The organism is Nocardioides sp. PD653-B2 (assembly GCF_002117935.1).
Classification (GTDB): Bacteria; Actinomycetota; Actinomycetes; order Propionibacteriales; family Nocardioidaceae; genus Nocardioides.
This window is the reverse complement of sequence record NZ_BDJE01000009.1, coordinates 1-56134: the sequence shown is the minus strand read 5'-3', so window position 1 is coordinate 56134 and position 56134 is coordinate 1. Positions and strand designations below refer to the sequence as shown.

56 protein-coding genes (2 of these 56 running past the window's edge) are annotated in these 56134 nt (G+C 70.7%); 25 read left to right on the top strand and 31 right to left on the bottom strand.

Translation table 11 applies throughout. The features are described 5' to 3' along the window. Positions 1-11, top strand: the 3' portion of a protein-coding gene (locus PD653B2_RS04000; RefSeq protein ID WP_085871041.1) for an IspD/TarI family cytidylyltransferase. It extends 661 nt beyond the left edge of the window; only the last 11 of its 672 coding nucleotides appear in the window; its start codon lies beyond the left edge, outside the window; its stop codon occupies positions 9-11. On the opposite strand, the gene PD653B2_RS03995 is transcribed toward PD653B2_RS04000, so the two are convergent. Together PD653B2_RS03995 and PD653B2_RS03990 are read right to left on the bottom strand one after the other, a co-directional pair. Then, on the bottom strand, positions 1-561 hold the 5' portion of the coding sequence (locus PD653B2_RS03995) for a 2-C-methyl-D-erythritol 4-phosphate cytidylyltransferase (RefSeq protein WP_242665128.1). 33 nt of this gene lie to the left of the window's left edge; the window shows 561 of its 594 coding nt (coding positions 1-561); its start codon is at positions 559-561; the stop codon falls past the left edge of the window. The two genes, PD653B2_RS04000 and PD653B2_RS03995, sit on opposite strands and share 44 nt — an antisense overlap. A 78-nt stretch (positions 562-639) precedes the next feature. Further along, the gene (locus tag PD653B2_RS03990; protein ID WP_085871040.1) at positions 640-1125 is read right to left on the bottom strand and encodes a CarD family transcriptional regulator; all 486 of its coding nucleotides are present in this window, start codon (positions 1123-1125) and stop codon (positions 640-642) included. 201 nt (positions 1126-1326) lie between these two features. On the opposite strand from PD653B2_RS03990, the gene PD653B2_RS03985 reads away from it, so the two are divergent. From PD653B2_RS03985 to PD653B2_RS03975, 3 genes are all read left to right on the top strand, one after another. After that, complete coding sequence (locus PD653B2_RS03985) at positions 1327-2178, top strand: UbiA family prenyltransferase (protein WP_085871039.1); 852 nt, start codon at positions 1327-1329, stop codon at positions 2176-2178. An 86-nt stretch (positions 2179-2264) separates the two neighbouring features. Next, positions 2265-2837 carry a hypothetical protein gene (locus PD653B2_RS03980; protein WP_085871038.1) on the top strand — a complete coding sequence of 191 codons (573 nt, stop codon included), beginning with the start codon at positions 2265-2267 and terminating at the stop codon, positions 2835-2837. Positions 2838-2839: 2 nt separating this feature from the next. Next, on the top strand, positions 2840-3583 hold the full coding sequence (locus PD653B2_RS03975) for a phosphoglyceromutase (protein WP_085871037.1): 744 nt from the start codon (positions 2840-2842) through the stop codon (positions 3581-3583). A 168-nt stretch (positions 3584-3751) separates the two neighbouring features. On the opposite strand, the gene phoU is transcribed toward PD653B2_RS03975, so the two are convergent. Then, positions 3752-4408, bottom strand: coding sequence for a phosphate signaling complex protein PhoU (gene phoU, locus PD653B2_RS03970; protein ID WP_089503880.1), 657 nt, complete (start codon positions 4406-4408; stop codon positions 3752-3754). Positions 4409-4528: 120 nt separating this feature from the next. Here phoU and PD653B2_RS03965 point away from each other — a divergent pair, with 120 nt between their 5' ends. The 4 genes from PD653B2_RS03965 (at position 4529) to PD653B2_RS03950 (ending at position 7915) form a co-directional block, all read left to right on the top strand. Then, positions 4529-5674, top strand: a complete 1146-nt coding sequence (locus PD653B2_RS03965) for a sensor histidine kinase (protein WP_085871035.1) — start codon at positions 4529-4531, stop codon at positions 5672-5674. After that, a complete protein-coding gene (locus PD653B2_RS03960; RefSeq protein WP_085871034.1) occupies positions 5671-6348 on the top strand; it encodes a response regulator transcription factor in 678 nt (225 codons plus the stop codon). The genes PD653B2_RS03965 and PD653B2_RS03960 overlap by 4 nt, the downstream gene beginning before the upstream one ends. 237 nt (positions 6349-6585) lie before the next feature. Next, positions 6586-7542 carry a DMT family transporter gene (locus tag PD653B2_RS03955; protein WP_085871033.1) on the top strand — a complete coding sequence of 319 codons (957 nt, stop codon included), beginning with the start codon at positions 6586-6588 and terminating at the stop codon, positions 7540-7542. Between the two features lie 19 nt (positions 7543-7561). Further along, on the top strand, positions 7562-7915 hold the full coding sequence (locus tag PD653B2_RS03950) for a DUF1304 domain-containing protein (protein WP_085871094.1): 354 nt from the start codon (positions 7562-7564) through the stop codon (positions 7913-7915). Here the strand turns inward: PD653B2_RS03950 and PD653B2_RS03945 are convergent. The 3 genes from PD653B2_RS03945 to PD653B2_RS03935 all read right to left on the bottom strand — a co-directional run bounded on the left by PD653B2_RS03945 (position 7880) and on the right by PD653B2_RS03935 (position 10115). Next, complete coding sequence (locus tag PD653B2_RS03945; protein ID WP_085871032.1) at positions 7880-8401, bottom strand: YbjN domain-containing protein; 522 nt, start codon at positions 8399-8401, stop codon at positions 7880-7882. The genes PD653B2_RS03950 and PD653B2_RS03945 overlap by 36 nt on opposite strands. Continuing rightward, positions 8398-9630: a D-inositol-3-phosphate glycosyltransferase gene (gene mshA / locus PD653B2_RS03940; protein WP_085871093.1), complete on the bottom strand. Its 1233-nt coding sequence runs from the start codon at positions 9628-9630 to the stop codon at positions 8398-8400. The genes PD653B2_RS03945 and mshA overlap by 4 nt, the downstream gene beginning before the upstream one ends. 101 nt (positions 9631-9731) lie before the next feature. Continuing rightward, on the bottom strand, positions 9732-10115 hold the full coding sequence (locus PD653B2_RS03935; RefSeq protein WP_133058871.1) for a hypothetical protein: 384 nt from the start codon (positions 10113-10115) through the stop codon (positions 9732-9734). A 104-nt stretch (positions 10116-10219) separates the two neighbouring features. On the opposite strand from PD653B2_RS03935, the gene PD653B2_RS03930 reads away from it, so the two are divergent. Beyond that, on the top strand, positions 10220-10966 hold the full coding sequence (locus tag PD653B2_RS03930; protein ID WP_085871030.1) for an SDR family NAD(P)-dependent oxidoreductase: 747 nt from the start codon (positions 10220-10222) through the stop codon (positions 10964-10966). 90 nt (positions 10967-11056) lie between these two features. After that, entirely contained in the window at positions 11057-11746 is a 690-nt protein-coding gene (locus PD653B2_RS03925; protein ID WP_085871029.1) for an aspartate/glutamate racemase family protein, read from the top strand. A gap of 66 nt (positions 11747-11812) precedes the next feature. On the opposite strand, the gene PD653B2_RS03920 is transcribed toward PD653B2_RS03925, so the two are convergent. The 4 genes from PD653B2_RS03920 to PD653B2_RS03905 all read right to left on the bottom strand — a co-directional run bounded on the left by PD653B2_RS03920 (position 11813) and on the right by PD653B2_RS03905 (position 19279). Beyond that, a complete protein-coding gene (locus tag PD653B2_RS03920) occupies positions 11813-13045 on the bottom strand; it encodes a protealysin inhibitor emfourin (RefSeq protein WP_085871028.1) in 1233 nt (410 codons plus the stop codon). Positions 13046-13069: 24 nt separating this feature from the next. Beyond that, positions 13070-16066, bottom strand: coding sequence for a hypothetical protein (locus PD653B2_RS03915; protein WP_085871027.1), 2997 nt, complete (start codon positions 16064-16066; stop codon positions 13070-13072). A gap of 89 nt (positions 16067-16155) precedes the next feature. Next, entirely contained in the window at positions 16156-16629 is a 474-nt protein-coding gene (locus PD653B2_RS03910) for a PPOX class F420-dependent oxidoreductase (RefSeq protein WP_085871026.1), read from the bottom strand. Positions 16630-16900: 271 nt separating this feature from the next. Then, a complete protein-coding gene (locus tag PD653B2_RS03905; RefSeq protein ID WP_133058870.1) occupies positions 16901-19279 on the bottom strand; it encodes a hypothetical protein in 2379 nt (792 codons plus the stop codon). Between the two features lie 136 nt (positions 19280-19415). Here PD653B2_RS03905 and typA point away from each other — a divergent pair, with 136 nt between their 5' ends. The 5 genes from typA (at position 19416) to PD653B2_RS03885 (ending at position 24817) form a co-directional block, all read left to right on the top strand. Next, positions 19416-21311 (top strand): translational GTPase TypA, encoded by a 1896-nt coding sequence (typA, locus tag PD653B2_RS03900; RefSeq protein ID WP_085871024.1) that lies wholly within the window; start codon positions 19416-19418, stop codon positions 21309-21311. Between the two features lie 14 nt (positions 21312-21325). After that, a complete protein-coding gene (locus PD653B2_RS03895; RefSeq protein ID WP_133058869.1) occupies positions 21326-22690 on the top strand; it encodes an MFS transporter in 1365 nt (454 codons plus the stop codon). A gap of 382 nt (positions 22691-23072) precedes the next feature. Beyond that, positions 23073-23333, top strand: coding sequence for a hypothetical protein (locus PD653B2_RS24580; protein WP_133058868.1), 261 nt, complete (start codon positions 23073-23075; stop codon positions 23331-23333). An 18-nt stretch (positions 23334-23351) separates the two neighbouring features. Continuing rightward, a complete protein-coding gene (locus PD653B2_RS24755) occupies positions 23352-23495 on the top strand; it encodes a hypothetical protein (RefSeq protein ID WP_165763318.1) in 144 nt (47 codons plus the stop codon). A gap of 317 nt (positions 23496-23812) precedes the next feature. Next, entirely contained in the window at positions 23813-24817 is a 1005-nt protein-coding gene (locus tag PD653B2_RS03885) for a TIGR03617 family F420-dependent LLM class oxidoreductase (protein WP_085871021.1), read from the top strand. Here PD653B2_RS03885 and PD653B2_RS03880 read toward each other — a convergent pair. Together PD653B2_RS03880 and PD653B2_RS03875 are read right to left on the bottom strand one after the other, a co-directional pair. Continuing rightward, positions 24810-25439 (bottom strand): hypothetical protein, encoded by a 630-nt coding sequence (locus PD653B2_RS03880; protein ID WP_133058867.1) that lies wholly within the window; start codon positions 25437-25439, stop codon positions 24810-24812. The two genes, PD653B2_RS03885 and PD653B2_RS03880, sit on opposite strands and share 8 nt — an antisense overlap. A gap of 73 nt (positions 25440-25512) precedes the next feature. Next, the gene (locus tag PD653B2_RS03875; protein WP_085871019.1) at positions 25513-26394 is read right to left on the bottom strand and encodes an LLM class flavin-dependent oxidoreductase; all 882 of its coding nucleotides are present in this window, start codon (positions 26392-26394) and stop codon (positions 25513-25515) included. Positions 26395-26424: 30 nt separating this feature from the next. Here PD653B2_RS03875 and PD653B2_RS03870 point away from each other — a divergent pair, with 30 nt between their 5' ends. Next, positions 26425-28029: an acyl-CoA synthetase gene (locus PD653B2_RS03870; RefSeq protein ID WP_085871018.1), complete on the top strand. Its 1605-nt coding sequence runs from the start codon at positions 26425-26427 to the stop codon at positions 28027-28029. A gap of 38 nt (positions 28030-28067) precedes the next feature. On the opposite strand, the gene PD653B2_RS03865 is transcribed toward PD653B2_RS03870, so the two are convergent. The 5 genes from PD653B2_RS03865 to PD653B2_RS03845 all read right to left on the bottom strand — a co-directional run bounded on the left by PD653B2_RS03865 (position 28068) and on the right by PD653B2_RS03845 (position 34120). Continuing rightward, positions 28068-30680 carry a M12 family metallo-peptidase gene (locus tag PD653B2_RS03865; protein WP_085871092.1) on the bottom strand — a complete coding sequence of 871 codons (2613 nt, stop codon included), beginning with the start codon at positions 30678-30680 and terminating at the stop codon, positions 28068-28070. A gap of 71 nt (positions 30681-30751) precedes the next feature. Next, the gene (locus PD653B2_RS03860) at positions 30752-31423 is read right to left on the bottom strand and encodes a dihydrofolate reductase family protein (protein WP_242665127.1); all 672 of its coding nucleotides are present in this window, start codon (positions 31421-31423) and stop codon (positions 30752-30754) included. Then, positions 31420-32313, bottom strand: a complete 894-nt coding sequence (locus PD653B2_RS25300) for a hypothetical protein (protein WP_207568276.1) — start codon at positions 32311-32313, stop codon at positions 31420-31422. The genes PD653B2_RS03860 and PD653B2_RS25300 overlap by 4 nt, the downstream gene beginning before the upstream one ends. Positions 32314-32387: 74 nt before the next feature. Next, positions 32388-33251, bottom strand: a complete 864-nt coding sequence (folP, locus tag PD653B2_RS03850; RefSeq protein ID WP_085871016.1) for a dihydropteroate synthase — start codon at positions 33249-33251, stop codon at positions 32388-32390. Further along, on the bottom strand, positions 33248-34120 hold the full coding sequence (locus PD653B2_RS03845; protein WP_242665126.1) for a glucosyl-3-phosphoglycerate synthase: 873 nt from the start codon (positions 34118-34120) through the stop codon (positions 33248-33250). The genes folP and PD653B2_RS03845 overlap by 4 nt, the downstream gene beginning before the upstream one ends. 79 nt (positions 34121-34199) lie before the next feature. Here PD653B2_RS03845 and PD653B2_RS03840 point away from each other — a divergent pair, with 79 nt between their 5' ends. The 3 genes from PD653B2_RS03840 (at position 34200) to PD653B2_RS03830 (ending at position 36922) form a co-directional block, all read left to right on the top strand. Then, positions 34200-34832: a TetR/AcrR family transcriptional regulator gene (locus tag PD653B2_RS03840; RefSeq protein ID WP_085871014.1), complete on the top strand. Its 633-nt coding sequence runs from the start codon at positions 34200-34202 to the stop codon at positions 34830-34832. Between the two features lie 296 nt (positions 34833-35128). Continuing rightward, a complete protein-coding gene (locus PD653B2_RS03835) occupies positions 35129-35902 on the top strand; it encodes an FkbM family methyltransferase (protein WP_133058866.1) in 774 nt (257 codons plus the stop codon). Positions 35903-35932: 30 nt separating this feature from the next. Next, positions 35933-36922 carry a hypothetical protein gene (locus tag PD653B2_RS03830; RefSeq protein ID WP_085894181.1) on the top strand — a complete coding sequence of 330 codons (990 nt, stop codon included), beginning with the start codon at positions 35933-35935 and terminating at the stop codon, positions 36920-36922. 106 nt (positions 36923-37028) lie between these two features. On the opposite strand, the gene PD653B2_RS03825 is transcribed toward PD653B2_RS03830, so the two are convergent. The 5 genes from PD653B2_RS03825 to PD653B2_RS03805 are packed head-to-tail and all read right to left on the bottom strand — an operon-like array spanning position 37029 to position 40206. Further along, positions 37029-37796 (bottom strand): N-acetylmuramoyl-L-alanine amidase family protein, encoded by a 768-nt coding sequence (locus tag PD653B2_RS03825; protein WP_085871011.1) that lies wholly within the window; start codon positions 37794-37796, stop codon positions 37029-37031. Further along, entirely contained in the window at positions 37796-38800 is a 1005-nt protein-coding gene (galE, locus tag PD653B2_RS03820) for a UDP-glucose 4-epimerase GalE (RefSeq protein ID WP_085871010.1), read from the bottom strand. The genes PD653B2_RS03825 and galE overlap by 1 nt, the downstream gene beginning before the upstream one ends. Positions 38801-38810: 10 nt before the next feature. Further along, positions 38811-39362 (bottom strand): TIGR03086 family metal-binding protein, encoded by a 552-nt coding sequence (locus PD653B2_RS24750; protein ID WP_085871009.1) that lies wholly within the window; start codon positions 39360-39362, stop codon positions 38811-38813. Beyond that, positions 39359-39853 (bottom strand): SRPBCC family protein, encoded by a 495-nt coding sequence (locus PD653B2_RS24745; RefSeq protein WP_085871008.1) that lies wholly within the window; start codon positions 39851-39853, stop codon positions 39359-39361. The genes PD653B2_RS24750 and PD653B2_RS24745 overlap by 4 nt, the downstream gene beginning before the upstream one ends. After that, positions 39850-40206, bottom strand: a complete 357-nt coding sequence (locus PD653B2_RS03805) for an ArsR/SmtB family transcription factor (RefSeq protein ID WP_085871007.1) — start codon at positions 40204-40206, stop codon at positions 39850-39852. Before PD653B2_RS03805 ends, PD653B2_RS24745 begins: the two co-directional genes overlap by 4 nt. Positions 40207-40707: 501 nt before the next feature. On the opposite strand from PD653B2_RS03805, the gene PD653B2_RS03800 reads away from it, so the two are divergent. Further along, positions 40708-42147, top strand: a complete 1440-nt coding sequence (locus PD653B2_RS03800) for a sugar transferase (protein WP_165763317.1) — start codon at positions 40708-40710, stop codon at positions 42145-42147. 14 nt (positions 42148-42161) lie between these two features. Here PD653B2_RS03800 and PD653B2_RS03795 read toward each other — a convergent pair whose 3' ends face one another. The 5 genes from PD653B2_RS03795 to PD653B2_RS03775 all read right to left on the bottom strand — a co-directional run bounded on the left by PD653B2_RS03795 (position 42162) and on the right by PD653B2_RS03775 (position 45309). Further along, entirely contained in the window at positions 42162-42518 is a 357-nt protein-coding gene (locus tag PD653B2_RS03795) for a phosphomannose isomerase type II C-terminal cupin domain (RefSeq protein ID WP_085871005.1), read from the bottom strand. A gap of 81 nt (positions 42519-42599) precedes the next feature. Beyond that, entirely contained in the window at positions 42600-42887 is a 288-nt protein-coding gene (locus PD653B2_RS03790; RefSeq protein WP_085871004.1) for a DUF2516 family protein, read from the bottom strand. A 105-nt stretch (positions 42888-42992) separates the two neighbouring features. Continuing rightward, a complete protein-coding gene (locus PD653B2_RS24740) occupies positions 42993-43652 on the bottom strand; it encodes a hypothetical protein (protein ID WP_085871003.1) in 660 nt (219 codons plus the stop codon). A 50-nt stretch (positions 43653-43702) separates the two neighbouring features. Continuing rightward, entirely contained in the window at positions 43703-44089 is a 387-nt protein-coding gene (locus tag PD653B2_RS03780; RefSeq protein ID WP_085871002.1) for a helix-turn-helix domain-containing protein, read from the bottom strand. A 242-nt stretch (positions 44090-44331) separates the two neighbouring features. Then, positions 44332-45309 (bottom strand): asparaginase, encoded by a 978-nt coding sequence (locus PD653B2_RS03775; RefSeq protein WP_085871001.1) that lies wholly within the window; start codon positions 45307-45309, stop codon positions 44332-44334. A gap of 46 nt (positions 45310-45355) precedes the next feature. Between PD653B2_RS03775 and cysC the strand changes: the two genes are divergently transcribed. Together cysC and PD653B2_RS03765 are read left to right on the top strand one after the other, a co-directional pair. Then, a complete protein-coding gene (gene cysC, locus PD653B2_RS25835) occupies positions 45356-47662 on the top strand; it encodes an adenylyl-sulfate kinase (protein ID WP_278247403.1) in 2307 nt (768 codons plus the stop codon). Further along, positions 47659-48651 (top strand): sulfite exporter TauE/SafE family protein, encoded by a 993-nt coding sequence (locus tag PD653B2_RS03765; RefSeq protein ID WP_085870999.1) that lies wholly within the window; start codon positions 47659-47661, stop codon positions 48649-48651. The genes cysC and PD653B2_RS03765 overlap by 4 nt, the downstream gene beginning before the upstream one ends. Here the strand turns inward: PD653B2_RS03765 and PD653B2_RS03760 are convergent. Further along, positions 48627-49940, bottom strand: a complete 1314-nt coding sequence (locus tag PD653B2_RS03760) for a UDP-glucose dehydrogenase family protein (protein ID WP_085870998.1) — start codon at positions 49938-49940, stop codon at positions 48627-48629. The two genes, PD653B2_RS03765 and PD653B2_RS03760, sit on opposite strands and share 25 nt — an antisense overlap. Before the next feature lie 181 nt (positions 49941-50121). Here PD653B2_RS03760 and cysD point away from each other — a divergent pair, with 181 nt between their 5' ends. The 3 genes from cysD to manA all read left to right on the top strand — a co-directional run bounded on the left by cysD (position 50122) and on the right by manA (position 53723). Continuing rightward, entirely contained in the window at positions 50122-51036 is a 915-nt protein-coding gene (gene cysD, locus PD653B2_RS03755; protein WP_085870997.1) for a sulfate adenylyltransferase subunit CysD, read from the top strand. Beyond that, complete coding sequence (cysN, locus tag PD653B2_RS03750; RefSeq protein ID WP_085870996.1) at positions 51036-52358, top strand: sulfate adenylyltransferase subunit CysN; 1323 nt, start codon at positions 51036-51038, stop codon at positions 52356-52358. The genes cysD and cysN overlap by 1 nt, the downstream gene beginning before the upstream one ends. Positions 52359-52493: 135 nt before the next feature. After that, the gene (manA, locus tag PD653B2_RS03745) at positions 52494-53723 is read left to right on the top strand and encodes a mannose-6-phosphate isomerase, class I (RefSeq protein WP_085870995.1); all 1230 of its coding nucleotides are present in this window, start codon (positions 52494-52496) and stop codon (positions 53721-53723) included. An 83-nt stretch (positions 53724-53806) separates the two neighbouring features. Here the strand turns inward: manA and PD653B2_RS03740 are convergent, their stop codons facing one another. The 3 genes from PD653B2_RS03740 to PD653B2_RS03730 form a co-directional block, all read right to left on the bottom strand. Then, the gene (locus PD653B2_RS03740; protein WP_089503879.1) at positions 53807-54775 is read right to left on the bottom strand and encodes a GDP-L-fucose synthase family protein; all 969 of its coding nucleotides are present in this window, start codon (positions 54773-54775) and stop codon (positions 53807-53809) included. Then, positions 54772-55812 carry a GDP-mannose 4,6-dehydratase gene (gene gmd, locus PD653B2_RS03735; RefSeq protein WP_085870993.1) on the bottom strand — a complete coding sequence of 347 codons (1041 nt, stop codon included), beginning with the start codon at positions 55810-55812 and terminating at the stop codon, positions 54772-54774. The genes PD653B2_RS03740 and gmd overlap by 4 nt, the downstream gene beginning before the upstream one ends. Before the next feature lie 93 nt (positions 55813-55905). Further along, positions 55906-56134, bottom strand: a 229-nt coding sequence (locus PD653B2_RS03730; protein ID WP_165763316.1) for an integrase core domain-containing protein, incomplete at its 5' end; no start/stop codon positions are given.

Genomic DNA, 56134 nt, shown 5'->3' with positions numbered 1-56134 from the left:
GCCTGCGGTGAGCGCCTCGAGCACCCGTACGTCGTCCACCGAGCCGACCCGGCGGCCCTCGGGTGGCGCCTCGACGAGCTCGACCGGGAAGCGGCCGCGCAGCGCCGCCACGAGCTCGACGAAGTCGGAGGACGGCAGCCCGTCGAGGGCGGCGACGACCGCCGGTGGCAGCACCACCGGGGAGGCGACCGCGACCAGGGACGCACGGTCCACGGTCGCGCCGACCAGCCCGTCGGCCACGGCCTTCACCGTGTCGGTCACCGGCCGGACCCCGACCACGACGCACGCGTGGTCGAGGGCCCGCGCGAGGCAGGCCGCGATGAAGTCCGGGGGCGTCATCGGGCAGAGCGCGTCGTGCAGCACGAACGGCTCCGCCGCTTCGACCAGCGCCTCCCAGGGGGTGCCGGTGTCGACCGGAGTGACCCCCGCCGCCCCGAGCGCCCAGGCGGCGCAGGCGACCAGTCCCTCTCCGTGGATCAGCTCGAACGGCAAGGTCCCGCGGTCCTGCTCGACCACCGAGCCGAGCGCGGGGGGTGCCTCGTCCTCGTCGCCGTAGTCCACGGTCCGACCCTACGCGGAAATGCGCGAGGCCCCCGGATCGCTCCGGGGGCCTCGCGGGTGTCGGTGGAAGTCAGTCGCTCAGGAAGCGAGGACCTCGTCGAGGATGGCCTCAGCCTTGTCCTCGTTGGTGTGCTCGGCCAGCGCCAGCTCGGAGACGAGGATATGCCGGGCCTTGGCCAGCATCCGCTTCTCACCGGCGGACAGACCCCGGTCGCGCTCACGGCGCCACAGGTCGCGGACGACCTCGGCCACCTTCATGACGTCGCCGCTGTGCAGCTTCTCGAGGTTGGCCTTGTAACGGCGCGACCAGTTGGTCGGCTCCTCCACGTGCGCGGCACGCAGGACGTCGAACACGCGGTCGAGGCCCTCCTTGTCGACGACGTCGCGAACCCCGACCAGATCGAGGTTGCAGGCGGGGACCCGGACTACCAGGTCCTGCTGGGCGACGATGCGCAGGACGAGGTACTGCCGGTCCTCCCCCTTGATGGTCCGCATCTCGATGTCTTCGATGACAGCGGCTCCGTGATTCGGGTAAACAACCGTTTCGCCGACGGTGAAAGTCATATGTCAGGTACCCCTTCCTAGGAGGCCATTCTAACACGCGTTCGAAGCGGCCTCTCCGACGTTTGCGCAGGTCAGGGGCACAATGCGGGCTTGACAGAATCGCCTGTCGTGTGGTGGCGGCCCCCCGTGGGGCTGCCGGCGCGACCCACCGGTCGCGCCGAATGCCCTCCCCGGCGAGATATCTCGCTGATACTGCGGGGTATGTCGCCGACCCTGCGCCGCCGCAAGAAACCGGACGTCGGCGGCACCCCTCCGACGCCGTCCGACGAGGTGGCAGCCGAGCCGTCCCCCGAGCCGGTTGCGGCGGCCCCGGCCGCGGCCCGCCGGCGGCCCGAGCGGCGCCGTGTCCTCGCCCACACGACCCCGGTCCTCCTGCTGCGTGCGGCACATCCACGGCAGGCGCTGATCACGGCCGTCGGCCTCGCCGTCGCGGCCGCGATCAGCGGTCGCGCGGGCCGCGAGGTGGCGCTGGTGTTCGCCACCGTGCTGGTGGGCCAGGCGATCCTGGGCTGGCACAACGACCTGATGGACCGACGCCGCGACGAGCGTCGGCTGCCGAGCGGCAAGCCGATCGCCGACGGCTACCTCGATCCGGGTACCGCGTGGTTCGCGCTCATCTGCGCGGTGCTGCTCGTCGTCCCGCTGGCGGTCTCGAACGGCGTCACCGCGGGCTGTCTCTACCTCGCGTCGCTGGGCATCGGGCTGGTCGGCAACGTGGTGCTGCGACGCGGCCTGCTGTCGTGGGTGACCTGGGCGGCGGCGTTCGCGCTCTACCCCGCCTTCCTGTCGTACGGCGGGTGGGGCGGCGAGGCGACCGGCAACCCGCCGCAGGTCGCCATGGTGGTGCTGGCCGCGCTGCTCGGCATCGGCGTGCACGTCCTGAGCGCGCTGCCGGGCCTGGTGGCCGACCACGAAGACGGCTACCGGCACCTGTCGCTGCGCCTCGCGCTGAAGATCGGCGCGACCCGCCTGCTGGTGCTCGCGCTCGCCTGGACCGTGCTCGACGTGGTCGGCCTGCTGGTGGTCGGGAACGCGGTCGGGCTCAGCAGGTGACGGGCAGATGATCCGCCCCTCCGGGCGTGCGTCGACCCCCCGGTGACGGACGCTAGGCTGTGGGCGCCACCTGCCGAAGACGACTCGTGAAGGCCATCAAGATGCAGCTCCGCCCGCCCGCTCGCTTGCTCGCCGCCGTGGGAGCCGCCGTGCTCGCGACCACGCTCTCCTCGTGCGGTTTCGGCTACGCGACCGACCGCGTCTACACGCCCGGCAACGGCGTCAACGACCGCGACGCCTCCGTCGACGTGCTCAACGCGGTGATCGTCTCCGCCCAGGAGGGCTCGGGCACCTTCGTCGCGTCCTTCGCCAACAACTCGACCGACGAGCCGGCGACCGTCGAGTCGCTCGCCGGTGCCGGCGACGACAGCGCGCTCGAGGTCGGCGACTTCGACCCGATCGAGATCGCCCCCGGCGCGCTGGTCAACCTCGCGACCGAGGGCGGGATCCCGGTGACCGGCGAGCTCGGGGCCGGCGACTTCGTCAACGTCACGATCACCTTCGGCGACGGGGAGTCCGTGGACATGCAGGTCCCGACCGTCACCGACTGCGGCCCCTACGAGGGCCTCGACACCTCCGCGTCCGACGGGGCGTCCGACGCGCCGACGCCCGCCGGCGACGACCAGTGCGACGAGACCGGCGCACCCGAGCAGGAGTGACCATGTCCCACACGCTCATCCTGCTCCGCCACGGCGAGAGCGAGTGGAATGCCAAGAACCTCTTCACCGGCTGGGTCGACGTCGCCCTGACCGAGAAGGGCGAGGCCGAGGCGACCCGCGGCGGCCAGCTGCTGCGCGAGGCCGGCGTGCTCCCCGACGTCGTGCACACCTCGGTCCAGCGCCGCGCGATCAACACGGCGTACCTCGCCCTCGACGAGGCCGACCGCCACTGGATCCCGGTCCGCCGGTCGTGGCGGCTCAACGAGCGCCACTACGGGGCGCTGCAGGGCAAGGACAAGAAGCAGACGCTCGAGGAGTACGGCGAGGAGCAGTTCATGCTCTGGCGCCGCTCGTTCGACGTGCCACCGCCGCCCCTCGACGACGACTCGGAGTTCTCCCAGGTCGGAGACCCGCGCTACGCCGACCTCGGCGACGAGATGCCCCGCACCGAGTGCCTCAAGGACGTCATCGCGCGGATGCTGCCCTACTGGGAGTCCGGCATCGTGCCCGACCTGCGCTCCGGCAAGACGGTGCTGATCGCCGCCCACGGCAACAGCCTGCGCGCGATCGTGAAGCACCTCGACGAGATCAGCGACGAGGACATCGCCGGGCTGAACATCCCGACCGGCATGCCGCTGGTCTACGAGCTCGACGACACGATGACCCCCACCGTCGCGGGCGGGCGCTACCTCGACCCCGAGGCGGCCGCCGAGGCGGCTGCGGCCGTCGCGAACCAAGGTCGCTGAACAAGCCCCTCCGTTGGTCGAGCAGGTTGCGCAGCAACCGTGTCGAGACCCCCGCAGCCCACCGTCGTACCTTGGCTTTCCGGGGTCTCGACACGTCGGTCGCGTCCTCGCAGGCTCGGTCGCGCGCCTCGCTCGACCACCATCAGCGGATCCGCTGACGCGTCTCCGCTAGGCGTCGACGGAGGCCGGGTTCTCGCCGGTGACGACGAAGACGACCCGGTTGGCGACCGAGACGGCGTGGTCGGCGATCCGCTCGTAGTAGCGGCCCAGCAGGGCCACGTCGACCGCCGCCTCGACACCGTGGTCCCAGTCGGCGGACAGCAGCTCGGCGAAGCTGGTGCGACGCAGCTGGTCCATCTCCTCGTCGGCGCTCACGAGGGCGAGCGCCTCGTCGATGTCGCGCTCCTTGATGATCCTCGAGACCCGGACCACCATCTCCTCGGCCACCTCGGCCATCCGCTCGATGGTCGGGCGGATCGCATCCGGGACGGCGAGGTTGGGCACCCGCAGCCGGGCGATCTTGGCGACGTGCACGGAGAGGTCGCCCATCCGCTCCAGCTCGCTGACCATGCGGAGCGCGGCGACCACGGTGCGCAGGTCGCTGGCGACCGGCTGCTGCAGCGAGAGCAGCAGGAACGCCGAGTCCTCGACCCGCTCCCGGGCGCGGTCGATGTCGGCGTCCGCGCTGATCACCTTCTCGGCGATCCCGGCGTCGCCGGTCAGCAGCGCCTCCGTCGCGAGCCGGACGGCGGTCTCGACGCTGCCGCAGATGTCGGCAAGGTCGTCGAACATGGAGTCGAGCTGTTCATGGAAGGCCTCACGCATGCCCAGGAGCCTAGGTGGGCGAGGTGACCAGCCGGGGCGAGGACGTGAACGCCGAGTGAACATCCGGAAGCCGCCGCCCGCTGGGCGAACTCGCGATGAATTGGCTCGTACGATTCAGGTGTGGATGCGACGACGCAGGCGTTTCTCGCCGCGCTCATCGGAGCCGTCGTCGCGGGCGGTGCGGTGCTGGCGTGGCACGTCAGCGACCGCGAGCAGCACAGCGTCGTCCCCGTCGAGGAGCCGGTGCTGCCGGCCGGCGTCGCGTCCGTCCTCTCGATCCTGCGCAGCAGCGCGGTGGTCGTCGGTGACGACGACGTCGTGCTGAAGGCCTCCGCGCCGGCGTACGCCATGGGCCTGGTGCGGGGCACGTCCCTGCTGTCCACCGAGCTCGCCGACCTGGTGCACCAGGTGCGCCGCGACGGCCAGATCCGTGAGACCGAGCTGCTGATGGGCCGTCCGGGGGTCCCGTCGCGCCACGTCACCGCCCGGGTGGCGCCGCTGGGCTCGCGCCTGGTGCTGGCGCTGGTCGAGGACCGCACCCGCGAGCGGCGGGTCGAGGCGGTGCGCCGCGACTTCGTCGCCAACGTCAGCCACGAACTGAAGACCCCCGTCGGCGCCATCCGGCTGCTGAGCGAGGCGGTGTCCGACGCCGCGGACGACCCCGAGGCCGTGAAGCGCTTCTCCCACCGGATGCTCCTCGAGAGCGACCGGCTCTCCCGGCTGGTGCAGCAGGTGATCGAGCTGTCGCGGCTGCAGGGCGATGACCCGCTCGAGGCCCCGATGCCGGTGTCGCTCGACGCCGTCATCTCGGTCGCCGTCGACACCAGCGCCATCGACGCCGACTCGAAGCGGATCTCGATCGTGACCGGCGGCACCCCCGATCTCGAGGTGTTCGGCAACGAGGAGCAGGTCACCGCCGCGGTCGCCAACCTGATCGCGAACGCGGTGTCGTACTCCGAGTGCGACGCCACGGTCCTCGTCTCCACGAAGGCCGACGACGACACCGTCGAGATCTCCGTGGTCGACCAGGGCATCGGCATCCCGCCGCAGGAGATCGACCGCATCTTCGAGCGCTTCTACCGGGTCGACCCGGCCCGGCACCGTTCCACCGGTGGCACCGGCCTCGGTCTGTCCATCGTCAAGCACGTCGCGGCCACCCACGGCGGAGAAGTCCGGGTGTGGTCCGTGGAGGGTCAGGGGTCTACGTTCACCTTGACGCTCCCCCGATACTTCTCGGCCCGGAGCAACCAGGAGGCAGGCCGATGACCCGCGTACTCGTCGTCGAGGACGAAGAGAGCTACAGCGACGCTCTGGCGTACATGCTGCGCAAGGAAGGATTCGAGGTCGCGATCGCCGCGGACGGCAACGCCGCCCTCACGGAGTTCGACCGCAACGGCGCCGACATCGTGCTGCTCGACCTGATGCTGCCCGGGCTGCCGGGCACCGAGGTGTGCCGCCAGATCCGGCAGACGTCGAGCGTGCCGGTGATCATGGTGAGCGCCAAGGACGACGAGGTCGACAAGGTGGTCGGGCTCGAGCTGGGCGCCGACGACTACGTCACGAAGCCGTACTCGCCGCGTGAGCTCGTCGCCCGGATCCGCGCCGTCCTGCGGCGCGGCCAGGAGCCCGACCTCGCACCCCCGACCCTCGAGGCCGGCCCGGTGCGCATGGACGTCGAGCGGCACGTGGTGACGGTCGACGGCCAGGCCCAGCGGCTGCCGCTCAAGGAGTTCGAGCTCCTCGAGATGTTCCTGCGCAACCCCGGCCGGGTGCTCACCCGCGGGCAGCTGATCGACCGGGTCTGGGGCTCCGACTACGTCGGCGACACCAAGACCCTCGACGTCCACGTGAAGCGGCTGCGGGCCAAGATCGAGCCCGACCCGGGCGAGCCGAAGTACCTCGTCACCGTGCGCGGGCTGGGCTACAAGCTCGACCTCTGATCCCGAAGGGTTCAGAGATCCAGCGCGCCGACGATCCAGCGACGCGCGAGGAACGAGCGCGGCGCGTGGGGTCGTCGGATCGAGCAGGCCCGCCGCTGAGGCACGAAGCGGCGACGGCCGTGTCGAGATCGATCTCCGAGGTCGTCCGGGGTGGGGCCGGCGGGACTGGCGGGAAGTCGCGCATGAAGGTCCGAAAACCGCGTGTCGGGTGTCGGCGGCGATCCCTAGGCTGACGCGGTGACGAGTACGACGACCCCCGCGGCGGCGAGCAGCCCCGAGACCAGCCCGACCACCGCGCCGCCGACCTGGCTGCCGGTGGCCGCGGTCGCGGTGACGCTGGTGTTCTGGGCGTCGGCGTTCGTCGCGATCCGCCACCTCGGCGAGGACTTCTCGCCGGGCGCGCTGTCGCTGGGCCGGCTGCTCGTCGGCACGCTCTGCCTCGGCGTGGTCGCGCTCAGCCGCGGCGTCCCCCACCCGACCCGACGCCAGTGGCTGTCGATCGTCGCCATCGGCGTGCTGTGGTTCGGGGTCTACAACGTCGCGCTCAACGAGGGCGAGCGCCGGGTCGACGCCGGCACCGCCGCGATGCTGATCCAGATCTCGCCGGTGCTGATCGCGTTCCTGGCGGCGGCGTTCCTCCACGAGCGGTTCACGCTCTACCTCGGCATCGGGCTGGCCCTCGCGTTCGCCGGCGTCGGGCTGATCAGCCTCTCGATCTCCAACGGCGACGGCGGCAGCGACGTGCTCGGCGTGGTGCTGTGCCTGGTCTCGGCCGTCGTCTACTCGATCAGCCTGATCCTCCAGAAGCCCCTGGTCGCCAGGCTTCCCGCGATCCACGTGGTCTGGCTGGCCTGCACGGTCGGCACGCTCGTCTGCCTGCCGTTCCTCGGCCAGCTCGTCGACCAGGCCCACGACGCACCCGCGTCGTCGATCCTCTGGGTGGTCTACCTCGGCGTCTTCCCGACGGCGATCGCGTTCACGACGTACGCCTTCGCCCTCAACCACATGAGCGCCACCAGCCTGGGCGTCACGACCTACCTCGTCCCGCCGATCACCATCGTCATGGGCGTGGTCCTCCTCGACGAGGCGCCGCCCGCGATGGCGTACGTCGGCGGCGCGCTGGCCCTGGTCGGCGTCGCGGTCGCGCGGCGCAAGCCGAGGACCCTGGCCGTTGGGGTCTCGCCGCCCGCCTGACAGTGCCATGCTGCGCAGCATGGACGCCGTCGCGTACGTGCTGGTCGGCCTGGTGGCCGTGCTGCACCTCTACTTCCTGGTGCTCGAGATGTTCCTCTGGACCAAGCCGCTCGGCCTGACGACCTTCGGCAACACCGCCGAGTTCGCCGAGGCGAGCAAGGTGCTGGCCGCCAACCAGGGGCTCTACAACGGCTTCCTCGTCGCGGGCCTCGTCTGGGGCCTGGTCGGCCAGCGGTACGACGTGTGCGCGTTCTTCCTCGGCTGCGTGATCGTCGCCGGGGTGTACGGCGCGGTCACCGTCAGCCGGCGGATCCTCGTCGTGCAGGCCGTGCCGGCGCTACTCGCGCTGGTCGCCGTCCTGCTCGCCTGGTGAGTCGCCGGACTCCAGCCAGCCGCGGAACGCCTCGAGGTTCTTCGTCGGCTCGCCGCGCAGCTTGCGCCACTCCCACTCCTTGCGGATCGACGAGGCGAAGCCGAGCTCGAGGATCGCGTTGAACGAGTCGTCCGCGTAGCTCAGCACCGAACCGAGCAGTCGGTCCAGCTCGTCAGGCGTGACCGACGACAGCGGCAGCCGGCCGTCGAGGTAGATGTCGCCGAGGCGGTCGACGGCGAAGGCGACGCCGTACATCTTGAGGTTGCGCTCGAGCAGCCAGCGGTAGACGCGTTCGTGGTTCTCGTCCGGGTTGCGGCAGACGAACGCGTGCACGCCGAGCGCGTGCGGGCCGACGTCGAGGCGGACGGCGGTCTGCAGCTTCTTCTCGCCGGGCAGGGAGAACGAGAAGACGCCCTCGGACAGCTCCTCGAACTCGATCTCGCTGTCGGCGAGGTGGTCGCGGATGACCTGGGCGGCGTCGCTCACACCGAGGTCCGCAGGTCGGCGCGGGCACGCTCGTAGACCTCGAGCATCCGGTCGGCGGTGCGCTCCCACGAGAACTGTCGGGCGTGCTCGAGCGCCCCCGTCTCGAGCCGCCGCCGGAGCGCGTCGTCCTCGACCACGCGGCGCAGCGCGTCGGCCCAGGCGCGCGGCTCGTGGCCGTCGACCAGCAGGCCGCTGTGGCCGTCGCGGACGACCGTGGTCAGGCCGCCGACGGCCGCGGCGACGACGGGGGTGCCGGTGGCCTGGGCCTCGGCGGCGACCAGCCCGAACGACTCGTTGTAGGACGGTACGGCGACCAGGGTCGCGGCCGCGCACCAGCGGGCGAGCTCCTCCTGGGCGACCGGCGGGACGAACCGCACCACGTCGTCGAGCCCCAGCTCGGAGGACAGCTGGGCCAGCGACTCGGGGTGCTCGAGACCGGTGCCGGACGGGCCGCCGACGACCGGGACGACCAGCCGGGAGCGGAGCTCGGGGGTCTGGGCGAGCAGCTCGGCGACCGCGCGCAGCAGCACATCCGGGGCCTTGAGCGGCTGGATCCGGCCGGCGAAGAGCAGCACCGCGGCGTCGGCCGGCAGCCCCAGCTCGGCCCGGACGGCGGCCTTGTCGTACGGGCGGAAGACCGCGAGGTCGACACCCGGGTGCACGACCTCGACCCGGGACGGGTCGGCGTCGTACAGGTTGATCAGCTGCTTGGCCTCGAGGTCGGTGTTGGCGACGAGCATGTCGGCGGCCTCGACCACCTGCTCCTCGCCGATGATGCGGGCGGCCGGCTCGGGAGTGTCGCCCGCCGCGAGCGCGTCGTTCTTGACCTTCGCCATCGTGTGCATCGAGTGCACCAGCGGGACGCCCCAACGGTCGCGCGCGAGCGCGCCGACCTGGCCGGAGAGCCAGTAGTGGGAGTGCACGGCGTCGTAGTGGCCGACCGGGTGCGCGGCCTCGGCGCGCAGCACCTCGCGGGCGAACACGCACAGCTGGCCGGGGAGCTCGACCTTGTTCAGCCCCTCGAACGGCCCGGCGTGGATGTGGTGGACCAGGACCCCGTCGCAGGCCTCGACGACCGGCGCCAGCGACGAGCTGGTGGCGCGGGTGAAGATGTCGACAGCGATGCCCCGCTGCGCGAGCCGCTTGGAGAGCTCGAGCACGTAGACGTTCATGCCGCCCGCGTCACCGGTGCCCGGCTGGTCGAGCGGGGACGTGTGCAGGCTGACCATCGCCAGTCGCCGGATCGGGTCCACCACGCCTTCAGCGTCCTCTCGCTCGTCAGGTGCAACCAAGCAGAACACCGTCGCTCGCGCGATGATTCCCGGCGGGTTCAACGGGCGTGGGAGCCTCCGGCCCGGCGCCCGGTCGGCTCAGGAGCCGCCGGCCGGCTGCGCACCATCATCACGACCGACACCACTGCGGCCAGCACACCGAAGGCGGCGTACACCGTGAGCCCGTCGACGGAGTCGCGCAGCAGCTCGAGCACCGACCACACGAGGGCGGCGAGGCAGACCGCCACGAGCACCCGCAGCCAGGTCGCGCTCCGGCTCACCAGCCCGGCCCCGGCGCCCAGCACCGCGACCGCGAGGAGGACCAGGCCGGCCCAGGTCAGGGCGTCGACGAGGCCGCCGCTCCCGCCGGTCGCGTCGAGGACGTAGGCGCCCGACCAGCAGAGGCCGCCGAGCAGCCCTGCCACCGCAGCAGGCGTGCGCATGGATCACTCTCCTTCGGGCCGAGTCCCGGAACGACTGGCAGTGTGCCACTGCCCGGCCGCGGCCCACCACGCCCCGTCCCACACCTGACCGGCACAATGGGACCGTGACCCGCGCTCGGACTGCCGTCGTGACCGGAGCCAGCAGCGGCATCGGTGCCGCCACCGCTCGCCACCTCGCCCGCGAGGGCTTCCACGTCTTCTGCGCCGCTCGTCGGCGGGACCGGATCGAGGAGCTCGCCGCCGAGATCGGGGGTACGCCGGTCGAGTGCGACGTGACGTCGGAGGAGTCGGTGGCCGCCCTGGCCGAGGCGGTCGGGGAGCGGCTCGACGTCCTGGTCAACAACGCCGGTGGCGCCTTCGGTGCGTCGCCCGTGTCGGCGGCCGACAGCGACGAGTGGCGCCAGATGTACGAGGTGAACGTGATCGGCCTGATGCAGGTGACCCGGGCACTGCTGCCCGCGCTGGTCGCCAGCGGCGCGGGCGCGATCCTCAACGTCGGCTCGACGGCCGGCCGGATCGCCTACGAGGGCGGCGGCGGCTACACCGCGGCCAAGCACGGCACCCAGGTCGTCACCGAGACGCTGCGGCTCGAGCTGTGGGACCAGCCGGTGCGGGTCATGGAGATCGCGCCCGGGATGGTCAAGACCGACGAGTTCGCGCTGGTGCGCTTCGACGGCGACCAGGAGAAGGCGGACGCGGTGTACGCGGGCGTCGCCGAGCCGCTGACCGCCGACGACGTCGCCGACGCGATCACCTGGATGGTGACTCGCCCCGCGCACGTGAACATCGACGAGCTGGTCCTCCGCCCCCGCGCCCAGGCCGCCCAGCACAAGGTCCACCGCCAGACCTGAGCCAAGCGAAGGCCTGACGCGGTGGAGGTCGGCTCGAGCCAGTGACGTGCCCGCGACGCCACGCCGACGTCTTCTGACAGACTCCCCACCATGCAGACGATCGGACTCATCGGCGGGATGAGCTGGGAGAGCAGCGCCGCCTACTACCAGGACCTCAACCGCGGGGTCGAGCAGCGAGTGGGCGGGCTCTCGTCGGCCAAGACGGTGATGACGTCCGTCGACTTCGCGCAGGTCGACGCCCTCCAGGAGGAGGAGCGCTGGGACGAGGTGGCCGAGATCCTCGCCGGCGCCGCGCGCGGGGTCGAGGCGGCCGGCGCCGACTTCCTCCTGCTCTGCACGACGACCTTCCACCGGGTGGCCGAGCAGGTGGCCGACGCGGTCGACATCCCGCTCCTCCACCTCGCCGACGTGGTCGCCGACGCGTGCAAGGCCGACGGGCTCGAGTCGGTCGGGTTCATCGGGACCACGTTCGCGATGTCGCGGTCGTTCTTCACCGACCGGATCGCCTCCCACGGGCTGACGGTGCACGTGCCCGACGTACGCCACCACGACACGGTCAACCGGGTCATCTACGACGAGCTCGTGCACGGCAAGGTGCTCGACTCCTCGCGGCGCACGATCGTGTCGCTCATCGACGAGCTCTGGGACGCCGGCGCGGGCGGGGTGATCCTCGGCTGCACCGAGCTCGAGCTGCTGGTCCGCCAGGCCGACGCCGACATCCCGGTCTTCCCGTGCACCACGCTCCACGTCGCGGCCGCCCTCGACCGCGCCCTGGCCTGACCCGCCGCGATACTCCCTGACGAAATCGGGGTCGATCGCGCGGATCCACCCCGCATTCGTCAGGGACTATCGGCCCAGGACGATCTCGACGATGCGGCGCAGGTCGCCGGTGAGGTGCTGCTCGGGGACGGTCGCCCGCGAGCCGCAGAGGTCGAAGGCATAGACGTACCGGTCGGGCTGGGGGCTGCCGCCCGCGACCGCGGTGAGATCGACGCGGTCGACGAGGGCGGCCACCTCGGGCGCGCGCGGGTCGTCGGCGTCAAGGTCCAGCTCGCCGCTCGCGTGCAGCCCCGCGAAGCCGCCCGTACGGCGCACGGTCACCCGTCGTCCGGCCGTGACGCCGACCGTCGACCAGGACTCCCGTACGGCGTCGGCGTGTGACCCGGCCACGGCGACCGTGGCTGCGGCGAAGCCCGCGAAGTCGGTGTCGGGACCGACGTCGCCGCCGGTGAGCGCGGCGTACCAGATCCGCCCGGCGCCCTCCCAGGACGAGCCTCCGACCGCGGTCGCGGCCAGCTGGAAGGCCCGGTTGGGGATGCCGGAGTTGATGTGCACGCCGCCGTTGTCGTCGTCGGTGTCGACGTAGTCGCTCATCTGCGCGGCCTGCGGGTCCGCGCCGAGCGCGGGGTCGTCGTACGCCGTGCCGGGCGCCGCCATGTCGCGCAGCGCCCGCGCGTGGATGCCGGCGACGAAGATGCCCTCGCCGATCAGCCAGTCCGCGTCGGCCGCGGTCTGGCCCAGCAGCCGCTGCTTGAGGCAGGCCGCGAACACGTCCGAGACCGACTCGTTCAGCGCCCCGGACTGTCCCTGGTAGCGCAGTCCGGCGGTGTGCTCGGTGACCGCGTGCGTGAACTCGTGGCCGAGCACGTCGACCGGCCGGGTGAACCGCCCGAAGACCGTCTCGTCACCGTCACCGAAGACCAGCTGCGTGCCGTCCCAGAACGCGTTGTCGTAGTCGCGGCCGTAGTGCACGGTCAGGCTGACCGGCGCGCCCAACCCGTCGTACGACGAGCGGGCGTAGACCTCCTCGAAGAGCGCCAGCGTGCCGCTGATCCCGGCCGCCGCCTCGTCCGCGGCAGCGTCGCCCGTCTCGGGCTGACCGGCGGAGCGCACCGCCCGTCCGGGCAGGTCGGTGCCGTTCGAGGCCGTGTGCACGGTCCACGCCGGGCCGCCGGCCGCGAACACCGTGGTCCGGGCGCTCACGGGTTGCCGGCGCCCGGCACGGAGCCGCTCGTCGATGACGAGGCTCTCGGGCGCGATCCGGCGCAGCAGGTACGGCGGCACGAACCGGCAGCTCATGCCCCCAGCATCGCACCGGCCCGGTCACCGGGGCTGGCGGTGCCTCGCTGCCTGGCGCACCAGGATGGAGTCGCTGTACGCCGTCGGACCGGTGTCGAAGCGGACGTAGACCGACCACGTCAGCGGGAGCCCCGGGATCGAGTCCATCGTCCAGGCGTAGGTGCACACGGCCGAGACGGGCAGCGTGGTCGCGGCGCCGAAGTCGCTGTTGTTGGAGATCTCGACCGTGGTGGCCCCCGCCGGTGCGCGGATCGCCAGCTGCACCTGCGGGGTGGTGGTCTCGGCGGCACCGCCGGCGATCACGACACCGACCGGGCCGCCACAGGCGTTGCCGCCCACGGCTGAGGACCGGGCCGCACCCGTGCCGAACCCGTTGGACGCGACCACGACGCAGAGCAGGTTCGCGGTCGCGTCGGCCGCGGTGACGGTGTGGGTCCAGCCGCCGGCGATCGCCGCGCCGTTGCGCTGCCAGACCGCGACGTAGGTGATGGTCGGGTCGCCGGTCCACGTGCCGGGATCGCAGGTCAGGGTCTGGCCCGTCAGCGCGGTCCCGGAGATCGTGGGCGGTACGGCGTTGACGGGCGCCTGCCCCGACGGGCCCGCGATCGTCCGCGGCGCCGAGGTCTCCGCGGCGCTGCCGTTGCCGTTCGTCGCGGTCACGATGCAGGCGAGCGTGGCGCTCACGTCCTCGGACAGCACGATGTAGCTCTCCGACGCGGTGTCCGGGATCGCGGCCCCGTTGCGGGTCCACGCGTAGGAGTAGGTGATGTCGGTCCCGGTCCAGGTGCCCGGGGTGCAGGTGAGCGCCGTCCCCACGACGCCGGTGCCCGTGGTGGTCGGGGGGTCGGTGTTGGCCGGTTTCGCCGTGCTGACCACCCGCACCGACGGCGAGCTGGCCGCGGCGCTCCCGAGCCCGTTCGTCGCGACGACCGTGCACACCAGGCTGTTGCCGAGGTCCGCCGCGACCGGGACGTAGGTCGCCGACGTGCCGACCGACGTCGAGCCACGCCGCCACACGAAGTCGTAGGTGATGGTGGGCTGCCCGGTCCACGTCCCGGCGTTGCAGGTGAGCGTCTGGCCGACGTTCGGCGTCCCGCTGATCGACGGCGGCACCGTGTTGGCCGGCACGGTGACCGCGGGGGCCGCGACGGTCAGCGCCGCCGACGTGGCGGTGTTCGTGCCGTCGGCGTCGGTCGCGGCGACGACGCAGGTCAGGGCGGTGCCGATGTCGGCCGTCACCACCGTGTACGTCGCAGCGGTCGCCCCCGCGATCGGTGTGCCGGCGCGCTTCCACACGTAGCCGTAGGTGATCGGCGCCGTCCCGGTCCAGGTGCCGGGGGCGCAGGTGAGGGTGCGCCCGACCGCGGCGGTCCCGGTGATCGACGGCAGCACGGTGTTGGCCGGGCCGAGGCTGCCCCCGGACCCGTCGACGGTGACCGCCGCGCTGGTCGTGCTGGTGCTGCCCAGGGCGTCGGACGCCCGCACCGTGCAGGTGAGCCTCAGCCCGGAGTCGGCGCTGACGACCGGGTACGTCGCCGAGGTCGCGCCGGCGATCGCGGTGCCGGTCCGCTTCCACGTGTAGGTGTAGGTGATCGTCGTGCCCGGGGCTCCGAAGCTGAACCAGACGCCGGGGTCGCAGGTCAGTGTCTGCCCGACCGCGGCCGTCCCGGTGATGCTCGGCGGCGTGATGTTGGACGGTCCGTTGCCCGTGTCGGGGTCGTCGCCACCGCCGGTGCCGCCGGGGATCGTCACCGGGTCGCTGACCGCCCAGTCGCTGGTGCCCCGGGCGTTGGTTGCCCGGACCCGGCACGAGATCTGCTTGCCCCGGTCGAAGTCGACCGGGGTGTAGGTGCCGGTCGCGCCGCTGATGACCTCGCTCCCGCGCAGCCAGGCGCGCTCGAAGGTCTTCGGCTTCCCGGACCACGCGCCGGCGTAGCAGCTCAGCGTCGTGCCCACCGCGGGGCTGCCGGTGACCTCCGGCGCGACGGTGTTGACCGGGATCGTGGTCGCCCCGCCACCGCCGCCTGCACTGCCACCGCCGGCCGCCGCGCGGACACCCTTCGCCCAGTAGGTGTACCCGCCGGTGCTCCAGCGCTGCACCCGCTCGTTGTTGGTGTCGGCGATGAAGAGGTTGCCCGACAGCCCGCCGCCGTCCTGGTCGTGCTGGGCGATCGCGCCCGGGGAGTTCAGCCGGCCGGCCTCCCGGCTGGCGCCCGGTGGGTGGCCGAGCGTGCGGTAGAGCGAGTAGTTGTTGGTGGCGTCCAGGAAGTAGAGCGCGTTGTTCGCGAGGTCCGAGGCCACGACCTGCCCGTAGCGGTCGACGACCAGGCCGGCCGGCTCGGGCTGCTCCCCGCCGTCCGGCCGGTCCAGGGTGAAGGTCCGCGCGGGCTCCGACGAGTCGCGGATCGACGAGGCGTCGTAGGACAGGATCTGGGCGCGGTCGGGGATCGCGACGTACAGCGTGGCGGGGCGGCCGGCCTGCTCGCCGCCGTACGTGATGCCCCGCGGGAAGTCGTTGCCGGGCAGGTCGACGGTCGCGACCAGGCTGCCGTTGCGGGTGTAGACCGAGATGCTGTCGTCGCAGCGGTTCGCGACGTAGACCCGGTCGCCGTTGGCCGTGATGCCGCCGTAGCGCGACGCCGGCGCGCTGCTGTCGCAGTCGATGACCGGGTCGTGGTCGAAGTGCTGGATGACCTTGCCGCGGGGGGTCAGCAGCGACACGCTGCTCTCGTAGTCGACCCAGATGTCGTCGCCGGCCGACACGAAGAGGCCGTCGACCGCCTCGTCCTGGTCGAGCGGCACCGCCTTCTTGCGGACGCCGCTCCGGTCGAGGCGCTGGAGCTTGCCGCCCGAGGAGAAACCGACGTACGACGTCCCGCCCGACGACACGCCGATGGCGGTCGGGCTGTCGGGTCCTGCTGCCTGGGCGGTCTCAGCGGTCGCCAGGACCGCAGTGGTCCCGAGTCCCGCACAGATCAAGGCCAGGCTGATGAGGCGGCCCAGGGGGGCGAAGCCGCTCACGGGAGGAGGGTAACCCGCGATCCGGACCGTTCAGCCACGCCTCACGCGGCTGACTGGACCGGTGGTCAGGCCCCTGTCGAGACGGCCTCTCAGGTGGCGGGAGCACGGTCCGGCGGGAAGCCGCCGGTGGCGACCGGACCCCAGGAGTCCACGCTGATCCGGATCAGCGACTTGCCCTGCCGGCGCATGGCCTCGCGGTACTCGTCCCAGTCGGAGTGCTCGCCCGAGATGCAGCGGAAGTACTCCACCAGGCCGTCCTCGGCCTCGGTCGACGGCATGTCGAGGACCTCCGCGGTGCCGTCGACCTGCACCCACGCGTCGTCCCACTCGTCCGAGAGCACCAGCACCGACGCGGCCGGGTTGCGGCGCAGGTTCACCGCCTTGGCACGGTCGGGGTACGTCGAGATCACGACCCGGCCTCCCGGGTCGACCCCGCCGGTCACCGGCGACAGCTGGGGCCGGCCGTCGGCGCGGGTGGTGACGAGCACCAGGTGGTGGCGGGTGCGGACGAACTCGAGGAGCTCGTCGCGGCCGATGCGGTCCTTCGTGGCGATCCGGGGCATGCCACCACCCTAGGCAGACACCCTGACCCGTCGCTTCTGCACACCCGGGCCACGCTGACCCGTCGCTTGTGCACACGTCGAGCACGTCGACCTGTCGCTGGTGCACAGCCAGGCGGTCGTTCCGGTTGTGTCGAAGCGACGGCTCAGCGTCCCGACGACGTGCACGAACGACGGGTCAGCGCCCCCACAACGAGCACAAGCGACGGCTCAGCGCCCCCACAACGAGCACAAGCGACGGGTCAGCGTCCCCACGACGTGCACGAGCGACGGGTCAGAATCGGCTGAGGTGGTACCAGCCGCTGGCGTTGCCGGCCCGGTCGAGGACCCGGACCCACCGCAGCTGGGAGCTGTCGGCGTTCGTGACGGGGCGGCCCCACCTCAGCGTCCTGGCCGTCGACCGCGACTTGCCGACCTGGACCTCGGCCAGGCCGCTGCCCACGTCGGAGGCGCTGATCGTCAGCACCCAGGCCCATCTGCCGCGGCTCCAGTGCGCGGCGACCTTCTTCAGCCGGGGCGCGGCCGCGTCGAGCACGATCTCGTCGGAGACCGTGCCGGCCGAGGTCGCGCCGACGAAGCGCACCCGCACCACCTTCGGCGTCCTCGAGGACGTCCGGTCCAGGGTCCAGCGGTAGCCGCAGGACCGGGTGAGGGGGCGGGTGTCCGCGCGCCGGAAGGTCGCGTCGTTCGAGATCGTCACGGCCTCGGCGCCGGCGGGCGCGCGCACCCGGAGCTCGACGTACGGCTTGCGGGCGTACGCCGCGCCGCCGTTGATGGCCACCGAGGCGGTGCCGCGACAGGTCCGCCCGGTGCCGCCACCGCCGGGAGTGACCGACCCGCGCGGGGTGACCGGCGGGGAGCTCGCCCGGTCCGAGCCGGACGGGTTGGTGCCGGTCACGACACAGGTCAGCTCGTGGCCACGGTCGTCGGCGATCACCTCGTAGCGGTCCTTCTCCGTGCCACCCATCGCCTGCCCGTCGCGGCGCCAGACGTAGGTGAAGGTCGGGGCGTTGTCCCAGGTGCCCGGGTCGCAGTAGAGCACCGCGCCGACGGCCGGCTCGCCCTGGATCGAGGGCCGGCGCTGGTTCGCGGGCGCGCCGGGGCCCGCGCCGTCGCCCTCCTGGACGAGGACCGGATCGCTCAGCGCGGCCTTGCCGGTGCCGTGCGCGTTGACCGCGGCGACCCGGCAGGTGACCTGGTGCGAGATGTCGTTCTCCACGACGTAGTACTGCGGCGCGTTGGTGCCCGCGATGAGCTGGCCGTCGCGCAGCCAGCCCCACAGGTACGACGTCGGGTGGTCGTCGGTCCAGGTGCCGGGGTCGCACCGCAGCACCGAGCCCGAGCTGGCCCGCCCCTGGATCGCGGGCTTCTCGACGACGTACGGCGGCGAGTCGGCGCCCGGGATCGGGAACCCCTCGCTCGAGATCGGCGCACTCGTGGTGCCGTCCGCTCCCGTGGCCGTCACGACGCACGTCAGCTCGCTGCCGACGTCGGCCGGCGTCACCGTGTACGTCGCGCCGCTCGACCCGACCGGCAGGCCGTCGCGCTGCCAGGACACGGCGTACGACGCGGGCGAGCCGTCCCACGCGCCGGTGCTGCAGGTGAGGGTCCGACCGGAGAACGGCGCGCCCGTGACCGCGGGCGCCGCGGTGTTGACCGGTGCGCCCGGGTCGCCGGGCGGCATCGCGTCGGCCATCCAGTCGGTGGTGCCGATGTGGTCCCAGCGTTGGATCCGGCCGTTGCCGGAGTCGGCGATCCACAGCCCGGTCTTGAAGCTGTCGCCGACGTTGTCGAGCGAGGTCGGCCGGTCGAGGAAGCCGCGGTCGGACGCGGGGTCCGGCGGGTGGCCGAGGGCCCGGTAGAACCAGTAGTCCTCGGGGCCGTTGTAGAAGTAGACGGCGTTGTTGGCGACGTCGACGACGCCGAGCTGCCCCTTCTCGTCGACCACGACCGCTCCGGGCTCGGGGTCGCGGTAGCCGTAGTGCTGCTGGATCACCAGCGTCTTGGCGGGCTTCGGCTCGGAGCGCAGGGAGCCGGCGTTGTAGGCGTACACCTTCCCGGCGTCGGGCACCGAGACGTAGAGCCGGGCCGGCAGCCCCTGGTAGGCCGGCGCCATCGCGATGCCGCGCGGGAGCCCGGTGCCCGGCAGGTCGATCGTCGCCTCGAGGTCGCCGCCCGTGCCGTAGACGCCGACGGTGGCCCGGCAGCGCCCGGCGATGTAGACCGCGTCGGCGGTGACCTCGAGACCGCCGTACGTCGCCGGGTCGTGGGCGCTGTCGGCCGGGCAGGAGCCGCCGGGGTCGTGCGCGAAGTGGGTGAGGAGGGTGCCGTCCGGGTCGAGCTCGGAGACGCTGGCCCCGTAGTCGACCCAGAGGTCGCCGCCGGGGTCGACCTCGAGCGCGGTGACCGGGTCGGTGCGGTCCAGCGCGACGGAGCCGTCCGGCTGGCCGGCCGGGGTGATCCGGAGCAGCCGCCCGCCGCTCGCGAACCCGACGTACGACGTGCCGTCGGCGGCGACCGTGACGGCGGTGGGGCGTCCGGTGCTGACCGCGGCGGCCGGGCTCGGGGGCAGCACGACGAGCCCCGCGCCGACCACCATCGCCGTCGCGAGGCCCCCCATCAGCGCAGCACGAACGGCCCCGGTTCCCCCCACGTTTTCGAGATTAGCGGCTCTGACCTGCCCGAATGCGGGGTTTGGGCAACTCCGTGGGAGCGCCAGTAGACTCGACGAGGCCCTCCTTCACAGTGCAGGGCCCCCTCTGACCCCACCGAACGGACGCCGTACCGCCATGTCTGGAACCAGTACCCGCACCGACCTGCGCAATGTCGCGATCGTCGCCCACGTCGACCACGGCAAGACGACCCTGGTCGACGCGATGCTCCGTCAGGCCGGTGCGTTCACCGCCCACCAGGCCGAGAGCGTCGCCGAGCGGGTCATGGACTCCGGCGACCTCGAGCGCGAGAAGGGCATCACGATCCTCGCGAAGAACACCGCGGTGCACTACGCCGGCCCCGCCGGCGGCGGCCAGCCGATGGTCATCAACATCATCGACACCCCGGGCCACGCCGACTTCGGTGGCGAGGTCGAGCGCGGTCTCTCGATGGTCGACGGCATCGTGCTGCTCGTCGACGCCTCCGAGGGCCCGCTCCCCCAGACCCGCTTCGTGCTGCGCAAGGCGCTCAACGCCGACATGCCGGTGATCTTGGTGGTCAACAAGACCGACCGCGGTGACGCCCGGATCGCCGAGGTCGTCGACGAGACCTACGAGCTCTTCATGGACCTCCTCGACGAGAGCCACAGCCAGGACGCGCTCGACTTCCCGGTCGTCTACGCGTCGGGCCGCGCCGGTGTCGCCGGCCTCGAAGCCCCCGAGAACGGCGAGCTGCCCGACTCCCCCGACCTCGAGCCGCTCTTCAAGACGATCCTCGAGACGATCCCCGCCCCGACGTACACCGAGGGCGCGCCGCTGCAGGCGCACGTCACCAACCTCGACTCCTCGCCGTTCCTCGGCCGCCTCGCGCTGGTCCGGGTCCACGAGGGCACCCTGAAGAAGGGCCAGCAGGTCGCGTGGATGAAGCGCGACGGCTCGGTCAAGAACGTCAAGGTCACCGAGCTCCTCGTCACCGAGGGCCTCGAGCGCAAGCCCGGCGAGTCCGCCGGCCCCGGCGACATCGTCGCCATCGCGGGCATCCCGGAGATCACCATCGGCGAGACCCTCGCCGACCCGGAGAACCCGGTCGCGCTGCCGCTCATCCACGTCGACGAGCCCGCGATCTCGATGACGATCGGCACCAACACCTCGCCGCTGGTCGGCCGCACCAAGGGCGGCAAGGTCACCGCCCGCCTGGTCAAGGACCGCCTCGACAGCGAGCTGGTCGGCAACGTGTCGCTGCGCATCCTGCCGACCGAGCGCCCCGACGCCTGGGAGGTGCAGGGCCGCGGTGAGCTGGCCCTGGCGATCCTGGTCGAGCAGATGCGCCGCGAGGGCTTCGAGCTGACCGTCGGCAAGCCGCAGGTGGTCACCAAGGAGATCAACGGCAAGGTCCACGAGCCGATGGAGCGCCTGACCATCGACGCCCCCGAGGAGTACCTCGGCGCGATCACCGAGCTGCTCGCCACCCGGAAGGGCCGGATGGAGCAGATGACCAACCACGGCACCGGCTGGGTGCGGATGGAGTTCCTGGTCCCGGCGCGTGGCCTCATCGGCTTCCGGACCGAGTTCCTCACCGACACCCGCGGCACCGGCATCGCCCACCACATCTCCGAGGGCTACGAGCCCTGGGCCGGCGAGATCCGCTCGCGCAACAACGGCTCCCTGGTGGCCGACCGCAAGGGCGCCGCGACGGCGTACGCCATGACCTCGCTGCAGGAGCGCGGCGTGATGTTCCTCGAGCCGACCACCGAGGTCTACGAGGGCATGATCGTCGGCGAGAACTCCCGCGCGGACGACATGGACGTCAACATCACCAAGGAGAAGCAGCAGACCAACATCCGGTCCGCCACCTCCGACAACTTCGAGAAGCTGGTCCCCGCGAAGAAGCTGTCGCTGGAGCAGAGCCTGGAGTTCTGCCGCGACGACGAGTGCGTCGAGGTCACGCCCGACGCCGTGCGGATCCGCAAGGTCATCCTCGACGCCAACGAGCGCGCCAAGATCGCGAGCCGGGCCCGCAAGGCGAGCAAGTAGTCCCCAGCAGTCCGGTGCGGGGGCAGGACGGGTCGCAGCGACTGCTGCTGCCCACCCTGGCCCTGCTCACCTCGATCACCGCGGTGGTCAGCAGCCTCGGCGCGCCCCTGGTGCCGTCGATCGCGCAGTCGTACGACGTCCGGCTGACGACCGCGCAGTGGTCGCTGACCGCCGCGCTGCTGGCCGGCACGGTGGCGACCCCGATCCTCGGCCGGTTCGCCAGCGGGCGGCTGCGGCGCCCGACGATCCTGGCCGGGCTGGTGATCGTGACGACCGGCTGCGCGCTCGCGGCCGTGCCGACGACGTACGGCGTGCTGGTGGCGGGTCGCGCCATGCAGGGGATCGGCATGGCGCTGCTGCCGCTCGCGATCGCGGTCGCGCGCGACACCCTGCACGGCGAGCCGATGAGCCGCGCGATCGCGCTCCTGTCCGTCACGACCGTGGCCGGGGCCGGGCTCGGCTACCCGGTGACCGCGCTGCTGGCCGAGGTCGGCGGGCTCCCCGCGGCGTACGGGCTCGGCACCGTGCTCGCGGGCACGACGCTGGCGCTGTGCTGGCGCTACGTGCCCGGGTCCGACGCGGTCGCGTCGATGCGGGTCGACTGGGCCGGCGCCGCGCTCCTCAGCCTCGGCATGCTCGCCGTGCTGCTGGCCGTCAGCGAGGGCGAGGTCTGGGGCTGGGCCGCGCCCCTGACGCTCACGCTCGGCGTGGCCGGACTGGCGACGCTGGTCGTCTGGGGCGGGTGGACGCTGCGCAGCCCGACCCCGCTGGTCGACCTGCGGATGGCGGTGCGGCCGGGCATCGCGGCGCCCAACCTGGTCGCGTTCGTGGCCGGGCTGGGCATGTACTGCCTGCTCACCCTGTCGGTGGTGCTGGTGCGTGCCGACGAGCCCGGCTTCGGGTTGGGGCTCCCGGTCCTGGTCGCCGGGCTGATGCTCGTGCCGTACTCGCTGATGAGCGTGCTCGGCAACCGGCTGGCCCGGGTCGTGCGGACGCGGCTGGGGCAGACCCTGCTGCTGCCCGTGGGCTGCCTGATGTTCCTGCTGTCGACCGTGTTGCTCGCCGTGGTCCACGAGCACCTCTGGCAGCTGCTGCTGGTGATGGCGCTCGGCGGCGTCGGCAGCGGGTTCACCTTCTCGTCGCTGGCGGTGCTGATGGTGCCGCACCTGCCCCAGGCGGAGGTCGGCAGCGCGGTGGCGTTCAACCAGGTGCTGCGCTACCTGGGGTTCACGATCGGCAGCGCCCTGAGCGTCGCGCTGATGGCGGTCTACGGAGGCGGCGCCCACGGCTTCCGGGCGACGCTGCTGACCGTGTCGTCGCTCTTCGTGGTGGCCGCGTTGGGCGCCGTCGTCCTGGACCGGCGCCCGACGCGCACGTAGTCGTACGGACGTCATCCGGATGGTGGAAGGGGACACTCTGACCGTATGACGTCCCGGTGACGGGGCGGTCAGGCCGAGCAGGGGGATCCGCAGGAACGTGTCGCCCTGCATCGCCACGGCGTTCTGACGCAGCGCGTCGCCGACGACGTTGTCGGCCCAGGCGTGGTGGACGCCGTCCACCTCGACGACCAGCCGGTAGTCGGGCCAGGAGAGGTCCAGGTAGTAGCGCCCGCGCCCGTCCTTGCGGAGCACCTGGCGCGCCGGTGGTGGTACCCCGCGCCGCCGCAGCTCGCGGACGACGTCGATCTCGCCCAGGGAGCGGGCGCCGTCGAGCAGCTCGTTGACCACCTCGTGGAGCAGCAGCCGACGCCGGTCACGACGGATGCGGAGCAGCTCGACCCCCAGCGCCTCGGGTCTGATCAGCCCCTGCTGGACCGTGATGGTCAGGACGTACGTCGCCTCGCGGTCCGTCCGCGCCCACAGACCGGCCCGGATCGCCGCCGTGGCGGGCCGGGTCCGCGGGATCCCCGAGGCAACGATGTCGGCGGCGTCCCAGCGGCGCGTCTGGCGGATGTTGAAGCGGCGGTTGCGCCGGATCCGGGCACCGCGCGGCACCGACACCCGCACCCGGTCGATCTCGTAGCGCTGCAGCCCACCGGCGATGAGCGCCGACCCGCCGTCCAGGCACGCCCGCGGTCCGCCCTGGAAGACCGCCGCCCACCGCTCCCCCACCGAGTCGAGCGTCGCGTTGTGCAGCTGGACCGACTGGTCGCCGACCAGCGCCCAGCGGCGGGCCCGGACCTGACCGGCCACCTCCCACCGGGTGACGCCGAGCCGGTAGAGCTGCGGCCGCGAGACCACCCCACCCTGCTCAGCCGCGAGCTCGCGGGCGGCGGCGAGCCGAGAGTCGTCGTACGAAGGTCCACGAGGCATGCCCGCCACCGTGCCCGCGAGCCGCCGGGTCCGGTGGCGGCCGACGGTCCGTCTGGGGACCATGCCGTCACCAGCCCCACTGTGGACGCGGACCGGCCCGGCACCTTCCCGGACGTCATCCGGATGGTGGAAGGGGACACTCTGACCGGATGACGTCCGGGCGGACGCCGGGTCGGCCATGATCGGCGGGTGCTCCTCGACGTCCAGCTCGACGCCCGCCCCGACCTCGCCTCCGCCCGTGCCCTCGAGCTGACCGGGGCCGGCGTCGCCGGGCTGTTCACGTTCGAGGGCCCGCACGACGTCTTCCTGTCGCTCGCGGCGGCTGCGGGCGTGGTCGAGACCGACCTGATGACGAACGTCGCGATCGCGATGCCGCGCAGCCCGATGCACCTGGCGAACGCGGCGTACGACCTCCAGCTGATGTCGAAGGGCCGGTTCCGGCTCGGGCTCGGGTCGCAGGTCAAGCCGCACATCGAGAAGCGGTACGGCGCCACGTGGTCGCCACCGGCGGCGCGGATGCGCGAGATCGTGCTCGCGGTCAAGGCGATCCTCGGCTCCTGGCAGGACGGGACCCCCCTGCACTTCGAGGGCGAGTTCACCCGCCACACGCTGATGCCGCCGACGTTCGTCCCCGGGCCCAACCCGTACGGCGTGCCGCCCGTGCTGCTCGGCGCGCTCGGGCCGGTGATGACCCGCACCGCCGCCGAGGTGGCCGACGGGCTGCTCGTGATGCCGTTCCACAGCCACCGGCACTTCCGTGAGCGGACCCTGCCCGCGGTCGACGAGGGGCTCGGCCGCGCCGGCCGGACCCGGGCGGGCTTCGCGATCCTGCCGCAGGCGATCGTCGCGATGGGGCGCACCGACGCGGAGCTCGCGGCGGCGTCGGCCGGCGTGCGCGGGCTGCTGGCGTTCTACGGCTCCACCCCGGCCTACGTCCCGGTGCTCGAGGTCGAGGGCTGGGCCGACGTCCAGCCCGAGCTGAACCGGCTGTCCAAGCAGGGCGACGTCGCGGCGATGTTCGAGCTGGTCAGCGACGAGATGCTCGAGACGCTGGCCGTGCGCGGCACACCCGAGGAGTGCGCGGCCGAGATCCGACGCCGGTTCGACGACGTGGCCGAGCGGGTGTGCGCCTACTTCCCGGGCTACGACGTGCCGCTCGACCAGCTCGGCGACCTGGCGACCGCCCTCAGGTGAAGCGGCGGCGGGACGCGGGCGAGGTCGCCTGGATGGCGATGCCGGCGTACCCGGCGACCAGCAGCAGGATCATCGCCCTGCCGAGGAAGTCGGGCAGGACCGACGAGACGGTGAAGGACAGCGCGTGCAGGACCAGCGTCACCGGGACCCAGCGCGGGGTGGTCCGGGCCCGCAGCAGCGCGATGCCGAGCAGCAGCTCGCCGAGGTAGAGCCCGGCGATCCAGACGTAGAGGAACGCGGTCAGGCCGGCTTCGGAGGCGGCGGCGTCGAGGCCGTTGTCCCGGAGCGCGTCGGAGACGACCAGGGCCCGGAAGAACACCATCAGCATCGCGAAGCCGGCGGTGCCGATGAAGCCGACCTCCAGGACGATCGCACTGATGAGGCCCAGCGTGCGGCCGCGGCGCTCGACGAGCGTGAGGACCGTCGGCAGGCCGAGCGTCAGGCAGACCGAGGCGATGAAGAGGATCACTGCGACGGTGAGCCACTGGCCGCCCTGGTCCTGCACGATGCCGAGGGTGTCGGTGGCGTCGTCCGACGAGGGCAGCAGGAACCCGCCGAGACACAGCGCCAGTGCTCCGGTGAGGAGCAGGGCCGCCGAGACGGGCAACCAGTCCATGCGCACGTGCCCACCGTAGGTGCTCGTCCGGGCTCTGACCCGCGAATGTCGGGCGCGTCACCCTTCCGGTGCCCCAGGATCAGACCAGCAGCTCCGCGACCCGGCGGATCTGGTCGATGTCGGAGCCGGTCGGGATCAGCTGCACCTCGTCGGCACCGAGGTCCTCGACCCGCGCGAGGACGTCGCGTAGCGCGGCACCGGTGCCCGCGAACCCGGCGGTGGCGGCCATCGCGTCGACGTACTGCCCGGGGACCCAGTTCAGGTAGTGGCGCAGGTGCCGGTGCACCTGCTCGCGCGCGACCGCCGGCTCGCCGAGGGCGAACCAGAACGACGTGGTGACCCGCGGCGCCGGCCGCCCGGCCTCGTGCCACGCGTCCCGGGTCAGCCCGAAGACCCGCTCCATCTCGGCGAGGTCGACGTCCAGCGACATCCCGGCCAGCCCGTCCGCCCACGCGGCCGCGCTGCGGATGGTGCGCGGGCCCAGGGTGCCGACCAGCAGCTCGGGGCCGCCGGGCTGCACCGGCGGCGGCCCGACCGGGCGCACCGCGTCGGTCACCCGCTCGCCGGCCCAGACCCGCCTCATCACCGCGACCCGCTCGGCCATGCCGGCCATGGTCCTGGTGGCCTGGTCGGCGCCCGCGGCGCGGTAGTCCTCGTCGCGGCCGCCCACCCCGAGGCCGACGCTCAACCGCCCGCCGCTGAGCTGGTCGCCGGTGGCGAGCGCCTTCGCCAGCACCACCGGGTCGTGCAGCTGCGGGACGATCACGGTCGTCGTCAGCCGCACGCGGGACGTCCAGGCCGCCACGGCGCCCAGGAGGGTCAGTGCGTCGGGGTTGTCGAAGGCCATCCGCTCGCCGAAGCACAGCGACGAGAACGGCCCTTCGTCGACCGCGCGCGACCAGGCCTCGAGGGTGGCGGCGCCGTCGGCCCACAGGTCGGGCTCCATCACGGGCAACGTCATGCCAACGTCCACGATGCATAGTCTGCTGTCATGACCTCGGCACTCGTGGACCAGGCGCGCCAACAGTCCCTGGGTGACCTGCCCCGTCGCACGGCCAGGCGGGTGCCCGACAAGCTCGCGATCGTGGACGGCGACACCCGGCTGACGTTCGCGGAGCTGGACGCCCTCGTCGACCGCACCGCGGCCGCGATGCACGACGCGGGGCTGGTGAAGGGCGACCGCCTGGCCCTGCTCTGCCACAACTGCTGGCAGTTCGTGGTGCTGAACTTCGCGGCCGCGCGGGCCGGCGTCGTGCTGGTGCCGGTCAACTTCATGCTCGGCGGCGACGAGATCGCCTACATCCTCGACCACAGCGGGGCGACCGCGTTCGTCGCCGAGGACGCACTGCTGCCGGTGGCCGAGCAGGCGGTGGCGGCGTCCGGCGGTGGCGTCCGCCAGCGGCTCGTCGTACGACTGCACGGCGGTGCCGTCGCCGACGGGTGGCGCGACCTGCAGGACTGGCTCGACCACGACGGCGCGGACCCCGGTGTGCCGGTGGCCGACGACGACCCGGTGCGGATGATGTTCACCTCCGGCACGGAGTCGCGGCCCAAGGGTGCGCTGCTGACCAGCCGGTCCCTGCTGTGGCAGTACGTCTCCTGCGTCGTCGACGGCTCCATGGGCGCGGACGACGTCGAGCTGCACACGCTGCCGCTCTATCACTGCGCCCAGCTCGACTGCTTCCTCGGCGTCGACGTCTACCTCGGTGCGACCAGCGTGATCCTGCCCGGCCCTGACCCGGCGGCGATCCTGCGCGCGATCGAGGAGCACCGGGTGACCAAGTTCTTCGCGCCACCCACCGTCTGGATCGGCCTGCTCCGCGCACCCGGCTTCGACGAGGCCGACCTGTCGTCGCTGGCGAAGGGCTACTACGGCGCCTCGCCGATGCCGGTGGCCATCCTGGAGGAGATCCAGGAGCGGCTGCCCGACGTCGACCTCTGGAACTTCTACGGCCAGACCGAGATGGCGCCCCTGGCGACGATCCTCGGCCCCGGCGAGCAGCTCACCCACGCCGGCTCGGCCGGCCGGGCCGCGCTCAACGTCGAGACCCGCATCGTCGACGACCTCGACCAGCAGGTGCCGGCCGGGACCGTCGGCGAGATCGTGCACCGCTCGCCGCACGCGACGCTCGGCTACTACCACGACCACGCCAACACCGCGGAGGCCTTCCGGGGCGGCTGGTTCCACTCCGGCGACCTCGGCTACGTCGACGAGGACGGCCGGCTCTACGTCGTCGACCGCAAGAAGGACATGATCAAGACCGGCGGGGAGAACGTTGCCAGCCGCGAGGTCGAGGAGGCGATCTACCAGCTCGAGGGCGTCGCCGAGGTCGCGGTGTTCGGCATCAGCCACCCGCGGTGGGTCGAGGCGGTCGCCGCGGTCGTCGTCCCCAAGCCGGGCGCCACCCTGACCTCCGAGCAGGTGATCGAGCACAGCCGGAGCGTGCTGGCGGGCTACAAGACACCCAAGTACGTCGTGGTCGCGGACGCGCTGCCGAAGAACCCGAGCGGCAAGATCCTCAAGCGGCGGCTGCGCGACGACCACGCGGGCCTGGCCGGCCCCGACGACACCGGAGGACCCGGCACCGACGGCTGACCCCCGCGCGGGCCGGCCACCGACTCGTCGGTGACCGGCTACCTGATCCGGAACGTGTGGTCGTTGACGTCGAAGAAGTAGTTGCTCGCCGCCCGGACCATGATCCGGGCCTGGGCGGTCTTCACCTTCGGGAACGTCACCGCGGCCTTGCCGTCGTTGGCGGTCGCGGCCACCTTCTTCCACGACTGGCCGTTGTCGACGGAGAGGAAGATCTTCACCCGGTGGGAGAGCTTGTGGGTGCCGTTGACCTTCCAGGCGATCGTCTTGGTGGTGCCGCCCGTGACCGCGCCGCCCTTCGCGAACGAGCTGACCAGGAACGGCCCGGCGGTCTGGGAGATCCGGAGCCTCACGTCGTCGTGGCCGACCCCGCCGCCGCCGGGGACGTCGTCGCGGGCCGTCAGGCGGAAGTGCAGGGCCGGTGTCTTCGAGCCGGCCGTGCCGACATAGCCCTTGGTCGGCAGGAACTCCGAGAAGCAGTTCACGATCGGGACCGGGACCGGGACGTAGGAGTCCGGGTCGTTGGCCGGCGCCGCCGGGCACCTGCCCGTCCGGGCGTTGGTGTTGCCGGACAGGATCTGGCCGAGGTCGGGGAAGTTGCGCAGCGCGCTGCCTCTGGCGTGGTTCTGGCCGGGGGCCGGGCTGTGCGAGGCGTCCTGGTCCGAGACGTCGGCGTAGCTGCCGAAGACGCGGAAGAGCGGACCGTTCTCCTTGGTGTTGTCGACGAGCGCGGTGCCGTCGTCGCCGCCGATGTCGTTCTGCTCCCACAGGAAGGTGAGGTGGTCGCCGTCCGGGTCGGTGCCCGAGCCGCGGAGGGTGAACGGCGTCCGCAGCGGGATCGTCTTGTTGGCCGGCGCCCGCACCACCGGCGCGTGGTTGCCGGTGGTGTGGGCGGCGCCGGCGTTGTCGGCCGGGCCGCCCTTGGCGGTCTCGCCGACGTTGACCGTGACCCCGGGGGTCGCGGTCACCTTCAGCGCGTGCATGTCGGCGCGGTCGCTGTCCGCGGTGTACGGGTCGGGGTCACCGGCGAACATCACCTGGAAGCCGGCATCGTCGGGAGCCGTCAGCTCGGCGGGGTAGACCTCCGGGGAGGAGTAGATCCCGGCGTACGGGTCGTAGCCCCAGCCGGCGACCGTGACGTCCGCACCGGTGAGCGCCTCGACGGCCGCCTCGATGTTGGCCGCGTTGTAGGCCGTGTCGCCGGCGCCGCCCCGCGTCAGCGTGACCGCCGGCGTCGTCGCGCCCGGGTAGTCGATCGTGACCGTGTCGCCGTCGGTGTCGAAGCCGGTGAACGCGACGTCCTGCACCTCGACCGGCTGCGGCGCCGGGCCGCCGCCGGTGTAGGCCGTGACCTCGCTGATCGAGCGCTGCGAGAAGTAGGGGTCGCTGTGCAGCTGGAGGTTGTCCTGCCGGCAGATGCCGGCGTACGCCATGACCGACGTGCCCGAGCCGGGCTCGACGGAGGTGCCCTCGTTGCGGTTGCCGCCGGAGCAGTTCCACTGGTTGCCGTTGAAGGTGTGGTTGCCGCCGAACTGGTGGCCCATCTCGTGGGCGACGTAGTCGACGGCGTAGTAGTCGCCGACGGGGTCGGGGATGCCCGTGCAGCCCATGCCCTTCTCGATGCTGCCGACCACCCCGAGGCCGGCGATGCCGCCTCCGTCGGTGCCGAGCGCGATGTGGCCGATGTCGTAGTTGGAGGCGCCGATGATCTGGCCGAGCACGATCTGGTTGCGCTGGAGGGTGCCGACGTCGCAGTAGGAGAGCTGGCCCTGGACGTAGTCCGGCGAGTCGGGGTCGAGCGTGTAGCAGGAGTGCAGGCCGCACGGGCCGTTCGGGCCGGTGGCCTTCTCGACGGTGTCGAAGTTCAGCTCGTCGGTGCCGTCGACGAGGACCATGCTGATCGCGAGGTCGTCGTTGTAGAGCTGGTTGACCCGCACCATCAGGGTCGCCTTCTCGTCGGTGACGTTCTCGGTGCCGAAGTAGTCGGCGTACGACGGGTCGTTGAGCAGGGCGAGCCGGTAGACCCGCTGCTGCACGTTCGAGGCCGGCTTCGCCTGCACCCGCTGGTGGGCGAGCGCCCGCTCGATGGCCGGCATCTCCCGCTCGACGCGGTCGCCGTGCTGCTGGGTCAGGCTGCTGCCGTAGTAGCTGAGCACCACCTCGGTGCCGGGCTTGTTGTACGCCGGGTCGACGTACCAGGCCCCCTGGCCGTTGGGGCCGCGGACCGAGGCGTGGAAGCCCATGGCGGTGACGTCCATCGCGATCGTCGTCCCGGGGTGGTCGAGCGAGCGACCGGCCCAGGTCGCGATGTCGGGGTGGGCCGCGGCGAGCCCGGCCTGCAGGACCTGGGTGCGCTGCACGGCGAACCGCTCCGTGCCGCCGGACGGGGTGGGCACGCGGAAGACTCGTGAGGTGGCCGCGCCGAGCGCCGGCGCTCCCGCGAGCGCGTCGCGCACCTGGTCGGTGTCGACGCGGAGGGCGGTGTAGCTCCTCGGCTCGACGCGCACCTTGGACCCGGTCGGCTTGAAGTTGCTGAGCGGGCGGTACATCGCGTCGTCCTGCGCGGCGTCGGCCGACGACCAGGCGAGCGGCAGCACGGCGGCAGCGAGCACCAGGGCGGCGAAGGCGGCGACGGTCCGGAGCGGGCGGGGCATGCGGTCTCCCTCGGTGAACCGCACCGGGGTGGATGCGGTCCCCGCACTCTAGGACGCGATCTGGGCGGTGCCTAGGACCGCGCCACGAACCAGCGACCGAGCAGCGTGCCCTCGGACTCGATCAGGGTGTGCAGGTCGAGAGGGACGTCGACCGGCGGGCCCTGGGTGATCCGCGGGTGCTCCCCGGCGAGCATCCGCGGCACGACCGTCGCGCACACCTCGTCGGCCGCACCCGAGGCCAGCAGGTCGCGCAGGAGGTGCGGGCCACCCTCGGACAGCACCTCGGTCCAGCCCCGGTCGGCGAGCACCTGCTTGAGGAGCGGGAGGTCGACCCGGTGCGAGCCGAGGACGAGCACCTGGTGGTCACCGAGGAGCTTGCGGGCCTCGCCGAGGTGCTCGGCACTGCCGCAGGTCGCCATCAGCACGGACCCGGTCGGGGCGCCGCGCAGCGTCTCCGGCACCGCGGCCTGTCGGCTCACCACCACGGTGGGTGTCGAGGTCGGGCGGTAGCCCTCGGTGCGCGCGGTCCCGGCCCCGACCACGATCGCGTCCGCGGACTCACGCAGCTGGTCGAAGACCCGCTTGTCGGCGGCGTTGTTGATCGAGCCGCTCTTGCCGCTCTCACCGGTGGCGGCACCGTCGACCGTGCTGACCATGTTGGCCCGCAGCCACGGCGTGCGGGGTACGGCGTACAGCTCGGCGAGGTCGTCGGTCTCGGGACCGATCAGGACGCGCAGGCTCACGACTCCCACCTCATCACCCAGTACTGCACCCCTAACGGCGCGTCGTCGTAGTCGATGGTCACCTCGGCGCCGGGGGCCAGGATCTCGCCCAGCCGGCTGATCCCGTCGAGGGACGCCAACAGCTCGCGCCCCAGGGCCAGGTCGACACCGGAGACGTCACCGGCGACGAGGGCCGAGCGCAGCGCGTCGTCGAAGGCCGCGGCCCGGTCGTCGAGGAAGCCCGGCGCCTTCTCCGTCCGGCACGCAGAGCCGTTGCCGACGACCAGGTACGACGCAGTGGTGGTTTCGAGGCTCGTCGCTGGCGCTCCTTGCACCTCAACCACCGGGTCGTCGGTGGTTGAAGCGCGAAGGGGCCCTGGCGCCTGCCCCTCGGTGGCTGAGGCGCGAAGACGCCCCGACGCCTGCCCCTCGGTGGCTGAGGCGCGAAGACGCCCCGCCGCCTGCCCCTCGGTGGCTGAGGCGCGAAGACGCCCCGACGCCTGCCCCTCGGTGGCTGAGGCGCGAAGACGCCCCGCCACCTGCCCCTCGGTGGCTGAGGCGCGAAGACGCCCCGACGCCTCCCCCTCGGTGGTTGAGGTGCGAAGGCGCCCCGACGCCTGCCCGTCGGTGGTTGAGGTGCGAAGGCGCCCTGGCGCCTCCCCCTCGGTGGTTGAGGTGCGAAGGCGCCCTGGCGCCTGCCCGTCGGTGGTTGAGGTGCGAAGGCGCCCTGGCGCCTGAGCCTCGAAACCACCCACGGCCGACAGCAACGCCCGCGCCACCCGCTCCCCCTGAGGATCGGCGAGGATCGAGACCGGCCCCTCACCCAGCCGGGCCACGGCCTCCAGGCACGCCGCGCGCAGCTCGGCGACCGGGTCGGTGAGGCCGGCGTACTCGGGCAGCAGCGCGAGCACGCCCGGGACCAGCACCACCGTGGTGTCGGTGGTCGAGTAGCCGCCGCGAGGGACGAGCGGCGGCGTATCGAGACTCATTGCAGCCCCCGGATCGCCCGCGTCGGCAACCGACGGCCGGCGATCGTGTTGACCATGTCGACGACCTGGCGGGTCTCGATGACCTCGTGGACGCGGTAGACCCGGGCGCCGGCGAGGGCGGACACGGCGGTGGCGGCCAGGGTGCCGGTGAGCCGCTCGCCCACCGGGAGGTCGAGGGTCTCGCCGACGAAGTCCTTGTTGGAGAGCGACACGAGGACGGGGTAGCCGGTGGCGACCATCTCGTCGAGACGGCGGGTCAGCTCGAGGGAGTGGAAGGTGTTCTTGCCGAAGTCGTGGGCGGGGTCGATGACCACCGAGCCGGGGTCGACGCCCGCGGCGACCGCGCGCTCGGCGTACGCGACGGTGTCGGCGATCGCGGCGGCGACGACGTCGTCGTACTCGATCCGGTAGGGGCGGGTCCGTGGTGTCACGCCGCCGGTGTGGGTGCAGATGATCGCGGCGTCGTGCTCGGCCGCGGCGTCGACCAGCTCGGGGTCGGCCCCGCCCCACGCGTCGTTGAGCACGTCGGCACCGGCGGCGCAGGCGGCGCGGCCGACCTCGGCGCGCCAGGTGTCGACGGAGATCACCAGGCCGGGGTAGGTCTCGCGCACCCGGGCGACGAAGTCGACCACCCGCGACTTCTCCTCGGCCGCGCCGATCTCGACGCCGGGTGCGGCCTTGATGCCGCCGATGTCGACGATCTCGGCACCCTGCTCGACGACGAGCGCCACCCGGTCGAACGCCTTGTCCTCGGCCCAGGTGGCGCCCTGGTCGTAGAAGGAGTCCGGGGTCCGGTTGACGATCGCCATCATCAGCGTCGCGTCGTCGGCGAACTCGTGGCGGCCGAGCTTCAGCGTCATCGCAGCGTCACCGCCGGCGGCCGCTCCTCGACCTGCGGGCCGGCGCCGACCCGGGCGAGCGCGGCGGCGAGGATCTGGGTGGCCATCCCGGTGAGGTCGCGCAGCGACTGGTGCCGGTGGGCGCGGGTGCCGAGGTCGACCTGGGCGATCGCACCGGCGCCCCGCGAGCGCTGGGTGTCGACGAGCGCGGCGAGCTCGACGGCGTACCCGTGCGGCACGTGCAGCTGCTCGAACAGCGACCGGCGTACGGCCCACTCCCCCGCCAGCGGCTGGTGCAGCCCGGCGAGCTCCGGGAAGAGCAGGCTGATCAGCGGACGGGCGACGAGCTCGGTGACCCGGCCGCCCTCGAAGGGGACCGCGGTCCCGCCTCCGACCATCGGCCGCTCGTAGAAGCCCTTGACCAGCTCGATGTCGGTGCGGGTCAGCAGCGGGCCGAGCAGGCCGGGCACGAAGTGGGTGTCCCAGTCGAGCAGGTCGGCGTCCATGAAGACGAGCACGTCACCGGTGGTGACGAAGAGGGACTTCCACATCGCCTCGCCCTTGCCCGGCAGGGTGCCGAGGTCGGGCCGGATCTCGGCGGAGCGGTGCACCACTGCGCCGGCGTCGGTGGCGACGTCGTAGGTGTCGTCGGTGGAGTCGGAGTCGATCACGACGATCTCGTCGAGCAGCGCCACCGTGTCGACGAGCGTCTCGCGCACTCGCGTGACGACGTCGCCGACGGTGGCGGCCTCGTTGCGCGCGGGGACGACGAGGCTGACCGACCGGGGGCCCTTGGCGGCGAGGAGCTCGGCGAGCGTCCAGTCGTCCCAGTGGTAGGTGTCGGTGCCGGAGCGGTCGTCCGAGACGGACGGAGAGCTCGGGCCGGGCACGCTGTCGAGCGTAGCGAGGCACGAACGGAGGTTCGAGAACCTCCCCCCGACAGACCGGTCCGGGTGTTCCAATGACTGCATGTCAATGCCACAGGGGGAGCCACGCCGAGGTCGCGGACGTCCGCGCACCCCCGGCGCGGAGGAGCGCATCCTCGATGCCGCGCTCCAGGAGTACGGGGAGCACGGCTGGTCAGGCTTCACCATGGACGGTGTCGCGCGCCGGGCGGGCGTCGGGAAGTCGACCGTCTACCTGCGCTGGCAGGACAAGGACTCCCTCCTCACCGATGCCGTCGCCACCCACAGTGGCGCCCTGGGGGCGGTCGACACCGGGTCGCTGCGCGGCGACCTCGAGGAGCTCTCGGGCAACCTCTTCCGCCACTACCTCGACTCCGGCGGCTGGGCCTCGCTGCGGATCATCATCGACAGTGCGGGCGCGGCCAAGCCCCTGGGCCAGTTCGTCGAGGCCGTCACCAACGTCCAGGTGGACTTCCTGGAGCGCATCGTCGCCCGCGCCTGCGAGCGCGGCGAGCTCAGCGGCGACTTCTCCACCAACGCGATCGCCGAGTTCGTCTACGGCTCGGTCTCGATGCAGATGATCGGCGTGCGCCTCGAGGGGCGCACCCTCGACGAGCCCGAGATCCGCGAGCGCGCCGCTCGCCTGGTGACGATCCTCCTCGGCGGCGTGCTCAACTGGGCCGGCCCCGGCGACTGAGCAACGGCCCTCGAAGGGGCCGGACCAGGCTCTCAGGGGATTCAGGTAGTGGGCGCGACTACCGAGTTTCACCTACTCCGACGTGGGCCTCAGCAGGGAACAGTCCAACGGGCGCGAGCCAGCCGACCCGGCACTGAAGAGCCCGGCCTTCCTGACAGGCACGACTGCCTGGCCACAGGCAGCATCTTCCCCAGGATTGAGCAGCCTCCATCAGACCGGGGCCGATTCACCGCGCTGGCATGGGTGGAGTGCGGCGTGTGTAGCGGGATCGCACGGCGTTAACTTACGGTTCGGCTGTGAAGCCCCCGGTGAGAGCTATCAAGCAAGGCGTGAAGCGTCTTGTGCGGCGCGCAGTGAATGCACAGGGTCATGAGATCGTCCCCCGCGCGAGCACGATCGGGCCTGCGCTGGACACTCTCGCGGTGCTGACAGAGTTCTGTGTCCTCAAACATGGGACCGGCGCTGTGGTGCAGATCGGGGCCAACGACGGCGTGATGGGCGATCCCGTGAGAGCCACTCTCTTGAAGCTTGGCCTGCCAGCCCTACTTGTCGAACCTCTGCCCGATCTCTTTGAGCAACTGAGGCAGAACTACGCCGACGAGGCGCGTGTGGAGTTCGCGAACGTCGCCGTGAGCACGCAGTCTGGCGAAGCACAGCTCTACCGGATAAGCCCGACCGCACGAGATCTGCCCCCGTGGGCGCAGGGCTTGGCTAGTTTCGACAAGTCGGTGCTCCTGAAACACCAGGATTGGCCGGGCGTGGGCGCAGACTTCTCCGAACTCATCGAGACGGTCACCGTGCCCGTCGTCACTATGAGACAGCTTCTGGACGCCCATCCCGATATCGGCCCCGTTCTGGTGCTCCAGATCGACACCGAGGGACACGACCTCGAAGTGATCCGCTCCACGATCGAGGCGGGTTGCACTCCGCGACTGATCAATTACGAACACAAGCACCTGAGCCTCGCAGACCAGAATTCATGCCGCGACCTGCTCGCTGAGCATGGCTACTCGTTTCACAGCAGCCAGGTGGACACCCTTGCCTTTCGGAACGCCGACGGCCATCGCTAGTCCGGTTGCCACTGGCCTAGTGTTGACGGCGTGAGGCCGACCGTTGCGATCGCGTTCGTGCGGGTCCCCGCAGACCAGAATCCAAATCTGCGAAGGCGCCGATTCGGCGATCCTCTCGAGGCGTACTACCAGGCCATGGTTGTAGCGTTCGCCTCCGTACGTCGGTGGCACGAAGACTTGCCTCTGCAACTGGTCACGAACGAACCGCCCCCAGTTCCCTACCGTCGGGAGCTGGCGAACCTGGACGTAACCATCACGCTGCAGGCCTTTGACCACGCACCTCCGGTCGGCTTCTCCAAGCAGTTCGCCGGGTCTCTGTACATGCTTGACGCTGTTCGAGCGTGCCGTGACCAAGACACCGTGTTCATTGATCCTGACGTGGTGTGCGTTCGACCGCTCGACGCGATGTTGACCGACGTGGGCGCCACCGTTGGAGCGATGCCTCTGAATTACCCGCCGGACACGTCAATTGGCGGCCTTTCACTCGCCGAGGCCGGCGAGTTGCACGCGCTGCTGGGTGAGCCGTCGAACAGCCCGCCGGTTCACTTCGGCGGTGAGTGCTACATCGTTCCCGCGTCATGGGCGCCCGTGGTGCTCGACCGCGCTCAGACGGCATGGGCATTTTCGCTGGCACGTCACAGCGACGGACAGACCCGGTTTCCGACTGAGGAGCACATCTTCAGCTACGCCTTCCTGGGTGTGCCGATCACATCTTTGCGTCCGCACGTCAGACGCATATGGACCTCGGCGACTTACCGGACGATCCACGGGGATGAACCCTCGATGACAATCTGGCACCTGCCCTCGGAGAAGGGAAACGGCATCAGTTCGCTCTACAAATTGACCCGCGACCCCGACTCATGGTTTTGGACCTCCGAGAACGCGCAGTTCATGTCGCGGATTGGACGCACGGTCGGAGTGACTGCTCGCACACCGAGACGACTCGCCCGAGACACGGCCGCAGTCACGTTGCATCGCGCCGCAAAAGTGCTCGGTCACCCCCACGGATGGCGCAATTAGATGTGGGCGCTCGACAGAAACGGGTGACCCGCGCCGAGCCGGTCGAGGCCTTGGAGACACCTTCCAGCTCGTGGAGGGAGCCGCTTCGAATTCAGAGCCTGCGCGGTCAGTTGAGAAAGCGTTGTACGGCGTCGCTGAGCGCCCGCGCGTAGGTGTGCCGACCGGCCCGGCTGGTCATCCGGTGTGCGTCGGCCGCGTTGCGCATGTTGCCGAGCTCGACCATCACCGTCGGGACGTCCGAGAGGTTGAGGGTGCCCAGGTCGGAGCGGAAGTCGAGGCCGTCGCCACCGGCGATGTAGTTGGCCACCGGGAGCCCCCGGGCGCGCAGAGCCGCGCGGGTGTCGACGGCGAGCCGCTTCGAGGTGCGGTAGATGTCGTGGGTCCACGGGCGCCGGTCGGTGGGTGCGATGACGTGGAAGCCGCGGGCGCCGGCGGTGTACGAGCCGTCACCGTGCACGCTGATCTTCAGGTCGGCCTCGACCCGGTTGCCCGCCCGGCCGCGCTCGTTCACGCACGGGCCCCAACGGTCCTGCCGGTTGGTGGTGCGGGTCAGCCGGACGGTGGCGCCCAGCTTCTCGAGCCGCGCCTGCAGCAGCTTCGAGACCTGCCAGGCGAACGTCGCCTCCGGGTAGCCACCGTTGGTGGCGGTCCCGGTCGTGTTGCACGGCTTCTCGAACCCGCCGGCGGGCACCTGCCGGTTGATCCGGCGCGGGAAGTTGTGGTTGCCCAGCTGATGACCCGGATCGATGACGACGACCCGGCCGTCCAGCGGACGGGCGACGGATCCCGGGGGCGACGCGACGTACGACGGGGGCGCGTCCGCACCCGGGACCGCGAAGAGCAGTGCGAGGAGGGAGGCGAGGAAGCCGGACATCACTCGTACCCCAGGATCTCCTCGCGCTTCTCACCCCAGGCGAGCGCGGACGCGATCGAGTCCTCCAGCGAGAGCTCGGTGCGCCAGCCGAGGAGCTCGGCCGACCGGTCGACGTTGGCGAAGGCGCCGACGGCGTCACCCGGGCGCGGCGGGGCCTCGCGGACGGGCACCTGCCGGCCGAAGACGTTCTCGAACGCCACGACCAGCTCGCGCACGGTCACCCCCGACCCGGTGCCGACGTTGATGATCACGCTCGGCGCACCGGCGGCGGCGATCACCTCGTCGAACTGCTCGACGGCGCGCACGTGCGCCCGCGCCAGGTCCCAGACGTGGATGTAGTCGCGGATGCCCGTGCCGTCGCGGGTCGGGTGCTCGGTGCCGGTGATCGTGAAGGCGTCCTTCTTGCCACGCGCGGCCATCACCAGCTGCCCGAGCACGTGCGACGGCTCCTTGGCGTAGATACCGGACTCGAGGTCGGGGTCGGAGCCGATCGGGTTGAAGTAACGCAGGATGATCGCCCGCAGGTCGGTCGCTGCCGCCATGTCCTGGAGCACCTCCTCCATCATCCGCTTGGTGCGGGCGTACGGCGACTGCGGGTCGAGCAGGTCGTTCTCGGTCACCTCGAAGTCGTCCTTGGTCGCGTAGAGCGACGCCGACGAGGAGAAGAGCACCCGCGACTTGCCGAGCGCGTTCAGCTCGTCGAACAGCTCGAGCGACTTGGCCACGTTGTCGCGGTAGTACTCGTACGGCTTCTCCACGGACTCCGGCACGACGATCCGCGCGGCCATGTGGATGGTGGCGTCGATGTCGGGGTGCTCGTCGACGATCCGGCGCAGCAGCGCACGGTCGGCGATGTCGCCCTCGTAGAAGATCCGGTCCTTCACGAAGACGAGCGGGCCGGTCAGCAGGGAGTCGAGGATCACCGGCGTGTGGCCGGCCTCCTCGAGGGCCTTGGCGGTCGTGGAGCCGATGTAGCCGGCGCCGCCGGTGACGAGAACCTTCATGAGATCCACCCTACGGCCGGGGGTCCCTCCCGATGAAAGCGATCAACCGGGTCTGCACGTCCGCGTCGGCGGGGACGTCGACCCGCGGTCCGTACTGACCGCTCGCCCGGAGCATCTCGTCCATCGGCTCCATGCCGGCCAGCATCACGGCGCACTTCTCGGCGTCGAGGGTCTCGTCCTGCCCGGTCGCCCGGGCCAGGTCCCAGGTGTGCATGAAGACGTCGGCGGTGTAGAAGCGGTCGACGGCCTCGTCGAGCGGCACCTCGCCGATGTGGGGGTTGGTCAGCACCTTCGAAGGGGTCTCCGGGTCGTCCAGCAGCGCCTGGACCGCGTCGCTGTGCACCCGCCAGGCGCCCACCGGGTCGTCGTCGACCGAGGGCCCGCGCGCCAGCGTCACCCCCGCCCCGCCCTGGAGCAGGGCCGGCAACCACTCGACCAGGTGGCGTACGACGTCGCGCGCCGCCCACCCCTCGACCGGCGCCGGTGCGTCCCAGTCGGTGGCGCCGACCACCCGGTCGGTGAAGGCGCCGGCGACCCGGCGGTGCTCGTCCGCGGCGCTCACCCGGCGGCCGCCAGCAGCTCGTCGAGCTTCTCGTAGCCCTCGTTGACGCCGACGTCCATCCCACTGGAGAGGATCCGGTCCCGCAGCTCGACGGACTCGACGACCGAGGTACCGACGATCCGGCAGCGGCCACCATCCAATGCTTCGAAGGTCATCGTCTCGAGGCTGACGCCGTCCGGCGCGCCGTCGAAGGAGAACGTCTGGACGATCCGCTCGTCCGGCCGGACCTCGTGGAAGGAGCCCCAGAAGCCCATGGAGAAGCCCTCCTCGTCCCGGCTCGCGGTGTAGCGCCACTCGCCGCCGGTGCGGGCGTCCCAGGTGGTGATCTCGGTGTCGATGCTGCGCGGCCCGACCCACTGCGCGAAGAGGTCGGGGTCGACGTGCGCCTGGAAGACGCGCGCCGGCGGCGCGTCGAACTCGCGCGTGATCCGGATGACCGGGAGGTCGGGCAGCGCCTCGATCCTGGTCTCGTTCCTGGTTGCTGCACTCACGATGCCGCTCCTTCTGCTCGGTCCTCGGGCTGCACGTCCGTCCGCTCGAGCAGCGCGTCCAGCCGCTGGTAGCGCTCCTCGGCCTGCTGCCGGTAGCGCTCGATCCACCTGGTCATCAGGTCGAACACCTCCGCCTCGAGGTGCACGGGTCGCCGCTGGGCGTCGCGGCTGCGACTGACGAGACCCGCCTCCTCGAGCACCTTGAGGTGCTTCGAGACCGCCTGCACGCTGACGTCGTACGGCGCCGCGAGGTCGCCGACCGAGGCATCGCCGTCGGTGGCGAGCCGCGCGACCAGGTCGCGCCGGGTCGGGTCCGCCAGCGCCTGGAACACCCGCGAGAGCTGGTCCGCCATGTCCCCTCCTCAACCGACTGGTTGCAGAGAGCGTAGGTCGCGGCGACCAGATCGTCAACCACATGGTTGTGAAGGTGCTGCGCGTGGCGATGCGCTCGTTCCTCAGGCAGAACCCTGCACGACCGATGAGGACTCCGACGAGTGCCTCTTCGGGAGGACGAGCGCACATGTGGGATGACCTGGCTGACCCAGACGTCGAGCCGCTGACGACCCCGTTCGAAGAGTGGTGCGCCGGCGTGGACGTCCACCCCGACAGCCCTGGAGCATGGGAGCGGTATGTAGGGCCCGCCGGCGGGTCGCCGGCCACGACGTGAGTGAGGTCGGCCGCGCCAACTGACCGACGTCCGCCCGTAACATTCGGCGCCTACCGTGGTTGGACATTCGCCTGCAGGCCTCGGCTTTTCGAGGAAAGATGACACGGATGCAGGCGAAGCAGATCCCGCGAATGTGAACACTGGGGGTCTCGGGGGATTGGACGGAACGGCGATGACACTTCTCTCGGTGAGAAGGAACGAGCTAACGGGAGCGCCGAGCCGCGCGCTCAGGTATCTGCCCACGTCAGCGCTCCTGCTCGATCTGGCCATCGTCGCCACCGTCGGCCTGCTGGCCATCACGGGTCGCAGACGACTGCCGATCTTCGAGAACGCCGCCGACGTCTCCTCCAACCTGACCGTCGCCGGACCACTCGTGGTCCTCGGCTGGATCCTGGTCATCGCCTTCATGGGCGGCTACCGCAACGACGTCTTCGGTGCCGGGACCGACGAGTACAAGCGGGTGCTGAACGCCAGCCTCGTCACGGCCGGGTTGCTCGGCGTGAGCTGCTACCTGGCCAAGTTCTCGCTCTCGCGCGGGTTCTTCCTGCTGCTGTTCGCCGTCGGCGTGCCGTCGCTGATCCTCGGTCGCTACTCGCTCCGCCGCACAGTCCACGAGGCACGACGTCAGGGGAAGCTCCAGTACCGGGTGGCGATCGCCGGTCTGCCGTCTCACGTCGACGAGATCGCCGCGGTCCTGCGGCGTGAGTCGTGGCTCGGCTACCACGTCGTGGGAGCCCTCACCCCGGCACACGACCTCAACGAGGTCACAGGATCGGGGATCCCCGTCATCGGCTCCTGCGAGGAGGCCACCTCGGTGGTCAAGACCTCCGACCTCGACATCATCTTCTTCGCAGGCGGCGCGCTCTCCTCGGCCAACCAGCTCCGCAAGATCGCCTGGGACCTCGAGCAGCAGGACGTGCAGGTGGTCGTGGCGCCGAGCGTCACGGACGTGTCCGGAGAACGAGTCCGGGTGCGTCCGGTCGGTGGCCTCCCACTCATCCACATCGACCCTCCTCGAGCCACCGACGCGGCCCGGTGGGGCAAGCGCCTCTTCGACGTCGTTAGTTCGACTTTGCTCCTGATCGCCTTCGCGCCTCTCTTCGCGATCGCAGCAGCGCGGATCAAGGTCGCTGACGGTGGCCCGATCTTCTTCCCCCAGACCAGGATCGGCCGGAACGGCGGTGAGTTCCGCTGCCTGAAGTTCCGCTCCATGGTGGTCGATGCCGAGGCGCGACTAGCAGCGCTGCAGGTTGCTGAAGGCTACGAGGGTGGACTCTTCAAGATGAAGGACGACCCGAGGATCACCAAGCCCGGCCGGTGGCTGCGGCGCTACTCGTTGGACGAGCTGCCGCAGCTGTGGAATGTCCTGCGCGGGGAGATGAGCCTGGTCGGGCCCCGGCCACCACTCCCGCTCGAGGTCGCGACCTACCACACGGACACGCGTCGGAGGCTCCGCGTGCGACCCGGCATGACTGGTCTCTGGCAGGTCTCCGGACGGTCCGACCTGTCGTGGAGCGAGGCGATCCGACTCGATCTCTACTACGTCGACAACTGGTCGATGCTCCAGGACCTCAACATCCTGACGAAGACCGTCGGTGCTGTCTTCAGCCGACGCGGCGCGTACTGAGACGCGCCCTCCGCTCAGTGCCCGTCCGGGCAGCGACCGTAGTCGTCCTCGAGCCGGACGATGTCATCCTCGCCGGTGTACTCCCCGCGCTGGATCTCGATGATCACGAGCGTCTCGTCCTGCTCGTTGATGATCCGGTGCGCAGCGCCCTGGGCGACATCGACGCAGTCCCCGGGTCCGGCATAGGAGAGCTCACCCTCGACGACGCAGGACGCCTTGCCGGAGACAATGACCCAGTGCTCCGACCGGTGCTGGTGCGTCTGGTAGGACAGCCGCGAATGCGGCAGCACGACGATGCGCTTGACCTTGTAGCCGTCAGCCTCGTCGAGGATCTCCCACGATCCCCACGGCCGCGCAGATGACTCACCCATGACTACCCCCCAGTAGACCAACGTGCTGTGTGCCTTCAGCGTCTCGCGTCAGGCACAGTCGTGTCCGACGAATCTCCAAAATCAGCGACGGGTCAGCGAAGCCAGCGCTGGACGCACGTCGGCGAGGTAGACGAACGCCGCGATCGTGAATGCGATGTTGATGAACCCGAGCGGCCCGCCGATCACCAGCTGCACCACCAGCCCGAGCCCGAGAATGATCGTCCAGGCCGGCTTGGTCAGCTTGTTGGCGGCCGCGTACGACTCCGACGAGTACATCAGGGAGTTCACGAAGGCGAAGATCTTCACGGCGATGAGCACGAGCTCGACGATCAGCATGAAGATCGACTCGGCCTGGAACACGGTCAGCACAGGCTCAGCCTACGGGGGCAGACGCAGCACGGCCCCCGGGAGCACCTACCTCCCAGGGGCCGCCATGACTCAGAACAGCGTCAGCTGCTCATCGTCGGGCGCTCTTCAGCTGCCGACCTTCGTCGCAGCGTCCGTGGTCGCCTGTGCGGCGTTCGACGCGGTCTTCTTCGCCGCGGTCGAGGTGGCCTTGGCGCTGCTCCTCGGGGCCGTCGACGTCTTCTTGGCGGTCGTGGACGCCTTCTTGGCGGTCTTCTTGGCGGTGGTCTTGGTGGCCTTGGTCGCCTGGGTCTTCGTAGTCTTGGCCTTCGCCGAGGTCGTCTTGGCGGAGGTCACGGTCGCCTGGGTCGACGACTGCTTGCGGATCCGCTCGACCAGGGTCTCGCCGCGCTTGGCGAGGTCGGCGTAGGTCTCAGTGGCCGTCGAGACGTTCTCGGCCACGACGGACTGGACCTTGATCGGCAGCGCCTTGGCGTCGGCCTGCAGCTCGGCCACGCGGGCCTCGATGACCGCACGACGCGCCTTGGCGTCCTTCGAGAGAGCGTCGACCCGGGCGATGACCACGGTCGCGGCCTGCTCGCGTAGCGCCTTCGGCTCGAGCTCGATGCTGCTGACCCGGGTCTGGACGTCCTTCTGGACACCGGCGAACTTCTTCTGCACGTCGGCGACGTAGTCACGCACGAGTCCCACGGCGAGGTCGGTGACGCCAACCCCGGCGTAGATCGGGCGGCTCGCCTCGGTCTTGATGTCGAACTTGGCCTTGGCCATGTTCCTGCTCCTTCGGTTGGCGGTCCGGCACGTCACCGGACCTGCGGGGTTCAGCTGGCCGGACGGCCTGTCGCATCGCTCGACCCGTTGAGGGCGAGGAACGACGCGTAGACGTCCAGCAGGGACTGCTTCTGGCGCTCGGTGAGCTTGGTGTCGCCGAGGATCGCGAGCTCCACCGACCCACCGACGCCGTCCTGGGGGCTGACGATGCCGGCGCGGACGTAGAGCTGCTCCGCGGAGATCCGCAGAGCCTTCGCGATCTGCTGCAGCACCTCGGCCGAGGGCCGACGCAGTCCACGCTCGATCTGGCTCAGGTAGGGGTTGGAGACCCCGGCCTGCTCGGCGAGCTGCCGGAGCGAGAGCTGGGCCGCGACCCGCTGTTCCTTCAGGTAATCACCGAGGGACTCGACGGTCTTGCCGACCTTTCCCATTGCCATACCTCTACTGTGCTAACTCCTGCTAGCAATTGCAAGCAGAGGTGCCCCGATTCGGCGTGATCCCGTTCACAACCACCAGATTTGTCCAACGAAACAAGGGTTTTCGCGTAACCGAGCCTTGCTAACACCAGCAATCACTCCCACCTCGGTGGTTGAGGTGGGAGCGCAGCGAGCCTCGAAACCACTCAACCGTTGGTCGAGGAGGTTGCGCAGCAAACGCAGGGCCTCAACCACACGGCAGATCAGAAGACCGCCCGGATCTCCCCGACCGGCTGACCACCGCCGAGCAGCGGGACGACACCGGTACGCCGCACCGCTTCGCCGTCGACGCCGGGCTCGTTGTCGACTCCCGAACGCCGCAGCGCCTCGGCCATCACGACCGGCCGCACCCGCGCGGCGCCGTCGTCGGTCTTCAGCGCGAAGGCGCGGCCGTCGGGGAGCGCGACCGCGTAGCAGGACTCGGCTCCGGCCTTCCCGATCGCTCCGGGGATCGCGGTCAGGAGCGCGAGCTCGTCGCGTCGGGTGCCCGACACGAACTCCGGGTGTCGCCGGATCGCCTCGGCGACCCGGGCGCTGGCGGTGTCCGGCCGGTCCGCGCCGTCGAGGCCCAACGCGATCCTGCGGAAGGCCCCGGCCAGCCCGACCAGGGACGTGGACAGCAGCGGCGCACCACAGCCGTCGACGGCAACTGCGACGACCGGCTCGCCGGTGACCTCCTCGAACACCGTCCGGATCCCACGCTGCAGCGGGTGGTCCGCGTCCAGGTAGGTCGCGGTGTCCCAGCCGTTGACGACGCACGTGGCGAGCATCGCGGCGTGCTTGCCCGAGCAGTTCATCTGGATCGAGGAGCGGTGACCCCCCGCCCGGATGACCGCCTCACGCGCCTCGTCGTCGAGGGGGTAGTCGGGCGGGGTCCGGAGAGCGGCCTCGTCGAGACCCGCCGAGGCCAGGATGCGGCGGACGCCCTCGACGTGGAACGGCTCTCCCGAGTGCGACGCGCAGGCAAGGGCGAGCAGGTCGGGCGGGAGGTCGAGCCCCATCCGGACCATCCCGAGCGCCTGGATCGGCTTGTTGCTGGACCGCGGAAGGATCGGCTCCGCCACCGAGCCCACCGACCAGGCGACGGCGCCGGTGGAGTCGAGCGCCACCACCGACCCGTAGTGGTGCCCTTCGACGAATTCGGAACGGACGAGCTCGGCGACGACCACGGGACCAGACATGCCCGCAGGGTAGCGAGCACCCGAATGGCAGGATTGCTCCGTGCCGATGCCCGCCGTACCGCAGTTCTGCCCCAGCCCCCGTGAGCTCGACGACCTCGAGCTGCTCGTGACCGGCGCGCTGGTGCCGACCGTGGTCTTCAACGAGCCGGGTAGCCCGGTCACGCTGGAGTTGCCGGAGTCGATCGCCGAGCTCGCCGCCAAGGCCGGCGCCGTGGAGATCGTGGACCCGGAGGGGCTGCCCCTCGCCGAGGTCGAGCTGCCCGCCGGCACGATCGACCCGCTGACCCACACGCAGTACGGGCCGTTCCGACGTCTGTACCTGTCCCCCACCGAGACCCGCGAGCGGTACGCCGGTCGCACCTTCGTCCCCCTCGTCGACGCCCTGACCGTGCCCCAGCTCGCCGCCCTCGCCACCGTCGGCCCGGTCGTGCTCCTGCCCCTCGTCGGTCACGGCACACCGGAGCTGTCGACGGTCGGGCTGATCCGCGCGACCCTCGCCGCCGCGGACCACCTGCCCGACGCGGCCGTCGTCGCCATCCCGCTCGCGTCGCACGGCGATCCCGACGTCGACCACGACCTCGGCGTCCAGGTCGTCGGCAACTACGCGGCCGGCGATCCCGTCGTCGGCGTTTCCGAAGACCCGACGGGCGCCTTCTCCCCGGAGATCGCCGCCATCGTGGAGACCGACCGACCCGCCCCCGACGAGCAGGGCCTGGTCCTCTTCTTCACCGGCCTCTCAGGGAGCGGGAAGTCCACGCTCGCCCGCGCCCTGACGGACCGCCTTCTCGAGCAGGGCACACGCTCGGTGACGAGCCTCGACGGCGACGTCGTACGCCGCAACCTCTCCGCGGGCCTGACCTTCTCCAAGGAGGACCGGGAGACCAACATCCGTCGGATCGGGTGGGTCGCGGCCGAGATCTCCCGCCACCGGGGTGTCGCGGTCTGCAGCCCGATCGCGCCGTTCGCCGAGACCCGCCGACAGGTGCGCGCGATGGTCGAGGAGGCAGGCGGAGCCTTCTTCCTCGTGCACGTCGCGACCCCGCTCGCCGAGTGTGAGCGCCGCGACCGCAAGGGCATGTACGCCAAGGCCCGCCGCGGCGAGATCCCCGAGTTCACCGGCATCTCCTCGCCCTACGAGGAGCCTGCCGACGCGGACGTCCGCGTCGACACCACCGGCCGCACCATCGAGGAGGCCCTCGACGACGTGCTAGTCGCGCTCCGGGACTCGGGCTACCTCGACCTGACGACCGAGCCAGTAGCCGACGACGGCAGCCAGGCGCGCGTCCCGAAACCGCCGGCAGTCGCCGAGGTGGTCGCCTCGATCATCGAGAAGCAGCCCACCCACGTTCCCAAGAAGGTTGCCGAGGCGTCCGCTTCGGTGGTTGAGGAAGGCGCGCTAGCGCCTGTCTCGAAACCCCCGAAGCCCGACACCGAGCCGTCTGCTCCGGTGGTTGAGGAAGGCGCCCTGGCGCCTGTCTCGAAACCCCCGAAGCCCGACTCCGAGCCGTCAGCTCCGGTGGTTGAGGAGGTCGCGCAGCCGTCACCCCCGGTCTTTGAGGAGGTCGCGCAGCCGTCACCCCCGGTCTTTGAGGAGGTCGCGCAGCCGTCACCCCCGGTGGTTGAGGAGGTTGCGCAGCCGTCACCCCCGGTGGTTGAGGAGGTTGCGCAGCCGTCACCCCCGGTGGTTGAGGAGGTTGCGCAGCAACCGTCTCGAAACCACCCCACCCCTGGTCGAGCAGCGAGCGCCAGCGAGCGAGCCGAGACGACCGCGGACGGCAGCGTCACGGGAGACCACGCCAAGCACGAGCGCCCCCTCCGCGTGCTCTTCGTGTGCACGGCCAACATCTGCCGGTCTCCGTTCATGGAGCTGTCGTCGCGCCACCTGGTCGGCCCGGACGCCCACGTCACCTTCGCCAGCTCCGGCACCCACGGAGCGGCTGGGAGTGAGATGAGCCCGGACATGGCCGCGACCCTGGCGTCGCGCGGCGTCACCGGCGGCCACAGCTTCCGGAGTCGCCCGTTCAAGACCGAACAGCTGCTCCACGCCGACCTGGTGCTCACGGCGGAGAACGCCCACCGCACGTTCATCCTGGACGACCATCCGGGCGCCTTCCGCAAGGTCTTCACCCTCGGCCAGTTCGCGGAGGCCGTGCGCAACTCGGCGACCGACGTGACCGGGCGGGACCTGCTCGCTGCCGTCGGCACGCGCCGGGGCACCGCTGATCCCAGCCTCGACATCCCTGACCCCTACGGCCAAGGCCCCGAGGCTGCCGAGGCCGCCGCAAGCGCGATCGAAGACCTGCTGCGCGTCGTGCTCCCCGCGCTCACCGGATCGAGGAAGATCACCGCATGAACGACCTGATCACCACCGCCTTCTTCTCCATCCTCGCGGCCGGCTTCTTCGTCGGCATCGTGGTGGGCCTGACCGGCATGGGTGGCGGTGCGCTGATGACTCCGGCGCTGATCTTCCTCGGTGTCGGCGACGCAGCCACGGTCGTCACGGCGGACCTGACCGCCGCCGCCATCTACAAGAGCGGCGGGGCGGTGGTGCACGCTCGCGAGGGCTCCCCCAACTTCACGCTCGCCAAGTGGCTGATCCTGGGGTCGGTGCCGCTGGCCCTGCTCGGACCGTGGCTGATCCACGCGATCGCCGGCGGGGAGCCGGAGTCGCTCGACACTCTCCTCAAGGAGTGCATCGGGTTCGCGCTGCTGCTGGCGGCCTCGACGTACGCGCTGCGGCTCTACATCAACCTCCGGCGCGTGCGCGGCGGCGCCGCTGACGCCAACCCGGACCCCCGCATCCGCCCGCTCGCCACGCTCGCCGTCGGTGCGCTGGGCGGCCTTCTCGTCGGGGTGACCAGTGTCGGGTCGGGCTCGGTCATCATGATCGCGCTGCTGATGCTCTACCCCGGCCTGTCCGCAGTGAAGCTCGTCGGCACCGACCTGGTGCAGGCCGTCCCGTTGGTGCTCGCCGCGGCGATCTCGAACATCGCGATCAACGGGCTCGACTGGCAGATCCTGATCCCGCTGGTCGTGGGCTCGGTCCCCGGCACCATCCTGGGCAGCCGGATCGCGCCTCGCGTGCCCCAGTCGTTCATCCGCCGGGGCATCGTCGTCGTCCTGACGATGTCGGGCGTGGCGCTGCTCGACAAGGCCGGGTGGGCCCCTCTCGGCAAGGAGGAGACCCACCCCGTGCTGATCGGGCTCGTCGGGGTTGCGATGGTCGTCCTCGTCCCGCTGATCTGGGGCCTGCTGCGCAAGACCCAGGGACTCCCGATGTTCGGCTCACCGACCGTGGCCGAGCTCGAGGGTGAGGTTCAGGGACGCCCGAGCGCTCGGTAGGTCCATCCCGCCGCGCGCCACTGCGCCGGCTCCAGGCAGTTCCGGCCGTCGATGACGCGGGGTACGGCGACCAGGGCTTTCATCGCGGCCGGGTCGAGCGCGACGTACTCCGGCCACTCGGTCAGGAGCATCACGACCTCGACATCGGCGACGGCGTCCTCGACCGTCGAGGCGAAAGCCAGGTCGGGCCACTTCTTCTGGGCGTTGTCGATGGCCTGCGGATCGGTCACCACGACGTGGGCTCCCTGCAGCTGCATCTGGGCGGCCACGCTCAGCGCCGGCGAGTCACGCACGTCGTCGCTGTCGGGCTTGAACGCCGCGCCGAGCACCGCGATCTTGCGGCCGGCGATCGAGCCGCCGCACTCCTCGCGGGCCAGGTCGACCATCCGGGTCCGGCGCCGCATGTTGATCGAGTCGACCTCGCGCAGGAAGGTCAGCGCTTGGTCGACGCCGAGCTCACCTGCGCGGGCCATGAACGCGCGGATGTCCTTGGGGAGACAGCCCCCACCGAAGCCCACGCCCGCGTTGAGGAACTTGCGGCCGATGCGGTCGTCGTGCCCGATCGCGTCCGCGAGCAGCTTCACGTCGGCGCCGGTGGCCTCGCAGAGCTCCGCCATCGCGTTGATGAAGGAGATCTTGGTCGCGAGGAACGAGTTGGCCGCGACCTTGACCAGCTGAGCTGTGGCGAGGTCAGCGACGATCCGCGGCGATCCCTCGGCGATCGCGCCGGCATAGACCTCATCGAGCACCTCGACGGCCCTTCGCCCCAGACCGCTGTCGGGCACGCCGTACACGAGACGGTCCGGGTGGAGGGTGTCCTCGACCGCGAAGCCCTCCCGGAGGAACTCCGGGTTCCAGATCAGCACCGCCTCGGGCTCGGCCCCGCGCACCCGTTCGGCGAGCTCCTCCGCCGTGCCGACCGGCACCGTCGACTTGCCGACGACGAGATCGCCCGGCTTCAGCAGCGGGAGGATCGCGTCGATGCCCGCGTGGACGAAGCGCAGGTCGGCAGCGAACTCACCCGCCTTCTGCGGCGTGCCGACGCAGAGGAAGTGCACCGTGGCGCCGGCAGCTGCCGACGGATCGGTCGTGAACTCCAGGCGGCCGGTTCCTAGGCTCTCGGCCAGCAGTTCCGGCAGACCGGGCTCGTGGAACGGCGCCTCCCCGCGGGCCAGCGCGGCCACGTGCTCCGGGATGACGTCGACACCGACGACGTCGTGCCCGAGGCGCGTCATGCAGGCCGCGTGCACGGCACCCAGGTAGCCGCAACCGAAGACGGAGATGCGCATGGCGGCATCGTAGGTGGCGCACGGCGCACATTCGCGACCGTTCACGGAACGCTTGCATGAACAATGGCCCACACCGGACCCAGAGTGACCTGAAGCACTCGAATTTGTCCGGTTTGAGGTGGGAGGTCACGACCCGGCTACGATGTGGGCTGCTGTCCCGACGAGAGGTACCCAGTCAGTCATGACCGACACCCATGCCGACTACCAGCTGAGTCAGCTCGACCAGCTGGAGGCGGAGTCGATCCACATCTTCCGTGAGGTCGCCGCCGAGTTCGAGAAGCCTGTCCTGATGTTCTCGGGCGGCAAGGACTCGATCGTGATGCTGCGGCTCGCCGAGAAGGCGTTCTACCCGGCCAAGATCCCGTTCCCGGTGCTCCAGGTGGACACCGGCTACGACTTCCCCGAGGTCCTCGCCTGCCGCGACTCCTGGGTGAACCGCCTCGGGGTCCGCCTCGTGGTCGCCAGCGTCGAGGAGGCCATCGCGAACGGCGTGGTCGTCGACGACGGCAAGACCAGCCGCAACCGCATGCAGATCGGCACTCTCCTCAACGCCCTCGAGGAGGAGGGCTTCACCGCCGCCTTCGGTGGTGGCCGCCGCGACGAGGAGAAGGCCCGCGCCAAGGAGCGCGTCTACTCCCACCGCGACGAGTTCGGCCAGTGGGACCCGAAGATGCAGCGCCCCGAGCTCTGGAGCCTCTACAACGGCCGGATCCACCAGGGCGAGCACATGCGGATCTTCCCGCTGTCCAACTGGACCGAGCTCGACATCTGGCACTACATCGGCCAGGAGGGCATCGAGATTCCCTCCATCTACTTCTCCCACCAGCGCCGGGTCTTCGAGCGCGACGGGATGCTGCTGTCCGAGAGCGACTTCAACCCGACCAAGGGCAACGAGACCGTCACCGAGCGCACCGTGCGGTTCCGCACCGTCGGCGACCTGACCCTCACCGGGTGTGTCGAGTCCGAGGCCGACACGATCGACAAGATCATCGACGAGGTCGCCATCGCCCGCGTCACCGAGCGCGGCGCGACCCGCGGCGACGACCGGTTCTCCGAAGCAGCCATGGAGGACCGGAAGAAGGAAGGCTACTTCTGATGAGCACCACCCCCGACTCAGAGTCCAACGCTGGCCTCACCACGACGCAGGTCGCCGAGCAGACCCGCTCCATGGACCTGCTCCGCTTCGCCACCGCGGGCTCCGTCGACGACGGCAAGTCGACCCTCATCGGTCGCCTCCTGCTCGACTCCAAGTCGATCTTCGAGGACCAGATGGAGGCCGTCGAGGCCACCAGCGTGTCCAAGGGCTACGACTACACCGACCTCGCGCTGCTGACCGACGGCCTGCGCTCCGAGCGCGAGCAGGGCATCACCATCGACGTGGCGTACCGCTACTTCGCGACCCCGACCCGCAAGTTCATCATCGCGGACACCCCCGGGCACGTGCAGTACACCCGCAACATGGTCACCGGCGCCTCGACCGCCGACCTCGGGCTGGTGCTCGTCGACGCCCGCCAGGGCCTGACCGAGCAGTCGCGACGGCACGCCGTGATCCTGTCGCTCCTCCGGGTGCCGCACCTCGTGCTCGCGGTCAACAAGATGGACCTCGTCGACTTCTCCGAAGAGGTCTACGAGAAGATCCACCACGAGTTCACCCAGTTCGCCACGAAGCTCAACATCCCCGACCTCGAGGTCATCCCGATCTCGGCGCTCCAGGGTGACAACGTGGTGAACCGCTCCGAGAACATGCCGTGGTACTCCGGTCCCACGCTCATGCACCACCTCGAGCACATCCACGTGGCCTCCGACCGCGACCTGGTCGACGTCCGCTTCCCGGTGCAGTACGTCGTGCGGCCCAAGTCCGACGAGCACCACGACTACCGCGGCTACGGCGGCATGGTCGCCGGCGGTGTGCTCAAGCCGGGCGACGAGGTCGTGGTCCTGCCCTCCGGCATGACCTCGAAGATCGCCGGCATCGACCTCTTCGACAAGGAGATCACCGAGGCGTTCCCGCCCATGTCGGTGACGGTCCGCCTCGAGGACGACGTCGACGTGTCGCGCGGCGACATGATCGCCCGGGTCAACAACGCTCCCAAGCCCTCCCAGGACATCGACGCGATGATCTGCTGGATGACCAACGAGCCACTGCGCCCGCGCCAGAAGCTCGCGATCAAGCACACCACGCGCAGCGCGCGGGCCCTGGTCAAGGACATCCAGTACCGCCTCGACGTCAACACCCTGCACCGTGACCAGGACACCAAGGAGCTCGGGCTCAACGAGATCGGTCGTGTCCAGCTGCGCACGACCGTGCCGCTGCTGTGTGACCCGTACTCGAAGAACCGCACCACCGGCTCGTTCATCCTCATCGACGAGGCCACCGGCGTCACCGTCGGTGCGGGGATGATCAACTCCGGCGCCTGACCCACCGGTGGTTGAGGTGCGAGCGAAGCGAGCCTCGAAACCACCCATCGGTCGCCGAGCACTCTCGGTGGTTGAGGAGGTTGCGCTAGCAACCGTCTCGAAGCCCCCGCACCCAACGCAGGGCAGTGACCACCCGTGTTCCTGTTGACCAACGCCATTCGCGACTATGCCTGGGGCTCGCGCAACCACATCCCCCGCTTCCTGGAGGTGCCGCCGACCGGCGCGCCCCAGGCGGAGCTGTGGATCGGCGCCCATCCGGGCGACCCGTCACGGCTGCCAGACGGCCGAACCCTGGACGAGGCCATCCGCGAGGACCCGGAACGCCTGATCGGACCCCGCGTACGGACGGTATTCGGCGACCGGCTCCCTTTCCTGCTCAAGGCGCTCGCAGCGGCCGAGCCGCTCTCCCTCCAGGTGCACCCGACCAGCCAGCGGGCCGAGCTCGGCTACGCCGCAGAGGAGGCTGCGGGCGTGCTGCTCGGTGCGCCGAAGCGCAGTTATCAAGACCGGTTTCACAAGCCGGAGATGGTCTTCGCGCTCACCCGCTTCGAGGGAATGGCGGGGTTCCGCGACGTCAACCGCTCAGCCCAGATACTGCGGACGCTCGACCTGCCCTGGGCCGACGATGTCGCCGCACGACTCGAGTCCGGGCCGGCCTTCCAGACACTCCGGGCCGTGGTGACGGAGATGCTCGCTACGGACGGCCTGGAACTCACGCGTCTCCTTTCGGATCTACGAACAGCTGCGGCGCAGGCAGAACAACGAGGGCACCGCGAGGACGTTCGGATCAGGAAGAAGCTCCGAGAACGGACCAGCGTCTCCCGCGAAGGTACTCGGGTCTTTGCCCAGACGACCGCGCTGGTCGACCGTTACCCGGCGGACCCCGGGGTCCTGGTCACCCTGCTGCTCAACCATGTCGTGCTGGCTCCGGGCGAGGCAATGTTTCTCGGCGCCGGCGTCATCCACGCCTACACGTCGGGCTTCGGAGTCGAAATCATGGCGTCGTCGGACAACGTATTGCGGGCCGGGTTGACCCCCAAGCACGTGGACGTCGAGGAGCTCCTCCAGATCACGAACTTCACCCCGATGCCGCCGCCGCAGTGGGCACCTACGACAAGGGACGGCCTCGCCTACTTCGAACCTCCTGTCACGGAGTTCGCCCTGACCGTGGGGGACGCCCCCCTGGCGGGTCTCGCCACGGACGGTCCGCGAGTCGTGCTGGTACTGGACGGCTCCGTCAATCTGAGTACGGAGACGGGAGCTGCGTCGGCGGTTCAGGGCGAGGCGCTCTTCATCGAGCACGCCGACGGCGCGCTGACCATCGACGGCAACGGCCGGGTTGCCGTCGCCTCCGTCCCACATTGATCGGGACCGCTTCCGTGGATCGAGCCGCGAGCGGTATCGAGCGTCGACGAGACCCGCGCCCGAGAGTGGCGGCCGAGTTCGTGTCAGCCGGCCTCGCGCAGGTGCCCGACGTGCTCGCGGTACCACTCGACCGTCGAGGCCAGACCGGCTCGCAAACCGATTTGTGACTCCCAGCCGATCTCACGCAGCTTCGACACGTCAAGGAGTTTTTGAGGGGTGCCGTCAGGCTTGCTCGCGTCCCACTCCGTGCGGCCCTCGTAGCCAACGGCCTCAGCGACGAGTTGTGCGATCTCCTGGATCGTTGCGTCCCGGCCGGTGCCGACGTTGACCTGCTCAGGCCCGTCGTAGTGCTCGAGGAGATACAGACACGCCGCAGCCATGTCGTCGACGTGCAAGAACTCCCTGCGCGGGGTCCCGGTGCCCCAGTTCGTCACAGAGGGAAGGCCCGCTGCCTTGGCCTCGTCGTAGCGCCGGATCAGGGCGGGGAGCACATGACTGCCGGTCGGCGAGAAGTTGTCGCCCGGCCCGTACAGGTTCGTCGGCATCGCGGAGATCCAGGGCCGGTCGTACTGCCGGCGGACCGCCTGCACCTGGAGGATCCCGGCGATCTTCGCGATCGCGTAGGCGTCGTTGGTCGGCTCCAGGTGGCCCGTGAGCAGGGAGTCCTCGCGGATCGGCTGGGGTGCGAGCTTGGGGTAGATGCAGGAAGAACCGAGAAACAGCAAGCGCTCGGTTCCGTACTCCAGCGCAGCGTCCATGACATTGGTCTGGATGCGGAGGTTCTCGGACAGGAAGTCGACCGGGTAGGTGTTGTTGGCCATGATCCCGCCGACCTTGGCCGCGGCGAGGACGAGATACGTCGGCCGGGCGACCGACATGTAGTCGAAGACTGCGTTCCGGTCGCGGAGGTCGACCTCGGCCGACGTCTGGCCGAGCAGGTTGGTGTGTCCAGCCTTCTCCAGAGCCCGCCAGATCGCTCCGCCGACGAGCCCGCGATGGCCGGCGACGTAGAACGGAGCAGACTTGTCCAGCTCGTAGGACACCGTGGTCATGCGGTTGAATCCCTGACCGGCCAGCCTTCGAGGCTCGGCCGATCGATCCATGCGTGTCCGGCGTGCTTGAGCGCCTCGATGTCGGCATCCACCATGATCCGAGCCAACTCGTCGGTCTGAACCTTGGGCTTCCACCCGAGGACGCGTTCGGCCTTGCCGGCATCGCCGATGAGGGCGTCCACCTCCGTGGGTCGGAGGTAGCGCTCGTCGAAGCGGACGTGCTTCTCCCAGTCGAGGCCCGCGTGCTCGAAAGCCGTGACGACAAAGTCGCGCACGGTGAAGCTGCCGCCGGTCGCGAGCACGAAGTCGTCGGGTTCGTCGGCCTGCAACATCCGCCACATTCCCTCGACGTACTCGGGCGCGTAGCCCCAGTCGCGTATCGCGTCGAGGTTGCCCATGTACACGTAGTCGTCCAGGCCGGCCTGAATCCGCGCGACCGCCCTGGTGACCTTGCGGGTCACGAAGGTCTCTCCTCGGCGGGGCGACTCGTGGTTGAACAGGATGCCGTTGACCGCGAACATGCCGTAGCCCTCGCGATAGTTCTTCGTCGCCCAGTACGCGTAGACCTTCGCCGCACCGTACGGGGACCGCGGGTAGAAGGGCGTGCCTTCGTCCTGAGGTGGCGGCGTCGCGCCGAACATCTCCGAACTGGACGCTTGGTAGTACCTGCAGTCGAGGCCCGTCATGCGAACCGCCTCGAGGAGCCGCATCGCGCCGACGCCGGTCGTGTTTCCCGTGTGCTCGGGCTCGTCGAAACTGACGCGAACGTGCGACTGTGCAGCCAGGTTGTAGACCTCGTCGGGCTGGATGTCGTGAAGCAGGGTCACCAAGCGTGCGCCGTCAGACAGGTCGCCGTAATGAAGAAAGAGCCGAGCATCCTCGTCGTGTGGGTCCTGATAGAGGTGGTCAATCCGCGACGTGTTGAACGTCGACGCTCGGCGAATCAGACCGTGCACGAGGTATCCCTTGCCGAGGAGCAATTCGGCTAGATAAGACCCGTCCTGCCCAGTGATTCCAGTGATCAGTGCGGTTCGCACAAGGGTCCTCTCCCCGGTCAAGATCCGGCCATCTACCGTAGGAACTATAGATGCCACAGAAGGGTCTGCTGCACGCACGGGTGACAGTTACGGTTAGGCCGCCTGGGTGGCGGTGGTCGTCATGATCAGCTCGTATTCGACCGGGGTCAATCGCCCGAGGGAAGCCTGCCTCCGACGGCGGTGGTAGGTCCGCTCGATCCACCTGACGATCGCGATCCGCAGCTCGTCCCGGGTCGTCCAGGAACGGCGGTTGAGGACGTTCTTCTGCAGCAGCGAGAAGAACGACTCCATAGCGGCGTTGTCGCCGGCCGCGCCGACCCGG

Coding starts and splice junctions, on each gene's coding strand:
- PD653B2_RS24740 (WP_085871003.1), bottom strand. CDS start 43,652: ATGGCCAAGGCCAAGTTCGACATCAAGACCGAGGCGAGCCGCCCGATC.
- folP (WP_085871016.1), bottom strand. CDS start 33,251: ATGACGCTGAAGCTCGGCCGCCACGAGTTCGCCGACGACGCGACGCTG.
- PD653B2_RS03990 (WP_085871040.1), bottom strand. CDS start 1,125: ATGACTTTCACCGTCGGCGAAACGGTTGTTTACCCGAATCACGGAGCC.
- PD653B2_RS03765 (WP_085870999.1), top strand. CDS start 47,659: ATGAACGACCTGATCACCACCGCCTTCTTCTCCATCCTCGCGGCCGGC.
- mshA (WP_085871093.1), bottom strand. CDS start 9,630: ATGGTCAGCCTGCACACGTCCCCGCTCGACCAGCCGGGCACCGGTGAC.
- PD653B2_RS03795 (WP_085871005.1), bottom strand. CDS start 42,518: ATGGGTGAGTCATCTGCGCGGCCGTGGGGATCGTGGGAGATCCTCGAC.
- PD653B2_RS03775 (WP_085871001.1), bottom strand. CDS start 45,309: ATGTCTGGTCCCGTGGTCGTCGCCGAGCTCGTCCGTTCCGAATTCGTC.
- PD653B2_RS24755 (WP_165763318.1), top strand. CDS start 23,352: ATGAGCGCCGACCCGCCGTCCAGGCACGCCCGCGGTCCGCCCTGGAAG.
- PD653B2_RS03935 (WP_133058871.1), bottom strand. CDS start 10,115: ATGCGCACGCCTGCTGCGGTGGCAGGGCTGCTCGGCGGCCTCTGCTGG.
- PD653B2_RS03910 (WP_085871026.1), bottom strand. CDS start 16,629: ATGCCCCGGATCGCCACGAAGGACCGCATCGGCCGCGACGAGCTCCTC.
- typA (WP_085871024.1), top strand. CDS start 19,416: ATGTCTGGAACCAGTACCCGCACCGACCTGCGCAATGTCGCGATCGTC.
- galE (WP_085871010.1), bottom strand. CDS start 38,800: ATGAAGGTTCTCGTCACCGGCGGCGCCGGCTACATCGGCTCCACGACC.
- PD653B2_RS03825 (WP_085871011.1), bottom strand. CDS start 37,796: ATGTCCGGCTTCCTCGCCTCCCTCCTCGCACTGCTCTTCGCGGTCCCG.
- PD653B2_RS03975 (WP_085871037.1), top strand. CDS start 2,840: ATGTCCCACACGCTCATCCTGCTCCGCCACGGCGAGAGCGAGTGGAAT.
- PD653B2_RS03760 (WP_085870998.1), bottom strand. CDS start 49,940: ATGCGCATCTCCGTCTTCGGTTGCGGCTACCTGGGTGCCGTGCACGCG.
- phoU (WP_089503880.1), bottom strand. CDS start 4,408: ATGCGTGAGGCCTTCCATGAACAGCTCGACTCCATGTTCGACGACCTT.
- PD653B2_RS03920 (WP_085871028.1), bottom strand. CDS start 13,045: ATGAGCTGCCGGTTCGTGCCGCCGTACCTGCTGCGCCGGATCGCGCCC.
- PD653B2_RS03950 (WP_085871094.1), top strand. CDS start 7,562: ATGGACGCCGTCGCGTACGTGCTGGTCGGCCTGGTGGCCGTGCTGCAC.
- PD653B2_RS03780 (WP_085871002.1), bottom strand. CDS start 44,089: ATGGCAATGGGAAAGGTCGGCAAGACCGTCGAGTCCCTCGGTGATTAC.
- cysC (WP_278247403.1), top strand. CDS start 45,356: ATGCCCGCCGTACCGCAGTTCTGCCCCAGCCCCCGTGAGCTCGACGAC.
- PD653B2_RS03870 (WP_085871018.1), top strand. CDS start 26,425: ATGACCTCGGCACTCGTGGACCAGGCGCGCCAACAGTCCCTGGGTGAC.
- cysN (WP_085870996.1), top strand. CDS start 51,036: ATGAGCACCACCCCCGACTCAGAGTCCAACGCTGGCCTCACCACGACG.
- PD653B2_RS03840 (WP_085871014.1), top strand. CDS start 34,200: ATGTCAATGCCACAGGGGGAGCCACGCCGAGGTCGCGGACGTCCGCGC.
- PD653B2_RS03740 (WP_089503879.1), bottom strand. CDS start 54,775: ATGACCACGGTGTCCTACGAGCTGGACAAGTCTGCTCCGTTCTACGTC.
- PD653B2_RS03985 (WP_085871039.1), top strand. CDS start 1,327: ATGTCGCCGACCCTGCGCCGCCGCAAGAAACCGGACGTCGGCGGCACC.
- cysD (WP_085870997.1), top strand. CDS start 50,122: ATGACCGACACCCATGCCGACTACCAGCTGAGTCAGCTCGACCAGCTG.
- PD653B2_RS24580 (WP_133058868.1), top strand. CDS start 23,073: ATGCGGAGCAGCTCGACCCCCAGCGCCTCGGGTCTGATCAGCCCCTGC.
- PD653B2_RS03805 (WP_085871007.1), bottom strand. CDS start 40,206: ATGGCGGACCAGCTCTCGCGGGTGTTCCAGGCGCTGGCGGACCCGACC.
- PD653B2_RS03925 (WP_085871029.1), top strand. CDS start 11,057: ATGCAGACGATCGGACTCATCGGCGGGATGAGCTGGGAGAGCAGCGCC.
- PD653B2_RS03865 (WP_085871092.1), bottom strand. CDS start 30,680: ATGCCCCGCCCGCTCCGGACCGTCGCCGCCTTCGCCGCCCTGGTGCTC.
- PD653B2_RS03960 (WP_085871034.1), top strand. CDS start 5,671: ATGACCCGCGTACTCGTCGTCGAGGACGAAGAGAGCTACAGCGACGCT.
- PD653B2_RS03875 (WP_085871019.1), bottom strand. CDS start 26,394: ATGACGTTGCCCGTGATGGAGCCCGACCTGTGGGCCGACGGCGCCGCC.